At 70.8% G+C, this 55,559-nt stretch carries 55 protein-coding genes (1 of these 55 running past the window's edge); 24 read left to right on the forward strand and 31 right to left on the reverse strand.

Annotation, left to right across the window (positions count from 1 at the left end):
* The first annotated feature begins 295 nt into the window (after window positions 1-295).
* Window positions 296-844, forward strand: a complete 549-nt coding sequence (locus ACWIGU_RS21465) for a TetR/AcrR family transcriptional regulator (RefSeq protein WP_454403645.1) — start codon at window positions 296-298, stop codon at window positions 842-844.
* Window positions 845-902: 58 nt separating this feature from the next.
* Here the strand turns inward: ACWIGU_RS21465 and ACWIGU_RS21470 are convergent, their stop codons facing one another.
* Window positions 903-1,868, reverse strand: a complete 966-nt coding sequence (locus tag ACWIGU_RS21470; RefSeq protein WP_399971234.1) for a DeoR/GlpR family DNA-binding transcription regulator — start codon at window positions 1,866-1,868, stop codon at window positions 903-905.
* A gap of 182 nt (window positions 1,869-2,050) precedes the next feature.
* A complete protein-coding gene (locus ACWIGU_RS21475) occupies window positions 2,051-3,499 on the reverse strand; it encodes an NAD(P)H-quinone dehydrogenase (protein ID WP_356281812.1) in 1,449 nt (482 codons plus the stop codon).
* Between the two features lie 117 nt (window positions 3,500-3,616).
* Here ACWIGU_RS21475 and ACWIGU_RS21480 point away from each other — a divergent pair, with 117 nt between their 5' ends.
* The 3 genes from ACWIGU_RS21480 to ACWIGU_RS21490 all read left to right on the forward strand — a co-directional run bounded on the left by ACWIGU_RS21480 (window position 3,617) and on the right by ACWIGU_RS21490 (window position 6,666).
* Window positions 3,617-4,054 (forward strand): gamma-glutamylcyclotransferase, encoded by a 438-nt coding sequence (locus tag ACWIGU_RS21480; protein ID WP_100594702.1) that lies wholly within the window; start codon window positions 3,617-3,619, stop codon window positions 4,052-4,054.
* 92 nt (window positions 4,055-4,146) lie between these two features.
* Window positions 4,147-4,983, forward strand: coding sequence for a purine-nucleoside phosphorylase (locus ACWIGU_RS21485; protein ID WP_356281816.1), 837 nt, complete (start codon window positions 4,147-4,149; stop codon window positions 4,981-4,983).
* A 39-nt stretch (window positions 4,984-5,022) separates the two neighbouring features.
* Entirely contained in the window at window positions 5,023-6,666 is a 1,644-nt protein-coding gene (locus ACWIGU_RS21490; protein ID WP_454403646.1) for a phospho-sugar mutase, read from the forward strand.
* Window positions 6,667-6,732: 66 nt separating this feature from the next.
* On the opposite strand, the gene ACWIGU_RS21495 is transcribed toward ACWIGU_RS21490, so the two are convergent.
* Window positions 6,733-7,356 carry a PH domain-containing protein gene (locus ACWIGU_RS21495; protein ID WP_454403111.1) on the reverse strand — a complete coding sequence of 208 codons (624 nt, stop codon included), beginning with the start codon at window positions 7,354-7,356 and terminating at the stop codon, window positions 6,733-6,735.
* Between the two features lie 360 nt (window positions 7,357-7,716).
* On the opposite strand from ACWIGU_RS21495, the gene deoC reads away from it, so the two are divergent.
* The 4 genes from deoC to ACWIGU_RS21515 all read left to right on the forward strand — a co-directional run bounded on the left by deoC (window position 7,717) and on the right by ACWIGU_RS21515 (window position 12,478).
* Entirely contained in the window at window positions 7,717-8,667 is a 951-nt protein-coding gene (gene deoC, locus ACWIGU_RS21500) for a deoxyribose-phosphate aldolase (protein ID WP_356282091.1), read from the forward strand.
* Between the two features lie 3 nt (window positions 8,668-8,670).
* Complete coding sequence (locus ACWIGU_RS21505; RefSeq protein ID WP_454403113.1) at window positions 8,671-10,101, forward strand: aldehyde dehydrogenase family protein; 1,431 nt, start codon at window positions 8,671-8,673, stop codon at window positions 10,099-10,101.
* On the forward strand, window positions 10,094-11,017 hold the full coding sequence (locus ACWIGU_RS21510; RefSeq protein ID WP_454403115.1) for an aldehyde dehydrogenase family protein: 924 nt from the start codon (window positions 10,094-10,096) through the stop codon (window positions 11,015-11,017). The genes ACWIGU_RS21505 and ACWIGU_RS21510 overlap by 8 nt, the downstream gene beginning before the upstream one ends.
* Before the next feature lie 825 nt (window positions 11,018-11,842).
* A complete protein-coding gene (locus tag ACWIGU_RS21515; protein WP_454403647.1) occupies window positions 11,843-12,478 on the forward strand; it encodes a uridine kinase family protein in 636 nt (211 codons plus the stop codon).
* A gap of 160 nt (window positions 12,479-12,638) precedes the next feature.
* Here the strand turns inward: ACWIGU_RS21515 and ACWIGU_RS21520 are convergent, their stop codons facing one another.
* Complete coding sequence (locus ACWIGU_RS21520; protein WP_454403117.1) at window positions 12,639-13,412, reverse strand: SigE family RNA polymerase sigma factor; 774 nt, start codon at window positions 13,410-13,412, stop codon at window positions 12,639-12,641.
* A gap of 238 nt (window positions 13,413-13,650) precedes the next feature.
* Here ACWIGU_RS21520 and afsQ1 point away from each other — a divergent pair, with 238 nt between their 5' ends.
* The 5 genes from afsQ1 (at window position 13,651) to ACWIGU_RS21545 (ending at window position 17,469) form a co-directional block, all read left to right on the forward strand.
* Window positions 13,651-14,328, forward strand: coding sequence for a two-component system response regulator AfsQ1 (gene afsQ1 / locus ACWIGU_RS21525; protein ID WP_030682803.1), 678 nt, complete (start codon window positions 13,651-13,653; stop codon window positions 14,326-14,328).
* Window positions 14,325-15,932 (forward strand): ATP-binding protein, encoded by a 1,608-nt coding sequence (locus ACWIGU_RS21530; protein ID WP_454403120.1) that lies wholly within the window; start codon window positions 14,325-14,327, stop codon window positions 15,930-15,932. Before afsQ1 ends, ACWIGU_RS21530 begins: the two co-directional genes overlap by 4 nt.
* Window positions 15,929-16,540 (forward strand): hypothetical protein, encoded by a 612-nt coding sequence (locus ACWIGU_RS21535; protein WP_454403121.1) that lies wholly within the window; start codon window positions 15,929-15,931, stop codon window positions 16,538-16,540. Before ACWIGU_RS21530 ends, ACWIGU_RS21535 begins: the two co-directional genes overlap by 4 nt.
* A 77-nt stretch (window positions 16,541-16,617) precedes the next feature.
* Window positions 16,618-17,160 (forward strand): VanZ family protein, encoded by a 543-nt coding sequence (locus ACWIGU_RS21540; RefSeq protein WP_454403123.1) that lies wholly within the window; start codon window positions 16,618-16,620, stop codon window positions 17,158-17,160.
* A 108-nt stretch (window positions 17,161-17,268) separates the two neighbouring features.
* On the forward strand, window positions 17,269-17,469 hold the full coding sequence (locus ACWIGU_RS21545) for a PspC domain-containing protein (protein ID WP_454403125.1): 201 nt from the start codon (window positions 17,269-17,271) through the stop codon (window positions 17,467-17,469).
* Window positions 17,470-17,586: 117 nt separating this feature from the next.
* On the opposite strand, the gene ACWIGU_RS21550 is transcribed toward ACWIGU_RS21545, so the two are convergent.
* Together ACWIGU_RS21550 and ACWIGU_RS21555 are read right to left on the reverse strand one after the other, a co-directional pair.
* Complete coding sequence (locus tag ACWIGU_RS21550) at window positions 17,587-17,925, reverse strand: ATP-binding protein (RefSeq protein WP_454403127.1); 339 nt, start codon at window positions 17,923-17,925, stop codon at window positions 17,587-17,589.
* A gap of 142 nt (window positions 17,926-18,067) precedes the next feature.
* Window positions 18,068-19,234 (reverse strand): adenosine deaminase, encoded by a 1,167-nt coding sequence (locus ACWIGU_RS21555; RefSeq protein WP_454403129.1) that lies wholly within the window; start codon window positions 19,232-19,234, stop codon window positions 18,068-18,070.
* Between the two features lie 113 nt (window positions 19,235-19,347).
* Here ACWIGU_RS21555 and ACWIGU_RS21560 point away from each other — a divergent pair, with 113 nt between their 5' ends.
* Window positions 19,348-20,106: an alpha/beta hydrolase gene (locus ACWIGU_RS21560; RefSeq protein WP_454403131.1), complete on the forward strand. Its 759-nt coding sequence runs from the start codon at window positions 19,348-19,350 to the stop codon at window positions 20,104-20,106.
* Here the strand turns inward: ACWIGU_RS21560 and ACWIGU_RS21565 are convergent, their stop codons facing one another.
* On the reverse strand, window positions 20,107-21,078 hold the full coding sequence (locus ACWIGU_RS21565; protein ID WP_454403133.1) for a LysR family transcriptional regulator: 972 nt from the start codon (window positions 21,076-21,078) through the stop codon (window positions 20,107-20,109). It lies immediately after the preceding gene.
* Between the two features lie 62 nt (window positions 21,079-21,140).
* On the opposite strand from ACWIGU_RS21565, the gene ACWIGU_RS21570 reads away from it, so the two are divergent.
* On the forward strand, window positions 21,141-22,430 hold the full coding sequence (locus ACWIGU_RS21570) for an MFS transporter (RefSeq protein WP_454403135.1): 1,290 nt from the start codon (window positions 21,141-21,143) through the stop codon (window positions 22,428-22,430).
* A 149-nt stretch (window positions 22,431-22,579) separates the two neighbouring features.
* Window positions 22,580-23,572: a sigma-70 family RNA polymerase sigma factor gene (locus ACWIGU_RS21575; RefSeq protein WP_454403137.1), complete on the forward strand. Its 993-nt coding sequence runs from the start codon at window positions 22,580-22,582 to the stop codon at window positions 23,570-23,572.
* On the opposite strand, the gene ACWIGU_RS21580 is transcribed toward ACWIGU_RS21575, so the two are convergent.
* Window positions 23,474-23,845, reverse strand: coding sequence for an STAS domain-containing protein (locus ACWIGU_RS21580; protein WP_454403139.1), 372 nt, complete (start codon window positions 23,843-23,845; stop codon window positions 23,474-23,476). The genes ACWIGU_RS21575 and ACWIGU_RS21580 overlap by 99 nt on opposite strands.
* Window positions 23,846-24,032: 187 nt before the next feature.
* Between ACWIGU_RS21580 and ACWIGU_RS21585 the strand changes: the two genes are divergently transcribed.
* A complete protein-coding gene (locus ACWIGU_RS21585; RefSeq protein WP_454403141.1) occupies window positions 24,033-24,956 on the forward strand; it encodes an AEC family transporter in 924 nt (307 codons plus the stop codon).
* Window positions 24,957-25,015: 59 nt separating this feature from the next.
* On the opposite strand, the gene ACWIGU_RS21590 is transcribed toward ACWIGU_RS21585, so the two are convergent.
* From ACWIGU_RS21590 to ACWIGU_RS21640, 11 genes are all read right to left on the reverse strand, one after another.
* Window positions 25,016-26,293: a thymidine phosphorylase gene (locus ACWIGU_RS21590; RefSeq protein ID WP_454403143.1), complete on the reverse strand. Its 1,278-nt coding sequence runs from the start codon at window positions 26,291-26,293 to the stop codon at window positions 25,016-25,018.
* Window positions 26,294-26,386: 93 nt separating this feature from the next.
* Entirely contained in the window at window positions 26,387-26,776 is a 390-nt protein-coding gene (locus tag ACWIGU_RS21595) for a cytidine deaminase (RefSeq protein ID WP_100594725.1), read from the reverse strand.
* Window positions 26,773-28,062: an ABC transporter permease gene (locus ACWIGU_RS21600; protein WP_454403145.1), complete on the reverse strand. Its 1,290-nt coding sequence runs from the start codon at window positions 28,060-28,062 to the stop codon at window positions 26,773-26,775. Before ACWIGU_RS21600 ends, ACWIGU_RS21595 begins: the two co-directional genes overlap by 4 nt.
* Window positions 28,059-29,204: an ABC transporter permease gene (locus ACWIGU_RS21605; protein WP_454403147.1), complete on the reverse strand. Its 1,146-nt coding sequence runs from the start codon at window positions 29,202-29,204 to the stop codon at window positions 28,059-28,061. The genes ACWIGU_RS21600 and ACWIGU_RS21605 overlap by 4 nt, the downstream gene beginning before the upstream one ends.
* The gene (locus ACWIGU_RS21610) at window positions 29,201-30,769 is read right to left on the reverse strand and encodes an ABC transporter ATP-binding protein (RefSeq protein ID WP_356282094.1); all 1,569 of its coding nucleotides are present in this window, start codon (window positions 30,767-30,769) and stop codon (window positions 29,201-29,203) included. Before ACWIGU_RS21610 ends, ACWIGU_RS21605 begins: the two co-directional genes overlap by 4 nt.
* A gap of 192 nt (window positions 30,770-30,961) precedes the next feature.
* Window positions 30,962-32,023, reverse strand: a complete 1,062-nt coding sequence (locus ACWIGU_RS21615) for a BMP family lipoprotein (protein ID WP_454403149.1) — start codon at window positions 32,021-32,023, stop codon at window positions 30,962-30,964.
* A gap of 209 nt (window positions 32,024-32,232) precedes the next feature.
* Window positions 32,233-33,492, reverse strand: coding sequence for an amidohydrolase (locus ACWIGU_RS21620; protein ID WP_454403151.1), 1,260 nt, complete (start codon window positions 33,490-33,492; stop codon window positions 32,233-32,235).
* 149 nt (window positions 33,493-33,641) lie between these two features.
* The gene (locus tag ACWIGU_RS21625; protein ID WP_454403153.1) at window positions 33,642-34,730 is read right to left on the reverse strand and encodes a hypothetical protein; all 1,089 of its coding nucleotides are present in this window, start codon (window positions 34,728-34,730) and stop codon (window positions 33,642-33,644) included.
* Between the two features lie 85 nt (window positions 34,731-34,815).
* Window positions 34,816-35,754 carry an N-acetylneuraminate synthase family protein gene (locus ACWIGU_RS21630; protein ID WP_454403154.1) on the reverse strand — a complete coding sequence of 313 codons (939 nt, stop codon included), beginning with the start codon at window positions 35,752-35,754 and terminating at the stop codon, window positions 34,816-34,818.
* A gap of 14 nt (window positions 35,755-35,768) precedes the next feature.
* Entirely contained in the window at window positions 35,769-37,076 is a 1,308-nt protein-coding gene (locus ACWIGU_RS21635) for a cytidylyltransferase domain-containing protein (RefSeq protein WP_454403156.1), read from the reverse strand.
* Between the two features lie 26 nt (window positions 37,077-37,102).
* Window positions 37,103-38,419: a DUF6716 putative glycosyltransferase gene (locus ACWIGU_RS21640; RefSeq protein WP_454403158.1), complete on the reverse strand. Its 1,317-nt coding sequence runs from the start codon at window positions 38,417-38,419 to the stop codon at window positions 37,103-37,105.
* 198 nt (window positions 38,420-38,617) lie between these two features.
* On the opposite strand from ACWIGU_RS21640, the gene ACWIGU_RS21645 reads away from it, so the two are divergent.
* From ACWIGU_RS21645 to ACWIGU_RS21660, 4 genes are all read left to right on the forward strand, one after another.
* Window positions 38,618-39,607, forward strand: a complete 990-nt coding sequence (locus ACWIGU_RS21645) for a glycosyltransferase family 2 protein (protein WP_454403160.1) — start codon at window positions 38,618-38,620, stop codon at window positions 39,605-39,607.
* Window positions 39,604-40,941, forward strand: coding sequence for a polysialyltransferase family glycosyltransferase (locus ACWIGU_RS21650; RefSeq protein ID WP_454403162.1), 1,338 nt, complete (start codon window positions 39,604-39,606; stop codon window positions 40,939-40,941). Before ACWIGU_RS21645 ends, ACWIGU_RS21650 begins: the two co-directional genes overlap by 4 nt.
* Window positions 40,938-42,083 (forward strand): acyltransferase family protein, encoded by a 1,146-nt coding sequence (locus ACWIGU_RS21655; protein ID WP_454403164.1) that lies wholly within the window; start codon window positions 40,938-40,940, stop codon window positions 42,081-42,083. Before ACWIGU_RS21650 ends, ACWIGU_RS21655 begins: the two co-directional genes overlap by 4 nt.
* A 94-nt stretch (window positions 42,084-42,177) precedes the next feature.
* Window positions 42,178-43,077 (forward strand): class I SAM-dependent methyltransferase, encoded by a 900-nt coding sequence (locus tag ACWIGU_RS21660; protein ID WP_454403166.1) that lies wholly within the window; start codon window positions 42,178-42,180, stop codon window positions 43,075-43,077.
* 29 nt (window positions 43,078-43,106) lie between these two features.
* On the opposite strand, the gene leuE is transcribed toward ACWIGU_RS21660, so the two are convergent.
* Both leuE and ACWIGU_RS21670 read right to left on the reverse strand, forming a co-directional pair.
* Entirely contained in the window at window positions 43,107-43,763 is a 657-nt protein-coding gene (leuE, locus tag ACWIGU_RS21665; protein ID WP_454403168.1) for a leucine efflux protein LeuE, read from the reverse strand.
* 65 nt (window positions 43,764-43,828) lie between these two features.
* Window positions 43,829-45,418, reverse strand: coding sequence for an acyl-CoA mutase large subunit family protein (locus ACWIGU_RS21670; protein ID WP_454403170.1), 1,590 nt, complete (start codon window positions 45,416-45,418; stop codon window positions 43,829-43,831).
* Between the two features lie 233 nt (window positions 45,419-45,651).
* Between ACWIGU_RS21670 and ACWIGU_RS21675 the strand changes: the two genes are divergently transcribed.
* Complete coding sequence (locus tag ACWIGU_RS21675; RefSeq protein ID WP_454403172.1) at window positions 45,652-46,500, forward strand: L,D-transpeptidase family protein; 849 nt, start codon at window positions 45,652-45,654, stop codon at window positions 46,498-46,500.
* Window positions 46,501-46,755: 255 nt separating this feature from the next.
* On the opposite strand, the gene ACWIGU_RS21680 is transcribed toward ACWIGU_RS21675, so the two are convergent.
* From ACWIGU_RS21680 to ACWIGU_RS21720, 9 genes are all read right to left on the reverse strand, one after another.
* Window positions 46,756-47,925 carry a hypothetical protein gene (locus tag ACWIGU_RS21680; protein ID WP_454403174.1) on the reverse strand — a complete coding sequence of 390 codons (1,170 nt, stop codon included), beginning with the start codon at window positions 47,923-47,925 and terminating at the stop codon, window positions 46,756-46,758.
* A complete protein-coding gene (locus tag ACWIGU_RS21685; protein WP_454403175.1) occupies window positions 47,925-48,599 on the reverse strand; it encodes an RNA polymerase sigma factor in 675 nt (224 codons plus the stop codon). The genes ACWIGU_RS21680 and ACWIGU_RS21685 overlap by 1 nt, the downstream gene beginning before the upstream one ends.
* A gap of 297 nt (window positions 48,600-48,896) precedes the next feature.
* Complete coding sequence (locus ACWIGU_RS21690) at window positions 48,897-49,625, reverse strand: hypothetical protein (RefSeq protein ID WP_454403177.1); 729 nt, start codon at window positions 49,623-49,625, stop codon at window positions 48,897-48,899.
* The gene (locus tag ACWIGU_RS21695) at window positions 49,622-50,239 is read right to left on the reverse strand and encodes an RNA polymerase sigma factor (RefSeq protein WP_454403648.1); all 618 of its coding nucleotides are present in this window, start codon (window positions 50,237-50,239) and stop codon (window positions 49,622-49,624) included. Before ACWIGU_RS21695 ends, ACWIGU_RS21690 begins: the two co-directional genes overlap by 4 nt.
* Before the next feature lie 97 nt (window positions 50,240-50,336).
* Entirely contained in the window at window positions 50,337-50,786 is a 450-nt protein-coding gene (locus tag ACWIGU_RS21700) for a hypothetical protein (protein ID WP_454403179.1), read from the reverse strand.
* A 225-nt stretch (window positions 50,787-51,011) separates the two neighbouring features.
* Window positions 51,012-51,938, reverse strand: coding sequence for a L,D-transpeptidase family protein (locus ACWIGU_RS21705; protein ID WP_454403181.1), 927 nt, complete (start codon window positions 51,936-51,938; stop codon window positions 51,012-51,014).
* Window positions 51,939-52,066: 128 nt separating this feature from the next.
* Complete coding sequence (locus ACWIGU_RS21710) at window positions 52,067-52,531, reverse strand: hypothetical protein (RefSeq protein WP_454403183.1); 465 nt, start codon at window positions 52,529-52,531, stop codon at window positions 52,067-52,069.
* 42 nt (window positions 52,532-52,573) lie between these two features.
* Entirely contained in the window at window positions 52,574-53,362 is a 789-nt protein-coding gene (locus tag ACWIGU_RS21715) for a hypothetical protein (RefSeq protein ID WP_454403185.1), read from the reverse strand.
* A 244-nt stretch (window positions 53,363-53,606) separates the two neighbouring features.
* Window positions 53,607-53,825, reverse strand: a complete 219-nt coding sequence (locus tag ACWIGU_RS21720; RefSeq protein ID WP_454403186.1) for a hypothetical protein — start codon at window positions 53,823-53,825, stop codon at window positions 53,607-53,609.
* 118 nt (window positions 53,826-53,943) lie between these two features.
* On the opposite strand from ACWIGU_RS21720, the gene ACWIGU_RS21725 reads away from it, so the two are divergent.
* Both ACWIGU_RS21725 and ACWIGU_RS21730 read left to right on the forward strand, forming a co-directional pair.
* Window positions 53,944-54,771 (forward strand): helix-turn-helix domain-containing protein, encoded by an 828-nt coding sequence (locus ACWIGU_RS21725; protein ID WP_454403188.1) that lies wholly within the window; start codon window positions 53,944-53,946, stop codon window positions 54,769-54,771.
* Complete coding sequence (locus tag ACWIGU_RS21730) at window positions 54,755-55,057, forward strand: DUF397 domain-containing protein (protein WP_454403190.1); 303 nt, start codon at window positions 54,755-54,757, stop codon at window positions 55,055-55,057. Before ACWIGU_RS21725 ends, ACWIGU_RS21730 begins: the two co-directional genes overlap by 17 nt.
* A 9-nt stretch (window positions 55,058-55,066) precedes the next feature.
* Here the strand turns inward: ACWIGU_RS21730 and ACWIGU_RS21735 are convergent, their stop codons facing one another.
* Window positions 55,067-55,559, reverse strand: the 3' portion of a protein-coding gene (locus ACWIGU_RS21735) for a DinB family protein (protein ID WP_454403192.1). 77 nt of this gene lie beyond the right edge of the window; only the last 493 of its 570 coding nucleotides appear in the window; its start codon lies beyond the right edge, outside the window — the gene reads right to left on this strand; its stop codon occupies window positions 55,067-55,069.

Consider the following 55,559-nt stretch of genomic DNA (forward strand, 5'->3'; position numbering starts at 1 on the left):
TCAACGCCCACCGCACCGGCACCATCAAGGGCCTCACCGCCGAGATCGGCGCCTCCATCACCTCCGGCGCCACCATCTGCGAGATCAAGGACTGACCTGATCCGCGGTCGGAGCATCTGACGCGCACGCCCGGCGGACCGGAAGACGGTCCACCGGGCGTGCGCGTTGTTCCGGTCCGTGCTCCGGCCGTCGCGCGATCAGGCATCCTGGAGAGCGCGCGCACGACCAGGGAGGACCGATGACGACCGGCACGGACCAGACGGACCGGCCCCGCCCGGCCCCTTTCGTACGCCCCATGCGGGCCGACGCACGCCGGAACTACGAGCGACTGCTCGCACAGGCGCGTACGGCGTTCGCGGAGCACGGCACGGGCGCGTCCCTGGAGGACGTGGCGCGGCGCGCGGGCGTCGGCATCGGGACGCTCTACCGGCACTTCCCGAACCGGCACGCGCTGATGAGCGCGGTCTTCGAGGACGCGGTGAACGATCTGCTGGCGCGCTCGCGGGCGCTGCTGGCGGACCCGCAGCCATGCTCGGCGCTCGTGGCATGGCTGCGCGACATCATCACTCATGCGGGTGAGTACCGCGGGCTCTCACGTGCCCTCATGTCGGCGTCGCACGACGCCGGTTCGGCCCTGTCGCGGTGCAGTACGCCGATGCGCGAGGCGGGCCAGGCCCTGCTGTCCAGGGCGCAGCGGGCAGGTGCCGTACGCGCGGACGTGTCGATCGGCGATCTGCTGCAGCTGACCAACGCGATCGCGCTGGCGGCGGAGGAGACCCCGGACGACCCGGAGCTGGCGGACCGGCTGCTACGGCTGACGCTGCGAGGCATCACAGCGGGCTAGGACCGCGCCCCACGGCCGTCGGCCGGCCCCCGAAAACCGCAGCCGTTCCGAGAAGGGCTCAGCGCCGCCGGAGGTCGGCCACCCTTGCCGCGCGCTCAGGGGGTGCCTGGTCGAGGGCGGAAGCGCTGCGCAGCTGGGGGCCGCCCGGGAGCTGGGTGCGGCGCTGGCCCGGCAGAGGTACGTCCCGGCGCGCCTGCCGCGCCGGGACGGGATCTCCCCCCGCCGGCCCGGTTCCGGTCGCCGAGGCTCCGGCGATCGCGATCTGCACCCCCTGGTCGGCGAGTGCCTGGAGTTCGGTGACGGCGCGGTCGTCGTGGCCGGGCGGTTCGTCCGTCACGAGGCGCGTGATCACATCGGTCGGCACCGTCTGGAACATCGTGTCGGTGCCGAGCTTGGAGTGGTCGGCGAGGACGACGACCTCGGCCGCGGCCTGCACCAGCGCGCGGTCGACCGAGGCCGACAGCATGTTGGAGGTGGAGAGGCCGCGTTCGGCGGTCAGACCACTGCCGGAGAGGAAGGCGCGGGTGACTCTGAGTCCCTGGAGGGACTGCTCGGCCCCGCTGCCCACGAGTGCGTAGTTGGAACCGCGCAGAGTGCCGCCCGTCATGACGACCTCGACCCTGTTGGCATGGGCCAACGCCTGTGCCACCAGAAGGGAGTTGGTGACGACGGTCAGCCCGGGGACGCGCGCGAGCCGGCGAGCCAGCTCCTGCGTGGTCGTACCCGCTCCCACCACAATGGCTTCGCCTTCTTCGACGAGGCCCGCGGCGAGGTCGGCGATGGCCGTCTTCTCTGCGGTCGCGAGATGTGACTTCTGCGGAAAGCCGGACTCCCGCGTGAATCCGCCCGGCAATACCGCACCGCCATGCCGGCGGTCGAGGAGTCCTTCTGCCTCCAGTGCGCGCACGTCCCGCCGTACGGTCACTTCGGAGGTCTGGACGACGCGGGCGAGCTCCCGGAGCGATACCGCTCCATTGGCCCGCACCATTTCGAGGATCAATTGACGACGTTCTGCAGCGAACACGAAACTGACAGTAACCCCAACGACCGTCTGCTTTCAGCAGTATGCGCCGAATAACAGAAGTTGTTCGCACGGAACGGCAGGAAGTGGTATAGGCGCCTATCTCCCGCGCCTATGCCCGCCGCATGGGCGGCAACAGGCTGTGACCTGCGGGAAGTTGATCGTATCCGGTGAAAGCGCGGCCGTCAGGCTTCGTCGGCCGTCTTCCGCGTGTGCAGCTGACGCGCCACTTCGGCGATCGAGCCCGAAAGTGACGGGTACACGGTGAACGCCTTCGCGATCTGCTCGACCGTCAGGTTGTTGTCGACCGCGATCGAGATGGGATGGATCAGCTCGCTCGCCCGCGGGGCGACGACCACACCGCCCACCACGATGCCCGTGCCGGGCCGGCAGAAGATCTTGACGAAGCCGTCGCGGATGCCCTGCATCTTGGCGCGCGGGTTGCGCAGCAGCGGCAGCTTCACCCCGCGGGCTTCGATCTTCCCGGCGTCCACGTCGGCCTGCGTGTAGCCGACCGTGGCGATCTCGGGGTCGGTGAAGACGTTCGAGGAGACCGTCTTGAGGTTCAGCGGGGCCACCGCGTCGCCGAGGAAGTGGTAGACGGCGATGCGGCCCTGCATGGCGGCCACGGAGGCGAGCGCGAAGACGCCGGTCACGTCACCGGCGGCGTACACGCCGGGAGCGGTGGTCCTGGAGACCTTGTCGGTCCAGATGTGCCCGGAGTCCTTGAGCTTGACCCCGGCCTCCTCCAGGCCCATCCCGCTGCTGTTCGGGATGGCGCCGACGGCCATCAGGCAGTGGGTGCCGGAGATGACCCGGCCGTCGGAGAGGGTGACCTCGACGCGGTCGCCGACGCGCTTGGCGGACTGGGCGCGCGAGCGGGCCATGACGTTCATGCCGCGCCGGCGGAAGACGTCCTCGAGGACGGCGGCGGCGTCCGGGTCCTCGCCGGGCAGGACGCGGTCGCGGCTGGACACGAGGGTGACGCGCGAGCCGAGGGCCTGGTAGGCGCCGGCGAACTCGGCGCCGGTGACACCGGAACCGACCACGATGAGTTCCTCGGGGAGCTCGTCGAGGTCGTAGACCTGGGTCCAGTTGAGGATGCGCTCGCCGTCGGGCTGGGCGTCGGGCACCTCGCGCGGGTGGCCGCCGGTGGCGATCAGGACGGCGTCGGCGGTGAGGGTCTCCTCGCTGCCGTCGGCGGTGCGCACGACGACCTTGCGGGAGCCGTCGGCGGCCTGCTGGCCTTCCAGGCGGCCGCGGCCGCGCATCACGCGGGCGCCGGCCCGGGTGACGGACGCGGTGATGTCGTGGGACTGGGCGAGCGCGAGGCGCTTCACACGCCGGTTGACCTTGCCGAGGTCCACACCGACGACCCGCGCGGGGCTGTCGATGTGCGGGGTGTCGTCGGCGACGATGATCCCCAGCTCCTCGTACGACGAGTCGAAGGTGGTCATCACCTCGGCCGTCGCGATCAGGGTCTTGGACGGGACGCAGTCGGTGAGCACCGACGCCCCGCCCAGGCCGTCGCAGTCGACGACGGTCACCTCCGCGCCGAGCTGGGCAGCCACGAGGGCCGCCTCATATCCGCCAGGTCCGCCACCGATGATCACGATCCGAGTCACGTACTCCATTGTCCCGCACGCTTCAAGTGCTTTCGCCCCGGGGGCCTCCGTCCGTGCGCGTCCCACGTCGGAGGGGTCTTGTGTTACAGGAGAGACCCCGGCCGCACCTGCCGTACCCTCGACCACATGTCGCTCTACGCCGCATACGCAAGCAATCTCGACGCGCGGCTGATGACGCGCCGCGCACCGCACTCGCCGATGCGCGCGACGGGCTGGCTCAGCGGCTGGCGGCTGACGTTCGGGGGCGAGCACATGGGCTGGGAAGGCGCGCTCGCGACCCTCGTCGAGGCGCCCCGCTCCCAGGTCTTCGTCGCGCTGTACGACATCGCGCCGATGGACGAGGACTCCATGGACCGCTGGGAGGGCGTGGGGCTCGACATCTACCGGCGCATGCGCGTACGCGTGGACACGCTGGAGGGTGAGGAACCCGCCTGGGTGTACGTGCTCAACGGGTACGAGGGCGGCTTCCCCTCGGCCCGCTATCTCGGCGAGCTGGCGGACGCGGCGGAGTCGGCCGGAGCCCCGCACGACTACGTGATGGAACTGCGCAAGCACCCCTGCTGAGCGGGCTTCGTCGGAAACGACAAGACAACGATCGCATTCCCGTGAGGTCTGTCATCTACGCGCGTAGGACCGAACCGGCTACCCTCGATCGCGTGAACGCATCTGTTACTCCGGACAACATCCAGGGCGCTACCCGATTCGATCCCCGGGTCGCCGCCGACGCCGCCGCCTCGCGCCTGCGCGAGCTCACGGGCGCCGACACCCACGACGTCGCCCTCGTGATGGGCTCCGGCTGGGCACCGGCCGTGGACGCCCTCGGCACCCCCGAGGCCGAGTTCCCCGTCACCGAGCTGCCCGGCTTCCCGCCGCCGGCCGTGGAGGGCCACGGCGGAAAGATCCGCTCGTACAAGATCGGTGACAAGCGCGCCCTCGTCTTCCTCGGCCGCACGCACTACTACGAGGGCCGAGGCGTGGCCTCCGTCGCACACGGCGTCCGCACCGCCGTCGCCGCAGGCTGCAAGACGATCGTCCTGACCAACGGCTGCGGCGGCCTGCGCGAGGGCATGCGCCCCGGTCAGCCGGTCCTGATCAGCGACCACCTGAACCTCACGGCGACGTCGCCGATCGTCGGCGCGAACTTCGTCGACCTCACGGACCTGTACTCCCCGCGCCTGCGCGCCCTGTGCAAGGAGATCGACCCCTCTCTCGAAGAGGGCGTCTACGCGCAGTTCCCGGGCCCGCACTACGAGACGCCGGCCGAGATCCGCATGGCCCGCACGATCGGCGCGGACCTCGTCGGCATGTCGACGGTCCTCGAGGCCATCGCGGCCCGCGAGGCGGGCGCCGAGGTGCTCGGCATCTCCCTCGTCACGAACCTGGCGGCAGGCATGACGGGCGAGCCCCTCAACCACGAAGAGGTGCTCCAGGCCGGCCGCGACTCCGCCACCCGCATGGGCGAGCTCCTGGGCAAGGTCCTGGACCGCATCTGATCCCGTAGCGACACGCGAGAGGCTGGACGAACCGTGACCTTGCAGGACACCGAACTGCTCGCCAGGGCCGAGGCCTGGCTGGCCGAGGACCCCGACCCGGAGACCCGCGAGGAGCTGACGAAGCTCATCGGGAGCGCCGACACCGCGACGCTCGCCGAGCGCTTCGCCGGCACACTCCAGTTCGGCACCGCAGGCCTGCGCGGCGAGCTCGGCGCGGGCCCCATGCGGATGAACCGCTCCGTGGTCATCCGCGCGGCGGCGGGCCTCGCGGCGTACCTCAGGAGCAAGGGCGAGGCGGGCGGCCTGGTCGTCGTCGGGTACGACGCGCGCCACAAGTCGGCGGACTTCGCGCGGGACACGGCGGCCGTCATGACGGGCGCCGGCCTGCGCGCCGCGGTACTGCCGCGCCCGCTGCCCACCCCGGTCCTGGCCTTCGCCATACGGCACCTGGGCGCGGTCGCGGGCGTGGAGGTCACGGCCAGCCACAACCCGCCCCGCGACAACGGCTACAAGGTCTACCTGGGCGACGGCTCCCAGATCGTGCCGCCCGCGGACGCCGGGATCGCGTCCGAGATCGCGGCGATCCGCGCCCTCCACGACGTACCCCGCCCGGACTCCGGCTGGGAAACGCTCGGCGAGGACGTCCTGGAGGCCTACCTGGCCCGCACGGACGCGGTCCTGTCCCCGGACTCCCCGCGCACGGCGCGCACGGTCTACACGGCGATGCACGGCGTCGGCAAGGACACCCTGCTCGCCGCGTTCGCACGAGCGGGCTTCCCCGAGCCGGCCCTCGTGGCCGAGCAGGCGGACCCGGACCCGGACTTCCCGACGGTGGCGTTCCCGAACCCGGAAGAGCCGGGCGCGATGGACCTGGCTTTCGCGACAGCCGTGGAAGCCGCCCCCGACCTGATCATCGCGAACGACCCGGACGCGGACCGCTGCGCAGTAGCCGTGAAGGACAACGAAGACTGGCGGATGCTGCGAGGCGACGAGGTGGGCGCGCTGCTGGCGGCCCACCTGGTGGCACGCGGGGCAAGAGGCGTGTTCGCGGAGTCGATCGTCTCGTCCTCCCTGCTCGGCCGTATCGCCGAAGCAGCCGGCCTCCCTTACGAGGAGACCCTGACGGGCTTCAAGTGGATCGCCCGGGTGGACGGCCTGCGCTACGGCTACGAGGAGGCGCTCGGCTACTGCGTGGACCCCGAGGGCGTAAGGGACAAGGACGGCATCACGGCGGCGCTGCTGGTCACCGAACTGGCCTCGACGCTCAAGGAAGACGGCCGCACCCTCCTGGACGCACTCGACGACCTGGCGGTGGCCCACGGTCTGCACGCGACGGACCAGCTCTCGGTACGGGTCGAGGACCTCACGATCATCGCGAAGGCGATGACCGCGCTCCGCGAAACACCGCCGACGGAACTGGCGGGCCTCCCGGTGGTGAAGGCGGAGGACCTCACCCACGGCACGGCGACGCTCCCGCCCACGGACGGCCTCCGCTACACGCTGGACGGCGAGTACCGGGCCCGGGTCATCGTCCGCCCGAGCGGCACAGAGCCCAAGCTGAAGTGCTACTTGGAAGCGGTAATCCCCGTGGCGAACCGCTCGGACCTCCCCTCCGCCCGAGCGGAGGGCACGCGGGTGCTGAACGCAATCAAGCAAGACCTGTCGACAGCGGCGGGAATCTAGAAAAGGCAAGCGAAAGGCCGAGGTCGAAAACCGACCCCGGCCTTTCCCGATACCTACGCCCGAAGCTCAGCCGATAACGACCAGCACGGCCATCAGAACCGCACCCACGACCGCAGGCACAACAATCTCGTAGGCCCAGCGGATCGAGGGCTCGCCCTGGGCGGACGGACGGTCGGCGCGGTCCCGGGCCAGCTCGCGGATCTCGTCCAAGGACTGATCACCGGCGGCCTTACGAGGCAAGGAATCGGCGTCCCCCTTCGGGCCGCGGCCGTTACGCCCGCCCGCCGCCCGGTTGGCCTTCTTACGGGCGCGCATGGAGACCGGGATGGCCCAGAGCTGGTACTTGTCCCCGCCCTCGGTGAAGACCTCGCTGGAGTAGCCGGCCCGCACATCGGCGACGGACGCCCAGGGCAGGGTGATCACACGGAACGGATTACGAACGCGCAGCCGGTCCTCATTCGCGTACACCGCGGGCCGGACCGTGAACGCGACGACGAGCGGCACGACAAAAAGCAGCGCCGCGACGGCCAGCCAGGCGGTGCGTGCGTCGCCATTTACCAGGGCGTCGAAACCGAGCCAGGCCCCCATCACGAGCAGCAGGGCGCCACCTGCGATACCGGCGGGAGAACGGTAGGCCCGCTCCGCGGCCACGGGTCGCGTGACGGAGCGCTGGGATTCCGGGGTCTTCATACTCCGATGATGCCTGAAGCCGACAAGGACGTTCATCACAGCCTGAGAACAACCACCAGGCCCCGGCACACCCGTGACCCCCACCAGCGATCAGCCGACGAGACGGAGACCGGCACGGCGGCAGCGGAAGTCCCACCGGCGGTCAGCCGCGCACGAGACGGGAGGGGACGAGGGGGCATGTGCGCGCGGAGCCACCAGCACCACGTACAGGCAATCAGCTCGCCGACATGCCGCACCGAGCCCGCACCCGACAACGAAGCAGCCCGCACCCGAACCCGCACCGGAACCCACCACAGAGACCCGCCACTCCCCCTCCCCCTGTACAGCAGCTACGCGCGTAGATATGCTCCCCTCGTGACCATGCCCACTGCACCCGCACCCGCATTCGCCGACGCGGTCGCCTCGGACCGTTCGCTGCGTCGCTTCCTCCACGGGCTGCCCGGGGTCGACACGGTCGGCCTGGAGGCTCGCGCCGCGTCCCTAGGCACGCGGTCGATCAAGACCACGGCCAAGGCGTACGCCATCGACCTGGCGATCTCGATGATCGACCTGACGACCCTCGAAGGCGCCGACACAGCCGGCAAGGTCCGCGCGCTCGGCGCGAAGGCCGTGCACCCGGACCCCACCGACCGTACGACTCCCCGCACAGCCGCCGTCTGCGTCTATCCGGACATGGTGGCGACGGCCAAGGAGGCCGTGGCCGGGAGTGACGTGAAGGTCGCCTCCGTGGCCACCGCGTTCCCGGCGGGCCGCGCCGCCCTGGAGGTGAAGCTCGGGGACGTCCGCGAGGCGGTCGCCGCCGGCGCGGACGAGATCGACATGGTCATCGACCGCGGAGCGTTCCTCGCGGGCCACTACCTGAAGGTGTACGAGGAGATCGTCGCCGTGAAGGAGGCCTCGGGCGCCGCGCGCCTGAAGGTCATCTTCGAGACGGGCGAGCTGTCGACGTACGACAACATCCGGCGAGCGAGCTGGCTGGGCATGATGGCCGGGGCGGACTTCATCAAGACGTCCACCGGCAAGGTCGGGGTGAACGCCACCCCGGCCAACACACTGCTCATGCTGGAGGCGGTACGTGACTTCCGCGAGCAGACGGGCGTACAGGTAGGCGTGAAGCCCGCCGGAGGCATCCGCACGACCAAGGACGCGCTCAAGTTCCTCGTGCTGGTCAACGAGACCGCCGGAGGCGACTGGCTGGACAACCACTGGTTCCGCTTCGGCGCCTCGAGCCTGCTCAACGACCTGTTGATGCAGCGTCAGAAGCTGAGCACCGGCCGCTACTCCGGCCCCGACTACGTGACGGTGGACTGACCCATGACGTTCGAGTACGCACCCGCACCGGAGTCCCGCTCCGTCGTCGACATCGCCCCCAGCTACGGCCTGTTCATCGACGGCGAGTTCGCCGAGGCGGCCGACGGCAAGGTCTTCAAGACGGTGAGCCCGTCGACGGAGGAGGTCCTCTCCGAGATCGCCCAGGCGGGCGAGGCGGACGTGGACCGCGCGGTGAAGGCCGCCCGCAAGGCGTTCGAGAAGTGGTCGGCACTGCCGGGCGCGGAGCGCGCGAAGTACCTGTTCCGGATCGCGCGGATCATCCAGGAGCGCAGCCGCGAGCTCGCGGTCCTGGAGACGCTGGACAACGGCAAGCCGATCAAGGAGACCCGCGACGCGGACCTCCCCCTGGTGGCGGCGCACTTCTTCTACTACGCGGGCTGGGCGGACAAGCTCGGCCACGCCGGCTTCGGCCCGAACCCGGCGCCGCTGGGCGTCGCGGGCCAGGTCATCCCGTGGAACTTCCCGCTCCTGATGCTGGCCTGGAAGATCGCCCCGGCCCTCGCGACCGGCAACACGGTGGTCCTGAAGCCCGCCGAGACGACCCCTCTCTCGGCCCTGTTCTTCGCGGACATCTGCCGCCAGGCGGGCCTGCCCAAGGGCGTGGTGAACATCCTCCCGGGCTACGGGGACGCGGGCGCGGCCCTCACGGCACACCCCGACGTGAACAAGGTCGCCTTCACCGGCTCGACGGCAGTCGGCAAGGCGATCGCCCGCCAGGTGGCCGGCACGGACAAGAAGGTCACGCTCGAACTGGGCGGCAAGGGCGCGAACATCGTCTTCGACGACGCGCCCGTCGACCAGGCGGTCGAGGGCATCGTCACGGGCATCTTCTTCAACCAGGGCCAGGTCTGCTGCGCGGGCTCGCGCCTCCTGGTCCAGGAGTCGGTGGCGGACGAGGTGCTGGACGCGCTGAAGCGCCGCCTCACCACCCTCCGCCTGGGCGACCCCATGGACAAGAACACCGACATCGGCGCGATCAACTCCGCGGAGCAGCTCGCGAGGATCAAGGCACTGGCACAGACGGGCGAGGACGAGGGCGCTGAGCGCTGGTCGGCGCCGTGCGAACTTCCGGACAGCGGCTACTGGTTCGCCCCGACGCTCTTCACGAACGTCACCCAGGCGCACACCATCGCCCGCGACGAGATCTTCGGCCCGGTCCTTTCGGTCCTCACGTTCCGCACGCCGGAGGAGGCCGTCGCCAAGGCGAACAACACCCAGTACGGGCTCTCGGCCGGCATCTGGACGGAGAAGGGCTCGCGCATCCTCTCTGTCGCGAACAAGCTCCGGGCGGGCGTCGTCTGGGCCAACACGTTCAACAAGTTCGATCCGACCTCGCCGTTCGGCGGCTACAAGGAGTCGGGCTTCGGCCGCGAAGGCGGCCGCCACGGCCTGGAGGCGTACCTCGATGTCTGAGCGCAGTGCAGAAAAGGGCGGCTCCGCCGCCGGGCGGCTGAGTGTCTTCAAGACCTACAAGCTGTACGTCGGCGGGAAGTTCCCGCGTTCCGAGAGCGGCCGGGTGTACGAGGTGGCGGACTCCAAGGGCAAGTGGCTGGCCAACGCACCGCTGTCCTCCAGGAAGGACGCGCGCGACGCGGTCGTGGCGGCGCGCAAGGCGTTCGGCGGCTGGGCGGGCGCGACGGCGTACAACCGCGGGCAGGTGCTGTACCGCGTGGCCGAGATGCTGGAAGGCCGCCGGGACCAGTTCATCCACGAAGTGGCGGACGCCGAGGGCCTGTCGAAGTCCAAGGCGGCGGCGGTCGTGGACGCCGCGATCGACCGGTGGGTCTGGTACGCGGGCTGGACGGACAAGATCGGACAGGTCGTGGGCGGGGCCAACCCCGTCGCGGGCCCGTTCTTCAACCTGTCCACGCCCGAGCCGACCGGAGTGGTGGCCGTGCTGGCCCCGCAGAAGTCGTCGTTCCTGGGCCTGGTCTCGGTGATCGCCCCGGTGATCGCGACGGGCAACACGGCCGTCGTGATCGCGAGCGGGACGGCTCCGCTGCCCGCCCTGTCGCTCGGCGAGGTGCTCGCCACCTCCGACCTGCCGGGCGGCGTCGTGAACGTGCTGTCGGGAAGGGCGGCGGAGATCGCCCCTTCGCTGGCCGCGCACCAGGACGTCAACGCCATCGATCTGACCGGCGCGGACGCCGACCTGGCCCGTGACCTGGAGATCGCCGCGGCGGACAATCTCAAGCGCGTGCGCCGCCCCCAGGCCGTGGACAGCGACTGGTCGGCCGACCCCGGCACCGGCCGTCTGACCTCCTTCCTGGAGATCAAGACCGTCTGGCACCCGACCGGGTCGCTGGGCGCCTCCGGCTCCTCGTACTGAGCCGCACCGCGCCACCCCTACCGAAGGCCCCGTCCCTCCCCCGTCCGGGAGCGGGCGGGGTCTTCGCACAGCGTCCGCGCCCTGGCATTCTCAGGCCCGGCCCCGACGCCGCGGGCCCTCGTCCCCGTAGCGCCCGGAGCCTGCCCGCCCATGTCCGACATCCTGCGCGAGGTCCTTCTCATCGCGGCCGTGTTCGTCGCCGGCTTCGCCCTGAGCGTCCTTCGCCACGTGGCGGGCCGCCGCCTGACCCGCCGCATACGGGCGGGGCGGCCCGCCCGTATCCCCTGCGACTGGTACCCGGCCGAGGACGCGAAGCCCGTACGCGCCCACGCCGTGGTCCTGGCCGGAGCCCCGCTGTATCTGCTGCGCCGGGGCGGCCCCGCCCTGCGCGTCGAGCCGGGCGGCACCGTGCGGCGGCAGTTCGCCGCGAGGTCACCACGGAGCGGCCGGCAGGGCGAGTGGACCGGCCTCGCCTACCGGGCCCCGGATTCGCCGGAGCCCGGGGGCGGCGGGCTCCTCCGTCTCTCCGTGCCCGAGGAGCATGTCAAGGCCCTGAGCGCGGCCCTCGAAGCGCGCGACGGGCGCCCACGCCCCGCGCAGAATGCCCCTGCGTATCGCGCGCAGGAGCGCACGCTGGGCCGCCGAGGACTTCTTCGCTGTGTGTCGTGCCGTGAAGTGCCGCCCGTTTCCGGTACCGGCGCCGGTTGGCCCGCCGCCGCAGATCGAGTAATCGTACGCGTACGCAACGTAGTTGAGGCGCGGCCGTGCCACAAAGGCCGACCCGCGGGGTCCACCGGGGGCGGGGATGCCTCACACTGGTGTCTCGTGAGTTCCCATCCCCCGATACCGACCCGGGTCGTCCTGCTGGCAGGTCCTTCCGGCTCCGGCAAGTCGTCGTTCGCGTCCCGCTCCGGGCTTCCCGTGCTGTGCCTGGACGACTTCTACAAGGAGGCCGGCGACCCGACGCTGCCGCAGGTGCCGGGCAGCTCGGACATCGACTGGGACTCGCCCCGCTCCTGGGACACGGAGACGGCCGTCGCCGCGATCGCGGAGCTGTGCCGCACGGGCCGCACCCGCGTTCCCGTCTACGACATCGCGATCAGCGCGCGCGTGGGCGAGGAGACGCTCGACATCGAGCGCACGCCCCTGTTCATCGCGGAGGGCATTTTCGCCGCGGACATCGTGGAGCGCTGCCGGGACCTCGGGCTGCTGGCCGACGCGCTGTGCCTGCGCGGGCGTCCATCCACGACGTTCCGCCGCCGGCTGCTGCGGGACCTCAGGGAGGGCCGCAAGTCCGTGCCGTTCCTGCTGCGCCGCGGCTGGCGCCTGATGCGCGCGGAGCGCGGCATCGTGGCCCGCCAGACGGCGCTCGGCGCGCACGCGTGCGGCAAGGAAGAAGCCCTCGGCCGCCTGGCCGCGGCCGCCGCGGGCCGGTGCGTGAAGGCCCGCGCCCAGGCGTGAGCGCCCCGCACACCCCGTACACATGAAAGCGGGACCGGAGAGACCCCCCGGCCCTCCGGTCCCGCTTCGTTCCCCCGTGAAGATCCCCCGTGATCCCCTCGGTACCGCTCCCCCCGTACAACCGCCGCGTCCCCCCGGAGCGACGGCCCGCCCCCAGCCTTCAGGCCACCAGCTCGCCGAAGGACTCCTCCAGGTCACGGCCGAAGCTGAGGACCTCGTCCTCGCGCAGCCGGCGCAGGGAGCGCCAGATGCTCGACTTCACCGTGCCGACACTGATGTCGAGGATGTCCGCGATCTCGGGGTCCGTACGACCCTCGTAGTAGCGCAGGACGAGCATCGTGCGCTGCAGTTCGGGGAGGCGGGCCAGGGCCTGCCAGAGAACCGCGCGCAGCTCCGTGCCGCGCATCGCGTCCGTGTCGCCCGCCGTCTCCGGCAGTTCCTCGGTCGGGTACTCGTTCAGCTTGCGGCGGCGCCACGCGCTGATGTGCAGATTGGTCATGGTGCGGCGGAGGTAGCCCCCGACCGCCGCCTTGTCGCTGATCCTGTCCCAGGCGCGGTACGTCGAGAAGAGGGCGCTCTGGAGCAGGTCCTCGGCCTCGAACCGGTCACCGGTCAGGTGGTAGGCGGTTGCGTACAGGGAGGCGCGGCGTTCCTGGACGTAGGCCGTGAACGCCGCTTCGGCATCTGCAGCTTCCGACAGGGACTTCTTCCGCTCCCCCGGTTCCTCCCCGTACGCGGCTCCCCCGTCGGATACCGCCTGGTTCGCGTCAACCACCGTCATGTACGTGGTGTGCTGACGCCCGGTGCCGCGAGCGCACCCCCGCCCGCTCACGGCACCGGACAGCTCGTGCTTCCCGGAACCGGGACTCCGCACGAGAGCGTCATGAAGACGTGTGACAACTGCGCCAGTGGTGGTGCTGTGCAGCGTGTTCATCTCGCGCCCCCCGTCGTGGAGTCTCGGTTTCCCGTGGCCGCCGAGGACTTGCGTCCTTGCGATGTCCAAAAGCTTGCCCGGGCCACTTCATGACGGTGTCCGCCGACTGTCACAGACCTGTCACAGGGCCCGGGCGTGTGCGAGTCGTGTGTGGATGGGGCCCGAGGCCCCCTCATTACGAGCTTGGGAGCGCTCCAACGGTCGAACTTGAGCCGTGCCATGGGACAGAATGACGTCTGTGCCTTCCCTGTTGCTGATCGAGGACGACGACGCCATCCGAACGGCCCTGGAGCTGTCCCTTACGCGCCAGGGCCATCGGGTTGCCACCGCTGCCACCGGCGAGGACGGTCTGAAGCTGCTGCGCGAGCAGCGGCCTGACCTGATCGTGCTGGATGTGATGCTGCCCGGCATCGACGGGTTCGAGGTGTGCCGGCGCATCCGGCGCACGGACCAGCTGCCGATCATCCTGCTCACGGCGCGCAGTGACGACATCGACGTGGTGGTCGGGCTGGAGTCCGGCGCCGACGACTACGTCGTGAAACCGGTGCAGGGGCGGGTGCTCGACGCCCGGATCCGGGCGGTGCTCCGGCGGGGCGAGCGGGAGGCCAACGACGCCGCGTCGTTCGGCAGTCTCGTCATCGACCGGGCCGCGATGACGGTCACGAAGAACGGCGAGGACCTCCAACTGACGCCCACGGAGCTGCGGTTGCTCCTCGAGCTGAGCCGCAGGCCGGGACAGGCGCTGTCGCGGCAGCAGTTGCTGCGTCTGGTGTGGGAGCACGACTACCTCGGTGACTCGCGGCTCGTCGACGCGTGTGTGCAGCGGCTGCGCGCGAAGGTCGAGGACGTGCCGTCGTCGCCGACGCTGATCCGTACGGTGCGCGGGGTCGGCTACCGGCTGGACACGCCTCAGTGAGTGATGCGCACGACCGGCTGCGGGGGTGGGCCGCGGCGAAGAAGGCGATACTCGCGGGCCTGCGCTTCACGAGCCTGCGGCTGCGGCTCGTCCTCGTCTTCGCCCTGGTGGCGCTGACCGCGGCGGTGTCGGCGTCCGGGATCGCGTACTGGCTCAACCGCGAGGCGGTGCTGACGCGGGCGCAGGACGCGGCGCTCAGCGACTTCCAGCAGGAGATGCAGAACCGGGCCGCGGCACTGCCCGAGCATCCGACGCAGGGCGAGCTGCAGCATGCGGCGAACCTGATGGCGAGCAGCAGCCAGCACTTCAGTGTGCTGCTGATCAGTGACGACTCCGAGAACCCCGAGAACAGCGTCGGCCGGCGGATCGCCGGGAACTCCGATCTGGACGCGATCACGCTGGCCGAGGTGCCGCGTTCGCTGCGGGACGCGGTGAACAGGGAGCAGCCCCTCACGGACGGCAACAAGCACCCGTACCACCTGTACTGGCAGCGGATCGTCAGCAATGACACGCCGTATCTGGTCGGTGGGGCGCGGGTGATCGGCGGGGGGCCGACGGGCTACATGCTCAAGTCCCTGGAGCCGGAGGCGAAGGATCTCAACTCCCTCGCCTGGTCGCTCGGGATCGCGACGGCGCTCGCGCTGGTCGGTTCGGCGCTGCTCGCGCAGGCCGCGGCGACGACGGTGCTCAAGCCGGTGCACCGGCTCGGGAGGGCGGCGCGGCGGCTCGGCGAAGGAAAGCTGGACACGCGTCTGCGCGTGTCCGGTACGGATGAACTGGCCGACCTTTCCAGGACGTTCAACAGGACCGCGGAGAATCTGGAGAAGAAGGTCGCCGACATGAGTGCGCGCGAGGAGGCGTCGCGGCGCTTCGTCGCCGACATGTCGCACGAGCTGCGTACGCCGCTGACGGCGATCACCGCCGTGACGGAGGTGCTTGAGGAGGAGCTCGACGCGGAGACCGGTTCGGTCGACCCGATGATCGAGCCCGCCGTGCGCCTCGTGGTGAGCGAGACGCGCCGGCTGAACGACCTGGTGGAGAACCTCATGGAGGTGACCCGCTTCGACGCGGGCACCGCCCGGCTCGTCCTCGACCAGGTCGACATCGCCGACCAGATCACGGCCTGCATCGACGCCCGTGCCTGGCTCGACGCGGTGGACCTGGACGCGGAGCGCGGCATCATGGCCCGCATCGACCCGCGCCGCCTCGACGTCATCATGGCGAACCTGATCGGGAACGCGCTCAAGCACGGCGGCTCGCCGGTGCGGGTGTCCGTGCGGCTCGCGGACTCGGAGCTGGTGATCGAGGTCCGTGACCACGGGCCGGGTATCCCGCAGGACGTGCTCCCGCACGTCTTCGACCGGTTCTACAAGGCGAGCGCGTCGCGTCCGCGTTCGGAGGGCAGCGGGCTCGGTCTCTCGATCGCCCTGGAGAACGCGCACATCCACGGCGGCGAGATCACGGCCGCCAACTCCCCTGACGGCGGCGCCGTGTTCACGTTCCGGCTGCCGCTCGACGCGTCACCGCTGACGCTGCCACCCGATGAAGAAGGGGCCGAGGGCGCCGACGGTGGCGGTTCCGGTGAGGAGGGCGGCGCGCGATGACCGCACGCAGGACAGGACGGCGTGACGCGGTGCTGGGCGCGGCGGTGCTCGCCGCGCTGCTCGCCGGGTGCGGGATCAGGCCGACGGAGGTGCCGACGGACTTCGGGGCCGCGCCGTCGCGGGTGCCGTGCACGCTCTCGGAGCCGGATCTGGAGTCGCGCACGGGCGGCGAGTTCGCCGTGCAGGTGTATCTGGTCTGTACGTCGCAGCTGGTGAGCGTCGACCGGACGGTGACCCTGCCGAAGGGGCGGGGCACCTCGGACCGGGTGCGGCTCGCGCAGGCGCTGCTCGACGAGCTGGAGCAGTCTCCGGGCGGAGCCGAGCGGCAGGCGGGGTACACGACGGACGTCAGGCCCGGGATGACCGTCTCGGGGCCGGGCAAGGGTGACCCGGACAACGCGCTGCGGCTGAGCGTCCCGCCGGACGACCTCTCGCCGTACGCGCTGGCCCAGATCGTGTGTACGTATGCGAACGGCGGGGCCGCGGCAAAGGACGACAAGGTCGTGCTCGGCGGGCCGGGTGACGACGCTCTGCGCGCGTACGACTGCTCCCCGGAGATGCGGACGCGGCCGGGGCTCGCGCCGGCGCCCGCCGAGACGGTCGGCTGACGGGGGCGGGCGCGGTTGTCGCGGGCGGACGCCGGCGAGGCGGAACCGATCGTCCCGCCGTCCGCGTCTAGGGGGGCGTGCAGCGCCATCGCCCGGGCGGCTCCAAGGCCGCTATTCGCTTCCGTACGGCAGGGGTAGTCCTCCTTGCCGCGCATCTGCTTCTCGTCTGCTGGATCACGCTGCGACCACTGGACGTGCCGTGGGTCAGCGCCGCGAACCTGCACCCGTTCGCCGGGATCAGGGCGGATCTCGCGCTCGGTCCGGCCCAGGCGGTGCGGCGCATCGGCAAGGAGCTGGTGCTGCTCGCGCCTCTGGGGGTGCTGCTTCCGGTCGTCGGAGGGCGGCTCGTCGTCTCGCCGCTGGGTTCGCTGGTGCGTACGGTCGCCGCGGGAGCGCTGCTCTCGCTCGGCATCGAGCTGCTGCAGACCGGGGTGCCGGGGCAGGTCGTGGACATCGACTCGCTGTTCCTGAACACGCTGGGCGTGGCCCTCGCGCACGCGGCCGTGGTGCCGACTCTCAGGGGCAGGCTCCGCCGCAGGACCGAGGTCACCGCCCTCCCCCGGGAGGAGCCCTCTCAGGGGCGGACCCCGACGATTTCCAGGGTCGGCATCGCCCCGTGAGCTGACGCTTCGCCCGATTCGTCACCGTAGCTTTGAAGCCATCAGAGACGTCCCGGCCGTCCCGGCCAAGGGGGCGCCTCACCGCTACGGTTCGCGAAGGAGCCCACCATGACCGCCCTGGCCCGCCCCACGAACGGACGGATGATCGGCGGAGTGTGCGCAGCGCTGGCAAGGCGCTTCGGCACCTCCGCGACCACGATGCGCGTGATCTTCGTGCTCTCGTGTCTGCTTCCCGGTCCCCAGTTCCTGCTGTACATCGCGCTGTGGGTCCTGCTGCCGAGCGAGGGCAAGGTCCGCCAGGCGTGGTGACGACGGGATCCGCGGGCTGATGTACGACGAGGCAGGCTGACGTACGACGAGGAGGGGCGCACCCCGCGCGAGCGGGTGCGCCCCTCCAGTGTGTCCTGCGTGTGCCGGCCGGGTGGGTCAGCCGCCGATGGGCAGGGACTTGGCCACCGGCAGCTGGTGGACGGGCAGGCCGCCGATGAGGCCGCTGACCGGGCTGCTGCCGTCGGTCGGGAGGACCTTCTCGGCGGCGGTGTTCAGGCCACCGCCGATGGCCTTCTGGCCTTGCGCGAGGGACTCGGTGCTGCCTGCGGGCAGTACCTGCGCGACCTGCCCGGCGGGGAGCGTGCTGGTCACGGTGTCCAGGGCGGAGCCCGCGTCCGGGAGGGCGGGGGCGGCGGACGCGGCACCGGCGCCCGCGGCGGCGAAGGCGGCACCGAGGGCGGCGACACCGAGGGTCTTGACAGCAGACTGCTTCATTGTGAAATGAGTCCTCGTGAACGGGGGCTTGAGCGGTTCACGACCGTAAACATGTGTCAGGGCGTGTCGCAACCAGCGAAATGCACGCAGAAGCGGCCGGGAGTTAATACTCCCGGCCGCTTCGGATTCGCACAAAGATGCGCTACTGGGCGACAGAACCCCTGGTCGAGGCCGTCCGACGGAACAGCCATTCGGATTTCAACTCGGCATATCCCGGCTTGATGACGTCATTGATCATGGCCAGTCGTTCATCGAAAGGAATGAATGCTGATTTCATCGCATTGACAGTGAACCACTGCATGTCGTCGAGCGTGTAGCCGAATGCGTCGACCAGGTGCTCGAATTCGCGGCTCATGCTGGTGCCGGACATGAGGCGGTTGTCGGTGTTCACCGTGGTGCGGAAGTGCAGCTTGCGGAGCAGGCCGATGGGGTGGTCCGCGTAGGAGTCGGCGGCGCCCGTCTGGAGGTTGGAGCTCGGGCACATCTCCAGGGGGATGCGCTTGTCGCGTACGTAGGAGGCGAGACGGCCGAGCGTGACCGTGCCGTCGTCCTCGACCTTGATGTCGTCGATGATCCGCACGCCGTGGCCGAGGCGGTCGGCGCCGCACCACTGGAGGGCCTGCCAGATGGAGGGCAGGCCGAAGGCCTCGCCCGCGTGGATCGTGAAGTGGTTGTTCTCGCGCTTGAGGTACTCGAAGGCGTCGAGGTGGCGGGTGGGAGGGAAGCCGGCCTCCGCGCCCGCGATGTCGAATCCGACAACACCGCCGCCCTCGGAGTCGCGATAGCGGTTGGCGAGTTCGGCGATCTCCAGGGCCCGGGCCGCGTGCCGCATGGCGGTGAGCAGGGCGCCCACGCGGATGCGGTGGCCGTTGGCCCTGGCGCGGCGCTCGCCTTCCCGGAAGCCTTCGTTGACCGCCTCGACGACCTCTTCGAGGGTGAGGCCCTGTTCGAGGTGCTGCTCGGGGGCGTAGCGGATCTCGGCGTAGACGACGCCGTCCTCGGCGAGGTCCTCGGCGCACTCGGCGGCGACCCGGAACAGCGCCTCGCGGGTCTGCATGACGGCGCAGGTGTGGGCGAAGGTCTCCAGGTAGCGCTCGAGGGAGCCGGAGTCGGCGGCCTCGCGGAACCAGATGCCGAGCTTGTCGGGATCGGTCTCCGGGAGGTTCTCGTAGCCCTGGCCCAGGGCGAGTTCGACGATGGTGCCGGGGCGAAGGCCGCCGTCGAGGTGGTCGTGCAGCAGCACCTTGGGGGCGCGAACGATCTGCTCGGGGGTCGGAATCTGCGAGTTTCCGCTGGTCTGGCTCGTCATTTCCGCACTCTAACGCCTACGCGCGTAGATACTCGATGGCGTCCGCCTGTCGATACGTAACGGTGACCCTGCGGACGGGTGGCGTACACCGGGCCTTCTGACACTGTTCTGTCATGGGACAGCAAGCGACGACGGTCCGTGAGGCCCGGCTCGGGAAGGCGATGGGGCCGGTTCCCGCGACGGTGAGCGGTGTGGTTCTGCTGCTTCCCGCGGGTGAGGAGACCTCCGCGCGCAGGCCGTCACCCCTGGCCTCGGCGGCCGTACGGACCCTGGGGCGCGCCCTCGTGCGCGAGGGACGGCGGGAGGGCCTGGCGGCGCATGTCGTGCACTACCGCGGCCGTGGCTGGAACGGCGCGCAGGCACAGCTCGCGCGCGACGCCGACTGGGCCGCGGACGAAGCCGTACGGCGCTACGGCGACATCCCCGTCTGCCTCGTCGGGGTCGACATGGGTGCCCGCGCGGCGCTGCGCGCGGGCGGGCACAGCGCCGTCAACTCGGTGCTCGCGCTTGCCCCTTGGCTGCCCGAGGAGGACGTCGCCGCGCCACCCGAACCGGTGAAACAGCTCGCGGGCCGCCGCGTTCTGATCGTGCACGGCACGAACGACGAGCGCACGGATCCCGAGCTGTCGTTCCGCCTGGCCGCCCGCGCGAAGAAGTCCAACCGCGACATCTGCCGCTTCGAGGTCCACTCCGACGGCCACGCGCTCCACCAGCACCGCACCGAGGTCCACGCCCTGTCCCGCGACTTCGTGCTCGGCTCGCTCTTCGGCCGGGCGTTCTCGCGGCCGCTGCAGGACGCGCTGGCCGCGCCGCCGCCGCTGGGGCTGCGGATGCCGCTGGCCTCGGGCTTCGGCAGGTCGCCCGCGCGGTGACTACTCCTGCGCGCGCGTCCACTCGGAGAGCAGCTTGCCGCGCCGGGAGAGCAGGAACTTCTTGAACGCCGCGACGGGCGGGGTGTCCGGATGGCCGTCGAGCCAGGCCACGCCGATCTCGCGCACCGCCCGCTGCCCGGTCACGGTCAGCTCCACAACTCCCGGGCGCGGTACGGCCGGTGGCGGCAGGAGCGCCACACCGAGGCCCGCCGCGACGAGGCCGCGCAGGGTCTCCGTCTCCTCGCCCTCGAAGGCGATGCGCGGCTTGAACCCCGCCTCCGTGCACAGGCCGTCGGTGATGCGGCGCAGCCCGTAGCCGGGTTCGAGGGTCACGAACGTCTCGTCGGCCGCCTCCGCGAGGCGGACGCGCTTGCGGCCCGCGAGGCGGTGGTCGTCGGGGACGACCAGGCGCAGGCGCTGCTCGTCGAGGCGGCGCGCGACGAGGCCGGGCGCGTCGGGGACGGGCGAGGTGAGGCAGAGGTCGAGCTCGCCGGCGCGCAGGCGCTCCAGCATCGCCTCGCCGTAGTTCTGGACGAGGCTGAAGCGGATACGGGGGTGGTCGGCGCGGAAGGCGCGGATCAGGCCGGGGACGGTCTCGGAGCCCATGGTGTGCAGGAAGCCGAAGGCGACCTTGCCCGACGCGGGGTCGGCGTCGGCCCGTACGGACTCGGCGGCGCGGCCGACCTCGGCGAGCGCCCTGTCGACGGACATGAGGAAGGTACGGCCCGCCGGGGTGAGCGAGACGGTGCGGCCGTGGCGCGCGAACAGCTCCACGCCGAGGTCCTGTTCGAGGCGGACCAGGGCGCGCGACAGCGTCGACTGGGGGATCTCCAGCTCGTGCGCGGCCCGCGTGACGTGCTCGGTGCGGGCGACCGCGGCGAAGTACGACAGGCGGGGCGCGAGCGTCCTCACGATGTCTTCTGTGTCACTGGACGGTGACAGTCGAGTCTCTGGGCTCTGCTTATGCGCCATGGGATTGATTATGGCGTTTTCATGCATTGGACGCATGAAACACGGAGGCCTACCTTCGAGATATGCCTCCTGCCAGTAGCGGGGCGGCCGCCACCCAAGCGGTCGCCGCCCGTAAGCCGTCGTCCCCCGAAGCCCCCGACACCCGTCTGAACCCGGGCGGCCCCGGTTACCGCCGGATGAGCTTCGCCCTCTTCCTGGCCGGGGTCGCGACCTTCGCCCTCCTGTACTCCACGCAGGCCCTGCTCCCCCTCGTCTCCGCCGACTTCGGCGCCAGCGCGAGCGCCGCGAGCTGGACCGTCTCCGGCGCGACGGGCGCGCTCGCCCTGTGTGTACTGCCGCTGAGCGCCCTGTCGGAGCGGTTCGGACGGCGCACCGTGATGACGGCGTCCCTGACGGTGGCGGTCGCGGTCGGCCTGCTCGTGCCCTTCGCTCCCTCGCTCGGCGCGCTGATCGCGCTGCGGGCCCTCCAGGGCGCCGCGCTCGCCGGTCTGCCGGCCTCCGCGATGGCGTATCTCGCGGAGGAGGTGCGGCCCAAGGCACTGGTCGCCGCGATCGGCCTGTTCGTGGCGGGCAACTCCATCGGCGGGATGAGCGGCCGGGTCATCACCGGGTGGGTCGCGCAGGAGTGGGGCTGGCGCGCGGCGGTCGCCACGATCGGCGTGATCGCCGTGGGGTGCGCGGTCGCGTTCCGGCTGCTGCTGCCGCAGCCCCGGCACTTCACCCCGGGCTCGCTGCGGCCGCGGGTCCTGGCCCGCACGGTGCGCGGCCACCTCGCGAACCCGCTCCTGTGCCGTCTGTACGTGATCGGTGCCCTGTTCATGACGGTCTTCGGCGCCGTCTACACGGTGATCGGCTACCGGCTCACGGCCGCGCCGTTCTCGCTCCCGCAGGGCATCATCGGCTCGATCTTCCTGGTGTACCTGGTGGGTACGGTCTCCTCGGCCGCGGCCGGCAAGCTCGTCGCGCGGCTCGGGCGGCGCGGGGCGCTGTATCTGGCGGTGGGCACGACGGCGTCCGGGCTGCTGCTCTCGCTCGGCGACGCGCTCGTCATGGTGCTGCTCGGCCTCGTCCTGATCACGGCCGGCTTCTTCGCGGGCCACGCGGTGGCCTCGTCCTCGGTCAGCCACACGGCGACGCACGGGCGGGCGCAGGCGTCCGCGCTGTACCAGTCCGTGTACTACATCGGCTCCAGCGTGGGCGGCACGCTCGGCGCGGTGGCCTTCCACGCGGGTGGCTGGGCCGGGACCGTGGCCCTCGGCCTGGTGGCGGTGCTCGGCGTCGTGTCGGTGACCCTGTGGGGCTCGCACGCGGCGCGGGTGCAGCAGCGGCAGACGCTCGTGGCGGCGCACTGACCGCGCCCGGATCTTACTGACAACGGCCCCCGGACCGGCGCATTTCGCCGGTCCGGGGGCCGTTGTCAGTGCACTGCGGTAGCTTCCGAAGTGCTGGGACTTGCATGGACTTTCGGGACTTGTCAGAAGCCGCAGGGCGGGGTGTGGACATGAGTGACATCGCAGGGACGACCACTGAGCTGGACGTCCGTCTCGAGCAGTACCGGGTCGAGCTGACCGGGTACTGCTACCGGATGCTGGGCTCGGCCTTCGAGGCCGAGGACGCGGTGCAGGACACGATGGTCCGCGCCTGGCGCAGCTTCGACAAGTTCGAGGGCCGCTCCAGCCTGCGGTCCTGGCTGTACCGCATCGCGACGAACGTCTGCCTGGACATGCTGAACGCGGGCAACAAGCGGGCCCGGCCGATGGACCTGACGGCGGCGGCGCCGCTCGCCCAGGCGGCGCTCACACCCCGGCCGGACAACGTGTGGCTGGAGCCGATGCCGGACGCGCGCGTGCTGCCGACGGTGCACGACCCGGCGGAGGCGGCGGTGGCGCGGGAGTCGGTGCGGCTCGCGTTCGTGGCGGCGCTCCAGCAGCTCCCGGCCAAGCAGCGGGCCGTGCTCATCCTGCGCGAGGTCCTGGCCTGGAAGGCGCAGGAAGTCGCCGAGCTCCTCGACACCTCGGTGGCGTCGGTGAACAGCGCGCTCCAGCGGGCCCGCGCCACGCTCGCCGAGCCCCCGGTCGAGAAGAAGGGCTCCGACGGCGAGCTGGACGAGGAGCACCAGGCGCTCCTCGAGCGCTATGTCGCCGCGTTCGAGGGCTACGACATGAAGGCGCTCACGGCGCTGCTCGCCGAGGACGCCATCATGACGATGCCGCCGTTCGACCTGTGGCTGCGCGGCACGCCGGACATCACGGGCTTCATGACGACGATCGGCGCCTCATGTGCCGACAGCCGGCTGGTGCCCGTCGAGGCCAACGGCTCGCCCGCGTTCGCCCACTACAAGCCCGACCCGGACAAGGGCGGGTTCTCGCCGTGGGCCGTCCAGGTCCTCGAGGTCTCAGAGGGCCGGATCACCGGACTCCACTGCTTCCTGGACACAGCGCGCTATTTCCCGCTCTTCGGCCTGCCGCTCCATCTCGACGACCAGCCCGCCTAGGCCGGGCAGGCCGACCAACTGAAGCAGGGCCCACAGAGCCGGGGACGGATCGCGCAGCCGCAGTCCTGACCCGGCTCTGCGGGCGGCGAGCTGCATCCGGGCGAGCGCGTCCACGGTGGCGAGATCGGCCGTGGTGACGGCCGCGAGGTCGCAGACGATGTCGCGCGAGGGGGCGCGGGCGCACGCCGTGCGCACCTGGTCGCACAGGTGCGGCACATCGCCGCGGCGCAGAGGGCCGGCGGGAGCCAGGTCGGGAGGTCGGGAAGCAGCCACGCTAGGGAGACCGGCGCGGCGGCGGGAACTCATCGGCGGTCCGGCCGCGCGCCGGGTGCCGTGCATCACGCCGCCCTGGTGTCACGCGCATCACGTTGACCCTGTGTCGGGTGGCCTCCGAGGCTAGGGGGATGCCCCTTGATCGCGTACCTGCTCAGCCGTCCGCACGACGCCGGCAGGGGGCATCGTGGCAGGGGTGCTGAACGGGTTCGCCGTCATCGCGGTGGTCATCGCCGTCGGCTTCCTGATCGGCAAGCGCGGCTATCTCGGGGACAACGGCCGCGAGGTCCTCACCAAACTCGCCTTCCATGTCGCCACTCCCGCGCTGCTGTTCACCACGCTCGCGAAGGCCGATCTCTCGGTGATCCTGTCGCCGCGGCTGCTGGTGACGGCGCTGAGCACGGCGGCCGCCGCCGGGGTGTTCATCGCGGTGGGTGTCGCGCGCCGGTGGGGCGTGGGGCGGACGACGATCGGCGCCCTGTGCTCCAGCTACGTCAATTCGGGCAACCTCGGCATCCCCATCGCCGTGTACGTCCTCGGCGACGCCTCTCTGGTCGCGCCCGTGCTGCTTTTCCAGCAGATCGTGGTGACGCCGATAGCGATGACGGTCCTCGATCTCTCGGAGGCCGGTCGGACGCGGCCCCTGTGGCAGCGGATCGTCACGCCGCTGCGCAACCCGATCGCGGTCGGCGCGCTCGCGGGCGTGATCGTGGCGGCGACGGGGTGGACGGTGCCGGGTCCCGTCTTCAACCCCGTCGATCTGATCGGCAAGATGTCCGTGCCGGTGGTGCTGCTCGCGTACGGGATCTCGCTGTGCGGGAGTTCGCTGCCGGCCCGGCGCGGTTCCGACCGGGTGCCGGTGCTGCTGTCGGTGGCCCTGAAGTCGGTGGGGCAGCCCGCGGTGGCGTGGGTGCTCGCGGCGGGCGTCTTCGGCCTGCGGGGCGCGTCACTCCTGGACGTGGTGGTGACGTCGGCGCTCCCGGCCGCGCAGAACCTCTTCACGTACGCGTCGCGCTACAACGTCGCGGAGAAGCTGGCGAGGGAGTCGATCCTGCTGACGACGCTGGCGTCGGTGCCGGCGCTGGTGGTGATCGCGGCGTTGCTGGGGTGAGCCGGACGGGACCGGCAAGGGTCTGCCGATCCCGTTCACCCGTACGAGGAAACCCCAGGTCAGCCGATGCGTTCCCGCACGACCGGCATGGGCTCGAATGCCGTGCCCGGGGCCGAGATGTCGTAGGAACCCTCGACGGACTCAAGGGCGTACTCGAAGCGCTCCGGGGTGTCCGTGTGCAGGGTCAGGAGGGGCTGGCCCGCGGTGACGGGCTCGCCCGGCTTGGCGTGGAGTTCGATGCCGGCAGCGGCCTGGACCGGGTCCTCCTTGCGGGCGCGGCCCGCGCCGAGGCGCCAGGCGGCGACACCGATGCCGTACGCGTCGAGGCGGGTCAGGACACCGGAGGCGGGCGCCGTGACGACGTGCTGCTCACGGGACGTGGGCAGCGCCGCGTCCGGGTCGCCGCCCTGCGCGGCGATCATGCGGCGCCAGACGTCCATCGCGGAGCCGTCGGCGAGGGCCTTCGCCGGGTCGGCATCCTTGATGCCCGCCGCGTCGAGCATCTCGCGGGCCAGGGCGAGGGTGAGCTCGACGACGTCGGAGGGGCCGCCGCCCGCCAGTACCTCTACGGACTCCCGGACTTCGAGCGCGTTGCCGGCGGTGAGGCCGAGCGGCGTCGACATGTCGGTGAGCAGGGCGACCGTGTGAACGCCGCTGTCGGTGCCCAACTCGACCATGGTGGAGGCGAGTTCGCGGGCGTCCTCGATGGTCTTCATGAACGCGCCGGTGCCGACCTTGACGTCGAGGACGAGCGAGCCCGTGCCCTCGGCGATCTTCTTCGACATGATCGAGGAGGCGATGAGCGGGATCGCCTCGACGGTGCCGGTGACATCGCGCAGCGCGTAGAGCTTCTTGTCCGCGGGGGCGAGCCCGTCGCCGGCCGCGCAGATCACGGAGCCGACGGTGTCGAGGACGTTCAGCATCTCGTCGTTGGAGAGCAGGGCGCGCCAGCCGGGGATGGACTCCAGCTTGTCGAGGGTGCCGCCGGTGTGGCCGAGGCCGCGGCCGGAGAGCTGCGGGACGGCGGCGCCGCACGCGGCGACCAGCGGGGCGAGCGGCAGCGTGATCTTGTCGCCGACGCCGCCGGTGGAGTGCTTGTCGGCGGTCGGGCGGGACAGGGACGAGAAGTCCATGCGCTCGCCGGAGGCGATCATCGCGGCGGTCCAGCGGGCGATCTCCGTACGGTTCATGCCGTTGAGGAGGATCGCCATGGCGAGCGCCGACATCTGCTCGTCCGCGACGACGCCGCGTGTGTACGCGTCGATGACCCAGTCGATCTGCTCGTCGCTGAGTTCGCCCCGGTCCCGCTTGGTCCGGATGACGGAGATGACGTCCATGGCGTTGTCCTTCCGCAGGTGGCAGCAGGCCGACTCTACGCGCATAGAGCGACCCGTTGAAAGCGGCCCCGCCCAACAGGGCGGGGCCTTCGGTCAGTTGAGGTGCTGGGGTCCGAACGCGTCGGGGAGCATCTCGCCGAGCGGGCGGATCCCCGATGTCGTCTCCAGGAGCAGCTCGGTGCCCCCGAACTCGTAGAGGAGCTGGCGGCAGCGGCCGCACGGCATCAGGATCTCGCCCTTGCCGTCCACGCACGTGAAGTGCGTCAGGCGGCCGCCGCCGGTGAGCTGGAGCTGCGAGACGAGCCCGCACTCGGCGCACAGGCCGAGCCCGTACGACGCGTTCTCGACGTTGCAGCCCGACACGGTGCGGCCGTCGTCCACGCGGGCCGCGGCGCCGACCGGGAAGGCCGAGTACGGCACGTACGCGCGGGACATGGCCTCGCGGGCCGCCTCCCTGAGTGCTTCCCAGTCGGCTTCCGTCACTTGCCCTGACCCTTCCGGTAGCGCATGCCGTCGGCCTTGGGCATCCGCAGCCGCTGCGCGGACAGGGAGAGCACCAGGAGGGTGACGACATACGGGGTGGCGCCGACGAAGTCGCCGGGCACCTCATCCGTCAGGAGGTACCAGACCAGGACGACCGCGGCAATCACCGCGCTGATCGTGGCCTGGATCATGGCCTTGCGGTACGCCTTCCAGCCCGCGAGCAGAGCAAGGAGCACGACCAGCAGGAGCAGCAGCGCGTGGACGGTCTCGCCGCCGTTGCGCAGCTGGAGCGCGTCGGAGAAGCCGAACAGGCCCGCGCCCATGGCGAGTCCGCCCGGCCGCCAGTTGCCGAAGATCATGGCGGCGAGGCCGATGTAGCCGCGCCCGCCGGTCTGGCCCTCCAGGTAGCTGTGCGAGGTGACCAGCGCGAGGAACGCGCCGCCGAGACCCGCGAGTCCGCCGGAGATGGCGACGGCCGCGTACTTGTGCGCGTACACGTTGACGCCGAGGGACTCGGCCGCGACCGGGTTCTCGCCGCAGGAGCGCAGCCGCAGGCCGAACGAGGTGCGCCACAGCACCCACCAGCTGCCCACGAAGAGCAGCACGGCGAGGATCGTGATCACGGAGACGTTCGTGACCAGGCCGCCGAGGATGCCGGCCACGTCGGAGACGAAGAACCAGTGGTGCTGCTCGATGGAGTGCAGTCCGCTGGACAGGCCCGGGACGGTGAAGTCGCCGAGCGACTCGGCGGGCGGCGACTGCTTGGGGTTGCCGCCCTTGGTCGCGGGCTCGCCCTCGGCGAAGAACAGCTTGGCGAGGTACTGGGTGGCGCCGAGCGCGAGGAGGTTGACGGCGACACCGGAGACGATGTGGTCGACGCCGAACGTGATGGTGGCGACGGCGTGGATCAGACCGCCCAGCACACCGAAGCCGATGCCGCAGACGAGGCCGAGCCAGGGGCTGGCCTGCCAGCCGAGCCAGCCGGCGCCGAACGTGCCGAGGATCATCATGCCTTCGAGGCCGATGTTGACCACGCCGGCCCGCTCCGACCACAGGCCCGCGAGGGCCGCGAGGCCGATGGGCACGGCGAGTCCGAGCGCGGCGCCGATCTGGCCGCCGGAGGTGAGCTGGTCGGCGCCCGTGATGACGCGGACGGCGGAGACCAGGAACAGCGCGCCGACGACGATCATCAGGGTCTGGCCCGTGGAGAGCCGGCCGCGCGCCTTCTTGGCGCCGCTCACCGCGGGGGCCGCCGGCGGCGGGGTGTCGGTCGTCGTGGCGGTCATCCGGCCACCTCCTGCTTGTCGGTGCGGACGGCGGCGGCCTGCGCGGCGAGCTCGGCGCCGACCCGCTGCTGCTGGCGCTTGAGCCCGTAGCGGCGTACGACCTCGTAGGCGATGACGACGCACAGGACGATGACGCCCTGGATCACGCCGAGGATCTCCTTGTCGTAGCCCTGGAACTCCAGGTGGTTGGTGGTGCGCTCCAGGAAGCCCCACAGCAGGGCGCCGAGCGCGATGCCGACCGGGTGGTTGCGGCCGAGCAGCGCGATCGCGATGCCCGTGAAGCCGAGGCCGGCCGGGAAGCTGTTGTCGAACTGGTGGCTCTCGTTGAGCAGGGTCGGCATGCCGACGAGACCGGCCACCACACCCGAGATGATCATGCTGGTGGCGACCATCTTCTTGACGCTGACACCGCTCGCGGCTGCCGCGGACTCGGACTGGCCGACCGTGCGCAGGTCGAAGCCGAAGCGCGTACGCCCGAGGACGAACCAGTACGCGATGCCGACGAGCACGGCGATCACGATGAAGCCGTTCAGCTGGCCCGAGGCGCCGGTGTCGAAGTTGAAGAGGTACGAGGACGCGGGCAGCGGCTTGGTGGAGACCAGGGTGCCCGCCTCGTCGAGCTGGCCGAGCTTCCCGGGCTGCAGGAAGTAGGCGATGACCGCGGTGGCGATCGCGTTCAGCATGATCGTCGCGATGACCTCGCTGACGCCCCGCGTCACCTTGAGGATGCCCGCGATGCCGGCCCACAGGGCACCGGTTCCCATGGCCGCCAGCAGCATCAGCGGAATCGCGAGCCAGCCGGGCAGCGTGAGCGCCCCGCCGAGCACGGCCGCGACGAACGCGGCGAGCCGGTACTGGCCGTCGACACCGATGTTGAACAGGTTCATGCGGAAGCCGATGGCCACCGCGACACCCGCGAGGTAGTACGTCGTCGCCTTGTTGAGGATGTAGACCTGGCTGTCGCTCGCGGAGCCGTAGGTCACCATGTCGCTGAACGCGGCGAAGGGGTCCTTGCCGGTCGCCGCGATGATCACGGCGGTGACGACGAGCGCGGCGATGATCGCCAGGAGCGGGGCGGCGACCGCGAGGATCAGCCGCTCCTTGTCGATCCGGGACTTGCCCCGGGATATCAGTGTCTTCATCGGGCGTCCCCGCCTTCGGCGTCTTCCGTGTGCTCGAGGTGGCCGGAGGCCGCACCTGTCATGGCGGAGCCCAGCTCCTCCGGGGTGATGGTGGCGGGGTCGGCGTCGGCGACCAGGCGGCCGCGGTACATCACCCGCAGGGTGTCGGACAGGCCGATCAGCTCGTCCAGGTCGGCCGAGATGAGCAGCACGGCGAGGCCCTCGCGGCGGGCGCGGCGGATCTGGTCCCAGATCTGGGCCTGTGCGCCGACGTCCACACCGCGGGTGGGGTGGGCGGCGATCAGCAGCTTGGGCGCGTGGCTCATCTCGCGGCCGACGATCAGCTTCTGCTGGTTGCCGCCGGACAGGGAGGCCGCGGTGACCTCGATGCCGGGGGTGCGGACGTCGTAGTCGCGCACGATGCGCTCGGTGTCGGCGCGGGCGGCCTTGAGGTCGAGCAGCCCGCCCTTGGAGTTGGGCCGCTCGGTGACGTGGCCGAGGACCCGGTTCTCCCACAGCGGCGCTTCGAGGAGCAGCCCGTGACGGTGCCGGTCCTCGGGGATGTACCCGACACCGGCTTCGCGGCGCTTGCGGGTGGGGGTCCGGGTGACGTCGGCGCCGTTCAGGGCGACGGTGCCGCGGTCCGCGGTCCGCATGCCCATGATGGCCTCGACGAGTTCGGACTGGCCGTTGCCCTCCACGCCCGCGATGCCGAGGACTTCGCCGCGGCGGATGGTGAAGGTGATGTCGTCGAGGATGACGCGCTCGACGCCGTCCAGGTCGGTCTGCGTGAGGCGCACCCCGGCCAGGTGGAGCATCGGGGTGTCGGTGACCGTCGACTCCTCGGTCTCCGGCGACGGCAGCTCACTGCCCACCATGAGCTCGGCGAGCTGCTTGGTGCTGGTGTTCCTCGGGTCGGCCGTGCCGACCGTCGTCCCGCGCCGGATGACCGTGATCTCGTCCGCGACGGAGAGCACCTCACCCAGCTTGTGGGAGATGAAGATGACCGTGAGGCCCTCGGACTTGAGCTCGCGCAGGTTGTCGAAGAGCGCGTCGACCTCCTGCGGCACGAGGACCGCGGTGGGCTCGTCGAGGATCAGCGTCCGGGCGCCACGGTAGAGGACCTTGAGGATCTCGACGCGCTGGCGGTCGGCGACCCCGAGCTCCTCGACGAGGACGTCGGGGCGCACGCCGAGGCCGTACGCCTCCGATATCTCGCGGATCTTCGTACGTGCCTTGCCGCCGATGCCGTGCAGCTTCTCGGCGCCCAGGACGACGTTCTCCAGGACGGTGAGGTTGTCGGCCAGCATGAAGTGCTGGTGGACCATGCCGATGCCGCGAGCGATGGCGTCGGCGGGCGTGGCGAAGGTGACCTGGGTGCCGTCGACCGCGATGGTGCCCTCGTCCGGCTTCTGCATGCCGTAGAGGATCTTCATGAGGGTCGACTTGCCGGCGCCGTTCTCACCGCACAGGGCGTGGACGGTGCCCCGCCGTACGGTGATGTCGATGTCGCGGTTGGCGACGACGCCGGGAAAGCGCTTGGTGATGCCGCGCAGTTCGACGGCGGGAGGGCTGGACGCGTTGATGGCGCACTCTCCTCGGGGGACAGGACGTACGTACGGAAGGGGTGAACGGTCGCGCGGAGCCGCGCGGGGGCGCGTCGGCGACGGTAATACGCCAACTCTTAGCTACACGCGTAGAGTTGACACATTGTTATGGCTCGGCGAGGGGAAGCTTTCGCCATCCCCCCGCCGAGCCGGGCCCTTGGGGGCCTCAGGTCACGGGGTGGTCTTGACCTTGACCTTGCCGCTCGCGATCTGCTCCTTGGCGGCGTCCAGCTTGGCCTGGATGTCGTCGATGAAGCCGCCGGAGGTGGCGAGCGAGACGCCGCCGTCCTTCAGGGCGTAGGTGTTGGTGCCGGTCTTCGGCGAACCGTCCTTGACCGACTTGATCAGGTCGTAGACGCCGATGTCGACGTTCTTGACGACCGAAGTCAGGATCGAGGACTTGTACTTGGCCAGACCCGGGATGTTGTACTGGTCCGAGTCGACGCCGATCGCCCAGGCGCCCTTCGTGCCGGAGACGGCCTCGATGGCACCGTTGCCGGAGGAGCCGGCCGCCGAGTAGACGACGTCGGCGCCCTTGTCGAGCATGCCCTGGGCGGCTTCCTTGCCCTTGTCCGGGGAGGCGAAGCCGGAGGTGTCCGAACCGTGGCTCAGGTACTGGACGTCGACCTTGATCTTCGGGTTGGTGGCCTTGACGCCCTGGACGTAACCCGCCTCGAACTTCTTGATCAGCGGGACGTCGACACCGCCGATGAAGCCGACGTGGTCCTTCTTCGTCTTCAGCGCGGCGGCGACGCCGGCCAGGTAGGAGCCCTGCTCCTCGGTGAAGACGATGGAGTCGGTGTTCTTGGCGTTCACCACGGAGTCGACGATGCCGAAGGTGGTCTTCGGGTACTTCGCGGAGACCTTGGTCATCGAGGTGGCGTACGCGTAGCCGACCCCGATGATGGGGTTGTAGCCGGCGTCGGCCAGGTCGGACAGGCGCTGCTCGCGGTCGGCCTCGGTGTCGGAGGTCTTGGCGGTCAGCTCCTTGAGGTCACCGCCGAACTCCTTCTTGGCCTTGTCAGCACCGCGCGCGGCGGAGTCGTTGAAGGAGTGGTCACCACGGCCGCCGACGTCGAAGGCGAGGCCGATCTTGACGCCGCCCTTCTTGCCGGAGTCCGACGAGGAGCCCGAGGACTCGTTGTCCGAGGAAGTGCCGCCACATGCGGTGGCGGTGAGAGCGAGTGCCGCGGTGGCTATGCACGCAGCAGAGAGTTTGGCTACCCGGCGCAAGGGAGGCTCCTTCGACCTGACCTGAGCGCCGGGCTCCCGGCGCTGGTTTTCGGACGGATCGTAACGCGCGTAGATGTCAGATAAAGGGCCGTTCCGCAGCCGTTATCGGATTGACGCGAACGCCGCCCGGCCGTCCGGTCTACGGGGCGTTACGGGGGTGGGTCGGGTGGGTTACGTGCCGCCCACACCGACCCTTGCCCCGCACCGGTCTACGCCCCCTGCGTCCGTGCGGCCCCGTCCATGAGCGCCGCCGCGGTGAACAGCTCCACCCCTACGGTGATCGCCGACTCGTCGGCGTCGAAGTCGCCCTGGTGCAGGTCGCGTCCGCCGCGCTCGCCGGGGGTGCGCACCCCGAGGCGGGCCATGGCGCCGGGGACGTGCTCCAGATACCAGGAGAAGTCCTCGCCGCCCAGGCTCTGCTGGGTGTCCTCGACGGAGTGGGGGCCGCGGCGCAGGGTCATCGCCTCGGTCAGGAGATCGGTGACCTCCGGGTCGTTGACCACGGGCGGCACCCCGCGGATGTAGTTGATCTCCGACTTGGCCCGGTAGAGGTCGGCGATCTCCTGGATCGCGCCGTGCACCAGGTCCGGCGCCTGCCGCCACGCTTCGAGGTCGAGGCAGCGGACCGTGCCGGACAGCTCGGCGTGCTGCGGGACGACGTTGCACGCGTGGCCGGATTCGATGCGTCCCCAGGTCACGGCGAGGCCCGAACGGGCGTCGATGCGGCGGGCGACGAGCGCGGGGACCTCGGTGGCCACCTTCGCGGCGGCGGTCACGAGGTCGGTGGTGAGGTGGGGGCGCGCGGTGTGCCCGCCGGGCCCGTCGAGGGCGACCTCGAGCCGGTCGCAGGCCGAGGTGATCGCGCCGTGCCGCAGCCCGATCCGGCCCGCGTCGACCTTCGGGTCGCAGTGCACGCCGATGATCGACCCGACGCCTTCGAGCACGCCCGACTCGATGGCGTCGGGGGCGCCGCCGGGCAGCACCTCCTCGGCGGGCTGGAAGATCAGGCGTACGGGGTGCGGGAGCCGGCCCTGGCGGTGCAGCTCGGCGAGGACCAGGCCCGCGCCGAGCACGACCGTCGTGTGCACGTCGTGACCGCAGGCGTGGGCCCGGCCGGGCACGGTGGAGCGGTAGGTGCAGCTCGCCTTGGTGTCAGGGATGGGAAGCGCGTCGATGTCGGCGCGCAGGGCGAGCATGGGAGGCCCGCCGCGCCACTCCCCCTCCGCCGTGCCGATGTCGCAGACGAGTCCGGTGCCGATGTCCAGAATGCGGGGCGTGAGCCCGGCCTCCTCCAGGCGGGCCCTGATCGCCGCCGTGGTGCGGAACTCCTGGTTGCCGAGCTCGGGGTGCATGTGCAAGTCACGGCGGAAGGCGACCAGTTCGGCACGGAGCTCTTCGGACAGCGTGCCGGGCAGCGCTCCGGAGGTGACCGCTTCCCCGGGCTGACCGGCCTCGGACTCTCGGGACATCAATTGGTTCACCCTTTGAAGGGTAGGCCGGGGCAGGGGGCGGCCGCCCCACGATCAACAAAAGTTCAACCGAATTGGGGTAAGAAACCCGGCCCCGGTGCGCATGACCTACCCGTACGGGGGGTATGGGGTCTTTTTCGTCCCCCCGCTCACATCGCCGGGGCGACCGAGGCAAGGCGGTGTACGTCGCGTGCGGTGCCGGTGACGCCGGACAGGAAGCCCTGGGCGCGCGGTGAGGCGCTCTCCGTCAGCCAGGCGGGGTCGATGTCGCAGACGGCGACGCGGACCTCGGTGCCGACGAGGGCCAGGGGCAGGGTGTGGACGACCGTCGAGGGGAAGCTGAGGATCGTACGGCCGATGGGGCCGCGGCGGGCGATCAGTTCGAGCGGGAGGTCCGGGCGGACGATCTCCAGGCCGGTCTCGACCGCGAGGCGGTGCAGCTTGTCCGAGCTCTCGCGGCGGTGGGCGAAGTAGCGCGTCGCGCCGTGGGCGCGGGCGAGGGTGCGGACGGCCTCCAGGTAGCGGTCCGGGTCGACGACGCCGGTCTCGACGAGCGACGTGCCGACGAGGTCGGCGCCCTTCGTCATGCGGGGCGGGCCGAAGCGGGCGCGGGTCCAGGTGAAGTCGTTGCGGGTGACGCGGACACCGTCGGGGACGGAGTCGATCGGCATGGCCGAGAAGACCTCGACGGCGCGGCGGGCGCCGTCGGGGGTGAGGCGGCGGCGGGCGGCGGCGGACACGGGCGCGAAGACGACGTCGCGCGGTCCGGGGCGGCCGCCGCGACGGTGCCAGCGCACGAGGCGCTCACCGCGGGCGAGCTGGGAGACGAACTCCATGGTCGCGGTGCCGTCGTCGACGACGACGAGTTCGGGGGCCCGGGTGATCGTCAGCAGGAGCTGCACGTAGCGGGAGAACGGGTCGCCGATGACGATGCGGGCGGCCTTGCGCAGCGCGCCCGCGAGTCCGCCGATGGTGTGGAAGGGTGCGGTGGCGCCGCCGCGCGCCTCTTCCCAGCGGACAATGTGGCCCTCGTCGCGGGCGAGTTCGGCCATGCGGCGCAGCTGGCCGCGGGTCATGGGGTCCGTGGGCGACAGGACGACCAGGGTGATCCGGTCCGTCTTGTCGGTGCTCTCGGCGCGATGCGCCCATTCCAGGACGTTGAGGAGCTGGACGGGGCTCTCCACGAAACACAGGGTTCCGGAGCGGCGTCCGGAGCGTGCTGCTGACATGGGCGACATGGGCCCTCCGAGGGACCTGTGGGGGTTGGGGCCCGTGGGCCGGCGCCCGGCTGGGCGCCGGCCCACACGGGCGGACGTCGGACGGTCAGACGCCGACCGGCTCGCCCGCGGCGACGGCGATCTCCGACTCGGCGACGACGCCCGCGACGCGGCGGAGCTTCTTCATCGGGCCGAGCTCCGACTCGTAGACCTTCTTGACGCCGTCACCGAGGGACGCCTCGATGGTGCGGATGTCGCGCACGAGGCGGGTGAGGCCCTGCGGCTCGACGGAGGCGGCCTGGTCGGAGCCCCACATGGCGCGGTCGAGGGTGATGTGGCGCTCGACGAAGGCGGCGCCGAGGGCGACGGCGGCGAGCGTGGTCTGCAGGCCGGTCTCGTGGCCGGAGTACCCGATCGGGACGTTCGGGTACTCGGACTGGAGGGTGTTGATGACGCGGAGGTTGAGCTCCTCGGCCACCGACGGGTACGTCGACGTGGCGTGGCACATCAGGATGTTGTCCGAGCCGAGGACCTCGACCGCGTGGCGGATCTGCTTCGGCGTCGACATGCCGGTGGAGAGGATGACCGTGCGGCCGGTGGCGCGCAGGGCGCGGAGCAGCTCGTCGTCGGTGAGCGACGCGGAGGCGACCTTGTGGGCCGGGACGTCGAACTTCTCCAGGAAGGCGACGGCCTCGGTGTCCCACGGGGAGGCGAACCAGTCGATGCCGCGCTTCTTGCAGTGCTCGTCGATCTGGCGGTACTCGTCCTCGCCGAACTCGACGCGGTGGCGGTAGTCGATGTACGTCATGCGACCCCAGGGGGTGTCGCGCTCGATGTCCCACTGGTCACGCGGGGTGCAGATCTCGGGGGTGCGCTTCTGGAACTTGACGGCGTCACAGCCGGCCTCGGCGGCCACGTCGATCAGCTTGAAGGCGTTGTCGAGGTCGCCGTTGTGGTTGATGCCGATCTCACCCGTGATGTAGACGGGGTTACCGGGGCCGGCGGTCTTCGAACCGAACGTGCGCAGGCGGGAGTTGGTGCTCATGACTGGGGAGTTCCTTACTTGTTGAGGGAGTCGAGAGAAGGGCCGAGGATCCAGGTGGCGATCTCTCGGATCGCGCCGTCACCACCGGGGAGAGTGGTGACCGCGCGCGCGGCGCCTCGTACGACGTCGTGGGCGCTCGCGACCGCCACGGGCCAGCCGACAAGGCCGAAGCACGGGAGGTCGTTGACGTCGTTGCCGACGTAGAGCACGCGCTCGGGCGCGATGCCCTGTTCCTCGCACCACTGCTTCAGTGCGAGGTCCTTGCGGTCGATGCCGTGCAGGACCGGGATCTGGAGCTTCCTGGCCCGGGCGGCGACGACCGGGTTCTGTTCCGTGGACAGGATCAGCAGCGGCAGGCCCGACTTGCGCAGGGCCGCGATGCCGAGGCCGTCACCGCGGTGCACGGTGACGAACTCCCGTCCGTCGGAGTCGATCAGCACCTTGTCATCGGTCTGGGTGCCGTCGAAGTCGATGACGACCGCGTCGATGTCCTCGGCGGTCGGGAGGGAGCCGGGCCTGTTCGCGTCGAAGAGGGGCGCGAGGGCACGGGCTCGGGAGAGGTCGTGCGGGTCGTCGATCTCCAGGACCCGCGCGGGGTCGGTGCGCACGAGTTCCGTGCGGCCGAAGAAGCGGTGCTTGGCCACGCGGAAGCCGCTCGCGTCCATGGCGTAGACCGCGCCGGTCTCCAGGAGGTCCTGGGGGCGGTCCTGACGCATCTGGCGGAAGGACTTGTCGTGGTTGACGCCGTAGCCGCCGCTGGTGGCGGCGGGGGCGACCAGCGTGTCGGTGCCGCCCTCGACGGCGGCGCGCTCGACCGCGGGCGCGGCCGGCACACCGGGTTCATCGGAGTCGTCGCGCCACACGAACCCGTGGAAGGGGGCGACGGTCAGGGCCGTGTCGGCGCCCTTCGCGACGATCGCGTTGACGACGGCGTCGATGTCCTCTCGGACGATGAAGGGGCTGGTGCACTGGACGAGGAGCACGACGTCGACCGCTGCGCCCTGGAGGGCCTCGTGGGCGTCGAGGGCGTGCAGCACGGCCGCCTCGGAGCTCGACTTGTCGCCGGCGATGGCGGCGGGCCGCAGGACGACCTCGGCGCCCGCCTCACGGGCGGCGGCGGCGATCGCGGCGTCGTCGGTGGAGACCACGACGTCCGTGACGAGCCGGGTGGCGCGGCACTCGCGGACGGTGCGGGCCACGAGGGGCACGCCGCCGACCGGGGCGAGGTTCTTGGCGGGCACTCCCTTGGAGCCGCCACGGGCGGGGATCACGGCGAGGACGCGGCGGACCGGTGCCGCTGTGCCCGCTTCCGGGTTGGTCATCAGGTCTCCTTGAGGGGTACGGGCGTTCACAGCTCGCCCATCCGCCGGATGACGGGCGCCACGCGCTGCACTCCGTGCCGGTAGGCGCCACGGGCGGCGCGGCGCACGATCTGCCGGACGGGGCCGGGCTCCTTGCCGGCGGCGGGTGCGCCGGGCAGCGGCGTCCCGTCGGGGGCGAGGTGGTGGCGGGCGAGGATGCGCGGCAGGTAGCCGGGGGCGGTGGTGAGGCTGTAGTAGGGGGCCAGGGGCGGGAGCCGGTCGGCTCCGGTCAGGCCGGTGACCCGGGCGCGGGCCGTGTCGAAGGCGGTGTCGTACGTGCCGTCGGCCGCGACGCCCTGGCGTGCCACCCACTCCTCGTCGGCCTTCGGCAGGTGGCCCGCGTCGAGCTGGTCCCAGGAGGCGAGGCACCCGGAGCCGGTGAAGTGGTGGTTGCCGAGCGCCTCGCGCACCCCGAGGTCCGTGAGCAGCGCGGTGGGGATGCGCCGGTGCAGGGCTTCGAGCGCGGCCGTCGAGCTGACGGTGACCAGGAGGTCGGTGCGGTCGAGCACCTCGCCCATGTGCCCGTAGACGAGGCGGCAGTTGGCGGGCAGTCCGCCGTCGATCCGCTGGGCGAGCTTCTGGTAGGGCGCCTCTTCGATGTGCGTGGTGTGCTCGCCCGGCTTGCTGCGCAGCTTGAGCAGTACCTCGCGCTCGGGGTGCAGCCGGGCGTGCTGGACGAGCCGCTTGAGCAGGTAGGCGCGGTCGGCGGGGGTGTCCGGTACGGAGGGCTGCGCCGCGAAGACGACCGTGTACGGGTCGTGCTTCTCCTCGTAGGGCGTGCCGCCGAGGAACGGCAGCGCGCACTCGGTCACCGAGGAGGCATCGGCGTCCACACCCTCGTACACGGCGCGGAAACGGTCCGCGTCGTGGCGGGAGTTGGCGAGGACGAGGTCGGCGCCGTGCCGCAGGAGCAGCCCGTCGGCGAGCTTCTCGTAGACGACTCCCACGTAGCCGGTGACGACGACCGGCCGCTCGGCCCTGCCCTGCCAGGCCCGCGCAAGGCCGTGGAGCATGGCCTGGACGGCGCCGCCGACGAGGGCGAGGACGACGACGTCGTAGCGGTCGGCGTCCTGCTCCATGCGGCGCAGGAATTCGACGGCGGTGACTTCGTCGAGGCTGTCGGCGCGGACGCCGACCTCGTCGAGCTGGCGGGGTGTCGGGGTGGCCCGGCCGCGCAGGAGGAATCCGTTGAGCGGGCTCTCGTCGGTGGTGAGGCGGCGCGCGGTGAGCGCGCCCCACTTCCACCGGGTGTCGGAGTCCGCGAGCACGGCGACCCGTCGGGTCTCAGGGGTACTTGCTGGCACACCGAAGAAGCTAGGAAGCGATTCCGATCGACGGCCCAACCGGAGCGCAACAAACGGTTAACAGCGCACCGACGAATGGCGAATCCGGCCGGGAAGTGCCCGGGAAGCAGGCGGGTTCACTATTCCGCCACGCGTCGTTCACCTGACATCTCACCATCGGTCAAGACGAATGCCGGGCCGCCGCCTAGCGTCCTTCACGTGGTCAAGCTCTCCGTCATCGTGCCGTTCTACAACGTGCAGCAATACGCGCCCGACACCCTCAGAAGTCTTCGTGCCAACGCGCGCGACGACTTCGAATTCATTCTCGTCGACGACTGTTCGAAGGACGAGACCCCGGACATCCTCGCGCGCGCCGAGCGCGAACTGACCGGCGCCGGCAGTGTCAGATACGTCCGACACGAAAAGAACGGAGGCCTGGCCACCGCGCGCAACACCGGACTCGACGCGTCGCGCGGTGAGTACCTGACATTCCTGGACGGGGACGACTGGCTCGCCCCTGGATACTACGAGCAGCTGCTCGCCTCCATCGAAGGCCTGGGCTGCGATTTCGTCCGTACGGACCACGTCCAGTGCACCGCGCGGGCCCGCACCGTCCACCGCGTGCCGACCGGCAGGCGCGGTGTCGTCATGGATCCGCGCGAGGCGATCCTGCCCGCCGACCGTTCGACGTCCGTCGACTACGCGTACGCGTGGGCCGGCATGTACCACCGGCGGCTCGCCGACGCCGGCCTCCTCCACTTCACCGACGGCCTGCGCACGGCCGAGGACAGGCCGTGGATCTGGCGGCTGCACCGCGAGGCGAAATCCTTTGCCGCGGTGGGACTTCTCGGCGTTTTCTACCGGCGCGGTGTCGCCTCGTCGCTGACGCAGATCGGCGATGTGCGGCAGCTCGATTTCATCAAGGCGTTCGACCAGGTGGTGGCCGAAACGGCACAGGACCAGGACGCGGAAAAACTTCTGCCGAAGGCCGTCCGTACGTACTGCGCGATTATTTCCCACCACTTGGGATCCATCGAAAGGTTCGAACCGGCAGTGGCGCGCAAATTGAAGACACTGAGTTCCGCGGCGCTGAAGCGCATGCCGCAGGACGTACTCGACGACGCGCTCGACTCGATGGACGCGCAGCGGGCGACGCGCCTGCGCCGGCTGCGGCGCCGCCCCGCCTCGGCGGGGGTGGCTGCCGCGTGACCACGCAGATCTTCCTCGCCTCCACGCTGTACGGGACCGCGACGCTCGCCGCGGCCCTCGACGCGGACTGTTACGCGCCCGCGGACCGGCGCATCCTGCTCGTCGCCAACAATGCGGCGACCCCGGAGACGACGCCCGCCGTCGACGAGATGCCGGGCTTCGAGCGGCTGCGCGGCCGCTTCGACGACGTCGTGTCGTGGAACGAGACCATCGCGCCGTTCCACCCCGGCGGCTGGGCCCCGCGCCCCGACGACGTACCGCTGTGGGAGCGCCATCTGCGTCTCGCCTGGGACCTGGGCGACGACGACGTCGAGCTGGCCGTGGAGTCGATCCAGGTCAACCCGGCGATGGCCGTGGCGCAGATCTTCACCGGCGTCCCCGTCGACGTGTACGCGGACGGCCTGATGAGCTACGGCCCGACCCGCAACAAGATCGACCCGCTGGTCGGCACCCGCGTGCGGCGGCTGCTGCACCTGGACCTCGTACCGGGCCTGAAGCCGCTGCTCCTCACGGAGTTCGGCGTGGAGCCCGAGGTCGTGCCGACGGACGTCTTCGTGAAGGTGCTGGCCGAACTGGGCGATGTGAGCGGTGAGTTGCCGCCCGTCGGGCCCGAACCGGCCGTGCTGCTCGGGCAGTACCTGTCCGCGCTCGACATCCTCACCGCGCAGGAGGAGGAGGACCTGCATGTGCGGATGATGCGCGGCGCGGTCGCCCTCGGCCACACGCGGATCGTCTTCAAGCCCCACCCGACGGCGCCGGCCACCTGGTCGCGCACGCTGGAGGCGGAGGCGGAGAAGCTCGGCGCCGAGCTCACCGTCCTCGACACGCCCGTGCTCGCCGAGGTCCTGTACCAGCGGATGCGCCCGGCCCTGGTGGTCGGCTGCTTCTCGACGGCACTCTTCACCGCGTCCGCGCTCTACGGCATCCCGGTCGCCCGCATCGGCACCGGCACCCTCCTCGACCGGCTCGCGCCCTACCAGAACAGCAACCGCGTCCCGGTCACGATCGTGGACGCGCTGCTGCCGGAGCTGTCGGAGCAGGCGGCCGTGACCGCGCAGGAGTCCGGCACGGCGAACGCCGAGCTGAACCAGCTGGTGCGCGCGGTCGGCTTCGCGATGCAGCCGAAGATCTACCCGGACCTGCGGGCGGCGGCCGAGCGCTATCTCTCGACGCACTTGAACGACCGCACGTGGCGTTATTTCAAGCGCCGCCGGCTCACGTCCCTCGCGCTGCCTGGCGCCGTCCCGGCCCAGCTCGCGTTCATTCCGCGCAACGCGACGGTGCGCCGGGTCGCCCGCCGCGCGCGCTCGTTCAAGCGGGCTGCCCTCGGATGAGTACTTCAGAGACGACGCTCCCGAGGCTTTCCCCGGGAGCGGACGCCACGGTGCGGACCGCGCGCCCCCGCGCGCACGCACCGCGGCTGAGAGCCCTGGACGGCCTGCGGCTCATAGCCGCCCTGATGGTCGCCGCGTACCACTACGGCGGCCGTGACGGTGAGGTGTCCCAGGCCTGGGGCACCTCTCCGAAGGTCCAGTTCCCGTCACTGCACCAGTGGTTCGCCTACGGCTGCCTCGGGGTGCAGATCTTCTTCGTCATCAGCGGCTTCGTGATCTGCATGAGCGGCTGGGGCAAGCCCCTGCGCTCGTTCTTCGCCTCCCGCGCGTCCCGGCTGCTGCCCTCCTACTGGGCGGCCGTGATCCTGGTGACGGCGGTCTTCGCGCTGCCCGTGGTCGCGTACAAGGCGGTCTCGCCCAGTGACGCGCTCCTCAATCTGACGATGCTCCAGCAGCCGCTCGGCGTGGACCGGGTCCTCGGCGTCTGCTGGACCCTGTGGGCCGAGGTCCGCTTCTACGCGCTGTTCGCCCTGTTCATCGTCCTGCCGGGCGCGAACCGGCGCCGCGTCGTGCTGTTCTGCGCCGTGTGGACGCTCGCCGCCGCGATCACCCAGGCGTCCGGCGAACCGGCCCTCAAGGTCATCCTCATGCCGGAGTACGCGCCGTACTTCATCGGCGGCGTCGGCCTGTACCTGCTCCACCTCAACCGCCGCGACATGACCGCGTGGGGCATCGTCCTCGTGAGCTGGCTGATCGGTCAGCACTACGCGGTGGCCGCACTGTGGCATGCACCGAACCCTCACTTCTTCTCGTACCGGGGGTCGGGCTCGATCATCCTGATAGTGACCCTCGGCTTCGTGGCGGTGGGCGCGATCGCGCTCGGGCTGCTGAACCGGATCAACTGGGGATGGCTGACGGTCGCCGGTGCGCTGACGTACCCGTTCTACCTGGTCCACGAGCATCTGGGCTGGGTGGTGATAGAGGTGCTGCACCGGCGTATCGGGCTGCCGTCCGCCGTGACGTTCACCCTCACGGTGGCCGCGATGCTCATCCTCGCCTGGCTCCTGAACCGCTTCGTGGAGAAGCCGCTTGCACCTTTCCTGCGCAAACAGCTGAACCCCACGCCCGCCAGGATTCACTGAGGGTTCATGCCCGGCGGAGTTTGCTTGCCGATTGGCTTATGCGATCTCCGGGCGCCTTGACCCTGTCGATCAGAAGCTCATAGGTTCGCGTCCCATGACTGCTGTGCACACCACCGCCCGGCGCCCGATCGACCTCGACGACGTCCCCGGCTGGTTCCCCCCGCTCGACCAACTCCTGTTCACCTGGCTCCTCGAACGGCAGGCGCGGCGGGAGGTCCACGGGGATCTGCTGGAACTCGGCGTCTACATGGGCAAGAGCGCGGTCCTCCTCGGACAGCATCTGCACGGCACCGAGAAGTTCACCGTGTGCGACCTGTTCGAGGGCGACGCCCCCGACGAGGCGAACCAGGCCGAATCCACCAAGTCGTACGCCTCACTGACCCGGCAGGCCTTCGAGGAGAACTACCTCTCGTTCCACGACGAACTGCCGAAGGTCGTCCAGGGGCCCAGCTCCGTGATCTCCACCGAGGTCGCCCCGGGCACCTGCCGCTTTGTCCACATCGACGCCTCACACCTCTACGAGCATGTGTACGGCGACATCGGCGCCGCCCGCGAACTGCTCGGCGCCGACGGCATCGTCGTCCTGGACGACTTCCGCTCCGAGCACACGCCGGGCGTCTCCGTCGCCGCGTGGGAGGCCGTGCTCAACCGCGGCCTGCGCCCGATCTGCCTGAGCACCCAGAAGATGTACGCCACATGGGAGGACCCCGAGCCCCTCCAGGAGGAGCTCCTCGGCATGCTCAGGGAGCGCGACGACATCGCCCTCAGCGTGCAGCAGGCGGCCGGTCACCGCCTGGTCCGCACGAAGTCGAAGGCGGTCAAGGCGCCCGCGTTCCCGCGCTCCCGCCACCATGTGGAGCACCGGGAGGAACCGAAGGCGGCCGCCGCCCCGGTCCCGGCTCCCGTACGCAAGCGCAGCCGCGCACGCCGGATCGCCGTGGATCTGACGCCGCCGGTCATCACCCGGGCCGTGCGCCGCGCCCGCAGGGGCTAGCGCCTCTCGTCCGGGCAGGGCCGGGGGCCTCAGGCTCCCGCGAGGGACAGCTTGACCGCGAAGCCCAGGAACAGCATGCCCGCCGCCGTGGTCGCGCCCGCCGAGAGCCGCTTGCGGCGCCGGAAGGCGCCGGCCAGGCGGGTACCGCCGAAGATCAGGGTGGAGAGGTAGAGGAAGCTCAGGATCTGGAGCAGCCCGCCGAGGACCACGAAGGACAGCGCCGGGTAGGCGTAGCCGGGATCCACGAACTGGACGAAGAAGGAGATCAGGAACAGGATCGCCTTCGGGTTGAAGAGGCTGACGATCAGGGCGCGGCGGTACGGGTGCTCGTCACCGCTCCCGGTCACCGGCTCGGTTCCGGTCTCCACGGCGGGCTCACCGCGCTGCTTCCACAGCGCCCGCGCCGACCGGATCATGCCGATCGCCATCCATGTCAGGTAGCCCGCTCCCGCGTACTTCACGACGAGGAAGAGCAGGGGCGTCGTCTGCAGCACGGAGGCCGCGCCGAGCGCGGCCAGGGTCATCAGGACCGTGTCCCCGGTGAAGACACCTGCGGCGGCCGCGTATCCGGTGCGTATGCCCTTGCGGGCGGCCACGGAGAGCACGTAGAGGGAGTTCGGTCCTGGCAGCAGGACGATGAGGACGAGACCGGCCAGATAGGTCGGGAGATTGATGACACCGAGCATGAAAGGGAGTGTCGCACGCCTATATGGCCATACGACACTCCCTGCTCAGAGGGTGAAACGCGGCCTCAGAACGCGTCGGTCGGGATGTACGTGCCCCACACGTCGCGCAGCGCGTTGCAGACCTCGCCGACGGTGGCGCGGGCGCGCAGGGCGTCCTTCATCGGGTACAGGACGTTGGCTGAGTCCGCGTCGCTCTCTGCCGCCTTCCTGAGCGCCGCGAGCGCCGCGTCCACGGCCGCCTGGTCGCGCTCGGCGCGCAGCTTCGTGAGGCGCTCGGCCTGCTGGGCCTCGATCGCCGGGTCGACGCGCAGCGGCTCGTAGGGCTCCTCGGCGTCGAGCTGGTAGCGGTTGACGCCGACCACGACGCGCTCGCCGGAGTCGGTCTCCTGCGCGATGCGGTAGGCGGAGCGCTCGATCTCGTTCTTCTGGAAGCCGTGCTCGATGGCGTTGACCGCGCCGCCGAGGTCCTCGACCTTCGTCATGAGTTCGAGCGCGGCGGCCTCCACGTCGTCCGTCATCTTCTCGACGACGTAACTGCCGGCGAACGGGTCGACGGTGGCGGTCACGTCGGTCTCGTAGGCGAGGACCTGCTGGGTGCGCAGGGCGAGGCGCGCGGACTTGTCGGTCGGCAGCGCGATGGCCTCGTCGAAGGAGTTCGTGTGCAGGGACTGCGTGCCGCCGAGCACGGCGCCGAGGCCCTGGACGGCGACGCGGACGAGGTTGACCTCCGGCTGCTGGGCGGTGAGCTGCACGCCCGCGGTCTGCGTGTGGAAGCGGAGCATCAGCGACTTGGGGTTCTTCGCGCCGAACTCCTCCTTCATGACCTTGGCCCAGATCCGGCGGGCCGCGCGGAACTTGGCGACCTCCTCCAGGATCGTCGTACGCGCCACGAAGAAGAAGGACAGGCGCGGCGCGAAGTCGTCGACGTCCATGCCGGCCGCGACGGCCGTGCGCACGTACTCGATGCCGTCCGCGAGCGTGAACGCGATCTCCTGCGCGGGCGAGGCACCGGCCTCGGCCATGTGGTAGCCGGAGATCGAGATGGTGTTCCACTTCGGGATCTCGGCCCTGCAGTATTTGAAGATGTCGGCGATCAGCCGCAGGGAGGGCTTCGGCGGGAAGATGTACGTGCCCCGCGCGATGTACTCCTTCAGCACGTCGTTCTGGATCGTGCCGGTCAGCTGGTCCGCGGGGACGCCCTGCTCCTCGCCGACGAGCTGGTACATGAGCAGGAGCAGCGCCGCCGGGGCGTTGATCGTCATCGACGTGGACACCTTGTCCAGCGGGATGCCGCCGAACAGGACCCGCATGTCGTCGATCGAGTCGATGGCCACGCCGACCTTGCCGACCTCGCCGGACGCGATCGGGGCGTCCGAGTCGTGGCCCATCTGGGTGGGCAGGTCGAAGGCGACGGACAGGCCCATCGTGCCGTTGGCGATGAGCTGCTTGTAGCGGGCGTTGGACTCGACGGCGGTGCCGAAGCCGGCGTACTGGCGCATCGTCCAGGGCCGGCCGGTGTACATCGACGGGTAGACGCCCCGGGTGAAGGGGTACTTGCCGGGCTCGCCGAGCTTCTCGGCCGCGTTCCAGTCGGCCAGCGAATCAGGGCCGTAGACCGGCTCGATGGGCAGTCCTGACTCAGACTCGCGCGCCATGATTGTGCCTCCAGCTCGGGTGTTACTTGCCAGTTGGGTCGACCCTCGCGACGGACTGTAGCGGCGCGCCTGCTCGCGATGGAGAGCCGCAGGCTGGGACCTTGCTCACAGCCCGTCCTTCACCTTTACTCCCTCCCACAATGCGCGGCATTTACGCCGAGTTCGCAACCGGACGCGCGCGGGAAACATCTCTGTTGGCACATCGGACGAGTGACGAGACTGCGGGGGCCCGGATGCGTGCGACCTTCATGCGTGGATCACTCGCCGTCGCCGGGGTCATCGCCCTGGCCGGCGGCTGCAGGACACAGGCCGTCGACACGGGGGGCAAGCAGCCGCCGAGGGCGGACGGCTCGGCGTCGCCGGCCCCCTCCGACGACGCGAAGGACGGGGGCGCGAACAAGCCGGGTGCCGCCCCCTCCCGCACCCCGTCGGTGAGACCGACGCCGCCGCCGAAGGTCCTCATGGCGCGCGGCGCCAGCGGCGGCAAGGTGCGCGAACTCCAGGCCCGGCTGCGGCAGATCGCATGGCTCTTCGAAGGTCCGAACGGAAAGTACGGCCCCGCGACGACCAAGGCGGTCGAGGGTTTCCAGGGCAAGCGGGGCCTGCCGCGCACGGGGAACACGGACACGGTGACGTGGGCGCGGCTGGTGAAGATGACGCACACCCCGACGCGCGACGAGCTGTACGCGGCCGGCGGGCAGCCCGCGGCGAAGCCGGACCTGCGCTGCATGACCGGCCGCGTCGTCTGCATCAGCAAGACCAGCCGCACGCTGACGTGGATGATCGACGGCAAGGCCCTGATGACGACGGACGTGCGGTTCGGCTCGCAGTTCACGCCCACCCGCGAGGGCGTCTTCAGCGTGTACTGGAAGTCCCGCCACCACGTCTCGACGATCTACCACACGCCCATGCCGTACGCGATGTTCTTCAGCGGCGGCCAAGCGGTGCACTACTCCGCGGACTTCGCGGCCCGCGGCTACAACGGGGCGTCGCACGGGTGCGTGAACGTACGGGACGAGGGGAAGATCGCGTCTCTGTTCGCGCAGGTCCGCACCGGCGACAAGGTCGTCGTCTACTGGTGACCTGCCGAGAAGTGGAGTGGGGCGCGGGCGGGACCGGGGGAACGTGTCCCGCCCGCGCCAGTGGCACAGAGCCGAAGGTACGGGGGGAACCCGCGGCTCGTGCACGGCCGATGACCAGTCGGCTCACTTGTTACTGCGCCCCGCCGTCCAAAAACGTCACACCCGCCTCGGAATTTCTTTGTCTCCGCAGGTCAGGGGCGGTTCAGAGCAGGTCTGATCAGATCTGAGCGAGCTCAGGAACGGCTGAGAACCGACTCAGGGCTGTGCGGGCTCGGCGCTGTACGAGGCCGAGGCCGAGGCCGTCGTGGACGGCGTCGTCGGCGCGTTGTCCGAGGCGTCGCCGCCGGGCTCGGACGGGACCCACGAGGAGGTCGGCACGGCGCCGTTGACGCCGCCGGAGTCCTCGCCGTTCTGGCTGTCCTCGTCGCCGTCCTTGCCGCTGTTCTTGTCGTCGCCCTTGGTGCCGTTGCCGTCGTCGCCGCTGAGGGTGTCGTCGGCCTCGCCGAGGACACGGGCACAGAACCGGTCGGGGTCACGGTCCCGCCTGTTCGTGGCACTGCGCTTCGCGGCGTCCTTGAGGCGCTCCGTCTGAGAGTCGTTCAGGCCGCCGTCGCGGTACTTGCGGCAGGTGTCGACCAGGCGCTGCCGCCAGGCCTCCTGGTCCGCGGCGTCCGATGCGCGCGGGCCGGTGCCGGGCCGCGTCGTCGTCGGGCCGGGCCGGTCCGCCGTGCCGTCCTGGGACGGGGCGTCCGAGCCGGGCCCGGGCGAGCCGTCGGGCACGGCGCTGCCCGAGCGTCCGCCGTCGGTGTCCGAGATGTCGGGCGACGGGGAGGCGAGGGGCTGTTCGGGAGACGCGGCGGCGGAGACGCTGGCGGCGGGGCCCGGTTCAACGCCGCCGAACGGCGACGGGATCACTCCGGTTCCGGCCGCGACGGCGACGCCGCCGATCATGCATCCGGCGAGCGCGGCGGCCATCCCGAACCGCACCGGGCGGCCCCAGCGGACAGGCCGCGCGCCGGGTCTTGCGAGGCGGACACTGCCGACGTCGGGACCGGCGGGCCCGCCGGTCCCGGCGTTCGCGTTCGCGTCGTTCGTGTTCGCGTTCGCATCGTTCTCCCGGCCCACGGGTACGCGGAGCGAGGAGACTGGGGCGAGAGCCCCCCGGGGCCGGGCATGGCGTGCCTTCAGGGGCACGGCGCCCGGCTCCTGCGCGCCGGATTCGCGCGCCTTGCGGAACGCGGCCAACGCGGCCGCCTCGCCCGGCAGTTCGCCTCCGTCTACGCGTGTCACGGCAAGTGCGTCGAGTGTCCCGGCCAGACGGGCGGCCCGGGCGCGCGTGACTGCGTCGACGGCTTCCAGGGGCTCACCGCGCAGCAGACGCTCGGCCGCGTCCCGGTCCAGCCACTTGTTGTGCTCGTCGGCCATCACATGTCCTTCTGCGTCCGCGTCCGCGAATGCGTCACACCGGCGGACGTCACCGCGTGCCCGCGCGGTTCTCTCGGGGGCGGTACGGCGTCGAGACCCGCGTGCGCCGTCTGCGCATGCGAACCCTCCGCGCCGAGCAGCTCGGCAAGGCGCTTGAGGCCGCGGTGCGCGGCTGTCCTGACGGCGCCCGGACGCTTGCCGAGCGTCTGGGCGGCGCTCTTCGCGTCGAGCCCGACGACGACGCGCAGGACGACGGCCTCGGCCTGGTCCTGCGGGAGCTGGGCGATGAGCGCGAGCGTGTCACCGGTGGCGAGGAGTTCCATCGCCTCGTCGGCGGTGTCGGATACCGCGGGCCGGCCGGTGAGCTCGGTCTCGTCCCCGCCGATTGCGGGCCGGCGTCCCCGCATGCGTATGTGGTCGAGGGCGCGGTTACGGGCTATGCGTGCGGCCCAGCCGCGGAAGCGGTCGGCGTCCCCGCTGAACCGGTCGAGGTCCCGGGCGATCTGCAGCCAGGCCTCGGACGCGACGTCCTCCGCGTCCGGTTCACCGACGAGTGTCCGTACGTACCCGAGCAGCCGTGGATGCACCGCGCGGTACACAGTCCGGAACGCGGTCTCGTCCCCGTCCTGCGCCGCATGCACCGCGGCCGTCAGCTCCGCGTCGTCCCCCAGCACTGCGCCACCCTTGCGCTTACGTAAACCCTGCGCCGCTCACCGACGCGAACCAGCACGCTACGGGCTGATACGGCTCCCGTCCATGTTTGGTACAACCCGCAACTAGCACGTGACACAACGCGGTGTGACACAAAGCGCACGCGCGGCGCTGAAGGTAGTACGGGCCGCCGCGCGGCCCGTACCGCGCGACGGCCGGGGCCTCTCCTGTGGGGGGTGGCGGCCTCGGCCGTCCCGGCGGTGCTCTTCGGGGCGGGCGCGCCGTCGCTCGCCCGCGCACCCTTGCTTGCCGGGATTCGGCTAGTTCCTGGAATGCTTCGACCGGCTCGGCTTCGGGCTCGGGCGCCCGTTTTGCTGACCGTCGGCTTTCCCGTCGGCCGCATTGTCGCTGCCCTTGATGCCGCTGCCGGTCTCCTGACGGGCCCGCTCCGCCTCGCAGTACGCGTCCACAGAGGCCTCACCGCCCGCGTCCGCGAGGAAACGCTGCCAGGCAGGCGAGTCGAGCGCACCGCCCCGGTTCCGTACGGATGCGTAGGCATGGCACTTGGCGAGGGTGTCCCCGGCCTGGTCCGGGTGGCCGTCGGACCGGCCTGGCGCGTGACGCCCTGACCCGGCGGGCGCCGTGGCGGATGGCCGGACCTGGTCGGGCGTGGACCGCCCGGGGGTGCCGGAGGCGCTCCGCCCGGGCGTCGGCCGCTGTTCGGCGTCATCACCCGGGGCGTCCCCGCCCGCGCCGATCCCGGCCATCGCGACGCCGCCCAGCGTGACACCCGCGACCAGTGTGCCCACGGTGGTGCGCAGTGACCAGCGAGCGAGACCGCGCCGGCGCGGACGCCAGTCGTCGCGGCGCCGCGGCCTGGCCGAATGGGCTCCCCGGTCGCGGGCCTCGCGGAATGCGGCGACGGCCTGCTCCTCGGCGCCGTCCCGAGGCCTCGCGGAACGCACCGCGGCCCCGAGCAGGGCTTCGAAGCCCTCGGCAGTGGCCGGGCCGGCCGGCTCGCTCTCGGGCACAAGTGGGTTTTCAGTCATCTCGACTCCCCCAGCGTTGTGGGGCCGTCATCCGTCACACCTCGCGCGCCGAGCCGGTCCGCGAGCTTCTTGAGGCCCCGGTACGCGGCGGTCCGCACGGCGCCCGGGCGCTTGCCGAGGACGCGCGCGGCGGACGGCCCGTCGAGCCCGACGACGACGCGCAGCAGCACCGCCTCGGCCTGGTCGCGCGGGAGGTCGTTGATCAGCGTGAGCGCCTCTGCGGTGGAGATCGTCTCGAGGGCCTGGTCGGACGTGCTGTGGGTGCCGGGGAGTTCGAGCATGTCCTGTTCGAGGCCGGAGGGGCGCGGGCGCACCTTCTGGCGGCGCAGCAGGTCGAGGGCGCGGTGGCGGGCGATGGTGGCGGTCCAGCCGCGGAACCCGGCACCGTCCCCGCGAAAGCGCCCGAGGTCGCGGGCTATCTCCAGCCAGGCGTCGGAGGCCACGTCCTCGGCCTCGTCGCCGACGAGGCCGCGCAGATAGCCGACCAGCCCCGGCTGCACGAGCCGGTACGCGACCGCGAACGCGGCCTCGTCCCCGTCCTGTGCCCGCGCCACGGCCGTGCCCAGCTCCTCGTCACGCGCGTGCGCGCGACGGGGCTCCCCCACCTGGCCCAACCGTTGTCCTCTTCGTACGTCCGCGTACCGGCCCGACGCGACACAGGTCATCGTGTCCATGCCCCCATGGTCATCAGCGTCCCGGCCCACAGAAATGTCACAGGGCGGCGCAAGTCCTTCCCTTGCCGCGGTCGCCGCCGCGCCCGTGGAGCGTCAGATAGAAGGTCAGGAGGGATTCCTCGCGGCCGAGTTCGAAGCGGTTGACGACTTTGCCCAGAGGGTTCCACACGCGCCCGTCGGGCATGCGGACGCCGGCGGGCTGGCCGAAGTAGAGGCGCTGGGCGGCGTCGAAGTCGACCCAGACGGCGCCGGCCCGCCGCACGAGCACCTCCCCCACGTACGCGCCGATGCCGAACAGGGCCCCCGTAACGGACGCCCGGTCCGAAGTGCCTTTACGCAGGCCGTCGATGAGGAAGTCCGCGACGCGGAGGCTGGCGACGGTGTAGTCGAGCGGGAGCCGGTTGCGCGCGGTGGCGTGCGCGACGAATCCCGCGGCGTGCCGCCGCATGTCCGTCGCTCTCGGCTCGGGTTTGTGGCCCACTCCCATGATGTCCGCCCCTCGTTCCGGTACCGGGGAGCCGCCTTCGCGACTCCCCGCATGGCCCAGCGGATGACGTCACCGAAGCATCACGCGTCACACACATGTCGCTTCTCACATGACCAATTCGCAAAGGCAGTACAACCTTTGAGGCGGCTGTGCGTCATGCGTGTGACCAGAATGCGGAGGGACCCGGGGGCTGGGCCATGAGCGGGGGCTTCGGGGCCCTGGGTGTCAGCCGATCGCGATGCGCGGATGCGCGCCCGGCTGGACCCAGCTCATGATGCGGTCCATCGTGGCGCGCGGGACGGAGACGCAGCCGGCGGTCGCGCCCGAGCCGTTGACGTGGAGGAAGATGCCCGCGCCGCGCCCCGGCACGGCGGGCCAGCGGTTGAAGTTGATGACGAGCGCCTTGGCGTACTGCGTCGGGTAGTTGATCAGGTGCTCGCTGCCTCGGTCACCGCTCTCGGCGAGCGGGAAGTCCGCGCCGGCCGCGGTGTGCATCGAGTTGTAGAACTTCGACTCCGGGTCCTCGACCCACCATTGCGTGGAGTCGACGCGCGTGTAAGGCATGTTCGTACCGCCCGCCTCGACGCCGAACCCCTCGGTGAGGGTGTACGTGCCCGAGGGCGTCGTGTACGTGCTCTGGCGCCGCGTGGCACCAGGGACCACACCGTTGGATCCGACGCGTCCCGCACTGGTGGAGACGACCGACTTCCAGCCGGCGGATCCCTTGGCCCAGGCGGTGACGGTCGCGTACGAGCCGCTGGACTTCACGGTGATGACCTGGGTGGCATTGCCCACCTCGACAGGGACGGGGAAGTCGGGCGCGGAGCCCGGGGCGGGGGCCTTGGACTGGGTGGCGGCGGACTTGGCCGGGGAACCGGCGGAGGACGTGGCTGAGGCGGACGCGGAGGGGGAGCCGCTCGGGCTCGCCTTCTCCGACTTCTCCGGCTTCTTCGACTTCTTCGACTTCTTCGATGCGGAAGGCGAGGCGGACGTGGATGCCGGGGCGGACGCGGCGCCGGCGTCCTCGGCCCGCACCTGGTGTGCGCCGGACGGCCCCGGCTTGTCCTGGTGCCCGCACGCGGCGGTGGCGGCCAGCAGAACCACGGTCCCTGCGGCGGTGAGTCCGGTACGAAAGCGGGAAACGGGCAGCACGAAGAGACCCTTCGAGTGGGCTGGTGTGGGGAGGCGGCCCGTTTATATAGGAGCCCCTCACCCGCCCGCGACCCGGAAGACATTCCGGGCGCACCCTTCAGAATCCGCCCGACTCCTCCAGCCGGCGATCAGTGGAGGTAATCCGCCAGCGCGGCGCGCGCCGGCGCCGAAAGCCGGTCCACCGCCATGTCCTCGAGCGTGACGCGCAGCGTCTCCGGCTGCATGAGGGGGATGGCCGCGACGAGGAGTTCCTCACTCGCGTACAGCGGCTCCACCAGCTGGTAGAACGCGGCGGACGCCACGGACTGGGTCGAGTTCATGAGCAGGTTCTCGGTGAACTCGGCGCACCGGCCGAGCAGTTCGGTGTCACGCTCCGCCTCGGGCGTGAGCAGCTCGGGCCGGACCAGGTCGCGGAAGACCACGTCGCGCAGGAAGTCGTAGAGATCGAACCAGCCGAGATCCCCGGAGACGGCCTGTTCCGCGGACATCCCCGCCACGGCCTCGATCCCGTCCCGGGACTCCGGGACCATGATCAGGAGGAGGCCGGGGATCTGGTGTCTGCCGATGCGTGGCCCGGTCCCTGTCGAAGTCATTTCTCGGACCTTACGCGCTCCCCTGTCCTGGACCCGACCTGGTCACCTGCCCCCGATGGCCGTCCCGCGGTGCGGGCGCGGGTACATCAGCACCGCCGCGCACGCCATGGCCGGGAGTCCGACGGCAGGCACCGTCCACCACGGGATGCCGGTCCACACCGCCGGGAGCCCCACCCCGAAGCAGACAGCGATGCCGGTGAAGAGCAGCCGCCTGCCGTAAGGGTCCCAGGTGAAGGGCGCGTGGGCGCGAGGCATGACAAGGCGCACCGCACCGAACGAGAACGCCTGAGCCGCGAAGAACGCGGCGAGCATGCCCATGGCGGCGTTCATCTGGAGCTCGTCGCGGGGTGCCTGGGAGCTGTTCTGCCGGACGCCGTCCTTGCTGAGTACGACGATGTCGCGGCGCCAGACGGTGGCCGTGACCCGGTCGCCGGTCTCCAGCCGCTCCAGGAGCGGCCCCGGGTCACCGAAGTCCACGACTCCCTGCCAGGAGTGCCCGTCCTTCAGCGTCGCCGTATAGGTGGAACTCTTCCCGCCGTTCTTGATCACCGTCTTCACGACGGTGAAGTGCCAGGTGCTCAGGCAGTCCTTCCGCACCTGCGCCGTCGCACGGGCGGGGCACGGCTCGGCTGCCGCGTAGTCCCGGTAGCGGTCCCTGTCGGAGGGCAGCCACCAAGCGAACGCGATGTAGCAGAGCACCGCCGACACCAGAGCCGGCAGGATCAGCAGCCCGCCCACGAACCGGGTCCAGCCCGCCGACCGCCGACGGGCACCGCCCTTGTCCAGCCGCCCGCCCGTGCCCTGAGCCGTAGCCCTCGCCCGTACCGTCATGGCCCACCCCCTCCGCCCTATCCTCCGTGAGCCGGAAACGGGGACACAACGAGGTCGGACGGCAGTCCACAGCAGGTACCGGTTTCCGCATCCCGGCAAACCGCCCACCCGGAGCGGCTCTACGGCCGGGCCGCGCCGTCAGCCACTCGCCCCCGCAGGCACTCGCCGGTGTCGCCAGCTCCGGAGGCGTGTTGTCGCGCCTACGGCACCGCAACTTGCGCATGCGAACCATCACTTGACGTCATCACCACTGCCCGCCGTATCTCTGCGCACGCTCCCGCAGCCACGCCCGCACCCAGACCTCTTCACTTTCCGAGGCCGGCCGCAGGTCTCGCGCCGCGATCGTCGCCACGAAGTACACGAAGCGCACGCGCCGCGACTCCCCGTCGACGCCGAGCACTTTGCCGGGCCCGTAGACGTCCGTACCGGTGTGGGCGACGAACGCGCCTTTCCCGTGCTGCATCTGCACCGCCTCTCGATATCGCTCTGTGTATGAAACCGATCACAGAGTGAGGTCGTCGCAGCTAGGCTCGCCAGTGGGCCGAGCGTGACAACGCAAGTCGCACATACGGGAGTTGCGGATGGCGATCGAGGACAATCCCGGTTCCCGGACGAGTTACGGGGAGTACCTAAAGGCGCTCCGTGATGCCGCAGGCCTCACCCAGGAGCAGCTGAGCGAGCAGGCGATCATGTCTCGCTCCCACATCGCCCACATTGAGGCGGGGCGTCGCAAACCCTCCCTCGATGACGCACGACGCCTGGACAAGGTTCTGAAGACGGGCGGCATCTTCGAGAAGTTTCTGCCCAGCCAGGGCGAGGGAAGCGTCGCTGAACACTTCGCTGAGGCACTGGAGTTGGAGTGGCAGGCGACGACGATTCGGGTGTACGGCCCCAAGCTGGTCCCCGGAATCCTTCAGACCAGGGATTACGCACGTACTGTCCTCGACTCCGGGTATCCGCCGAAGACGGTCGAGGAACGTGACAAGCTCCTCGTCACACGTCTCCAACGCGCTCAACTTTTAGACCAGTTCAAGTCGCCAGTGGTCTGGACACTGCTCGACGAGGCCGTGTTACGTCGTCCGGTAGGTGGCCCGAGCACGATGTGTCAACAGCTCCGTCACATTGCCGACTTGAGCGACAGTCACCGGATCAGGCTGCACGTGTTGCCGTTCTCGGTAGGCCTGCACGCGCTTCTTGAGGGCTTCGTCTCGTTGATGTGGTTCGAGGACCAGCCGCCCGTTGCCTATGTGGAAGGTCTGTCGACCGGTCGGGTACTCGAATTCCCGTCCACCGTACGGGCCTGCCAGGTGGCCTACGATCACGCCATGGGCGATGCCCTGTCACACCGCAAATCTCTGGCGTTGATCAGGTCCATCGCAGAGGATTACGAGCATGATGCACAGCAATGAGCCCCTCCCCCGAATCCCCGACGCTTCAGTACTGACGATGTGGCGCAAGTCCACATACAGCGGCGGCGACAGTGGCCAGTGCCTCGAAGTCAGCGACGCCTGGCGCAAGTCCAGCTACAGCGGAGGCAGCAGCGGCGACTGCCTCGAAGTCAACGACACCCCCTGCGCCGCCCACATCCCCGTACGTGACAGCAAGAACCCTCACGGCCCTGCAGTCGTGTTCACGAGCGGAGCGTGGACGGCGTTCCTCGGGGCGGTGAAGGCCGACGCCCGCCCGCGCCACTGAGCGACGGGCCTACTGGCCCACCCTTCCGTCGACGCACTCGCGCAGCAGGTCGGCGTGGCCGCAGTGGCGGGCGTACTCCTCGACCCGGTGCACCAGCAGCTCCCGTACCGGGATCTCGACCTTCCCGAGACGCTCGCCCAGATCCGCGTGCCCGGCCAGCGCGGCGTCGGTCGCGGCCTGCTCGCGTTCGAGATCGGCGTACGCGGCGTCGATCACGGCCTGCTCGGCGACGGCGCCGTTGAAGTCCCCGTCAGGCTCGCCGTACAGCTTCGGCAGCGGCTCACTGTCAGTGATCCAGTTGAGCCAGTCCCGCTCCGCCTCGGCGAGATGCCGGAGCAGGCCGAGCAGTGACATCGTCGACGGCGGAACCGACCGCCGGGCCAGCTGCTCCGGGTCCAGGCCCTCGCACTTCATCCGCAAGGTCAGGCGGTAGTCCGACAGGAAAGTCTGGAGCGTCGCCAGTTCGCCTTCGGCACTGACTCCCTCGCTGCTGCGGGGGTCG

It is taken from the genome of Streptomyces sp. NPDC055400 (assembly GCF_053644375.1).

What these genes read in the sequence shown, in the direction of transcription:
- ACWIGU_RS21465 (WP_454403645.1), top strand. Translation starts at nt 296, where the DNA reads ATGCGGGCCGACGCACGCCGGAACTACGAGCGACTGCTCGCACAGGCG.
- ACWIGU_RS21475 (WP_356281812.1), bottom strand. Translation starts at nt 3,499, where the DNA reads ATGGAGTACGTGACTCGGATCGTGATCATCGGTGGCGGACCTGGCGGA.
- ACWIGU_RS21480 (WP_100594702.1), top strand. Translation starts at nt 3,617, where the DNA reads ATGTCGCTCTACGCCGCATACGCAAGCAATCTCGACGCGCGGCTGATG.
- ACWIGU_RS21495 (WP_454403111.1), bottom strand. Translation starts at nt 7,356, where the DNA reads ATGAAGACCCCGGAATCCCAGCGCTCCGTCACGCGACCCGTGGCCGCG.
- deoC (WP_356282091.1), top strand. Translation starts at nt 7,717, where the DNA reads ATGCCCACTGCACCCGCACCCGCATTCGCCGACGCGGTCGCCTCGGAC.
- ACWIGU_RS21505 (WP_454403113.1), top strand. Translation starts at nt 8,671, where the DNA reads ATGACGTTCGAGTACGCACCCGCACCGGAGTCCCGCTCCGTCGTCGAC.
- ACWIGU_RS21510 (WP_454403115.1), top strand. Translation starts at nt 10,094, where the DNA reads ATGTCTGAGCGCAGTGCAGAAAAGGGCGGCTCCGCCGCCGGGCGGCTG.
- ACWIGU_RS21520 (WP_454403117.1), bottom strand. Translation starts at nt 13,412, where the DNA reads ATGAACACGCTGCACAGCACCACCACTGGCGCAGTTGTCACACGTCTT.
- ACWIGU_RS21535 (WP_454403121.1), top strand. Translation starts at nt 15,929, where the DNA reads ATGACCGCACGCAGGACAGGACGGCGTGACGCGGTGCTGGGCGCGGCG.
- ACWIGU_RS21545 (WP_454403125.1), top strand. Translation starts at nt 17,269, where the DNA reads ATGACCGCCCTGGCCCGCCCCACGAACGGACGGATGATCGGCGGAGTG.
- ACWIGU_RS21550 (WP_454403127.1), bottom strand. Translation starts at nt 17,925, where the DNA reads ATGAAGCAGTCTGCTGTCAAGACCCTCGGTGTCGCCGCCCTCGGTGCC.
- ACWIGU_RS21555 (WP_454403129.1), bottom strand. Translation starts at nt 19,234, where the DNA reads ATGACGAGCCAGACCAGCGGAAACTCGCAGATTCCGACCCCCGAGCAG.
- ACWIGU_RS21560 (WP_454403131.1), top strand. Translation starts at nt 19,348, where the DNA reads ATGGGACAGCAAGCGACGACGGTCCGTGAGGCCCGGCTCGGGAAGGCG.
- ACWIGU_RS21565 (WP_454403133.1), bottom strand. Translation starts at nt 21,078, where the DNA reads ATGGCGCATAAGCAGAGCCCAGAGACTCGACTGTCACCGTCCAGTGAC.
- ACWIGU_RS21570 (WP_454403135.1), top strand. Translation starts at nt 21,141, where the DNA reads ATGCCTCCTGCCAGTAGCGGGGCGGCCGCCACCCAAGCGGTCGCCGCC.
- ACWIGU_RS21575 (WP_454403137.1), top strand. Translation starts at nt 22,580, where the DNA reads ATGAGTGACATCGCAGGGACGACCACTGAGCTGGACGTCCGTCTCGAG.
- ACWIGU_RS21590 (WP_454403143.1), bottom strand. Translation starts at nt 26,293, where the DNA reads ATGGACGTCATCTCCGTCATCCGGACCAAGCGGGACCGGGGCGAACTC.
- ACWIGU_RS21600 (WP_454403145.1), bottom strand. Translation starts at nt 28,062, where the DNA reads ATGACCGCCACGACGACCGACACCCCGCCGCCGGCGGCCCCCGCGGTG.
- ACWIGU_RS21605 (WP_454403147.1), bottom strand. Translation starts at nt 29,204, where the DNA reads ATGAAGACACTGATATCCCGGGGCAAGTCCCGGATCGACAAGGAGCGG.
- ACWIGU_RS21620 (WP_454403151.1), bottom strand. Translation starts at nt 33,492, where the DNA reads ATGTCCCGAGAGTCCGAGGCCGGTCAGCCCGGGGAAGCGGTCACCTCC.
- ACWIGU_RS21625 (WP_454403153.1), bottom strand. Translation starts at nt 34,730, where the DNA reads ATGTCGCCCATGTCAGCAGCACGCTCCGGACGCCGCTCCGGAACCCTG.
- ACWIGU_RS21630 (WP_454403154.1), bottom strand. Translation starts at nt 35,754, where the DNA reads ATGAGCACCAACTCCCGCCTGCGCACGTTCGGTTCGAAGACCGCCGGC.
- ACWIGU_RS21635 (WP_454403156.1), bottom strand. Translation starts at nt 37,076, where the DNA reads ATGACCAACCCGGAAGCGGGCACAGCGGCACCGGTCCGCCGCGTCCTC.
- ACWIGU_RS21655 (WP_454403164.1), top strand. Translation starts at nt 40,938, where the DNA reads ATGAGTACTTCAGAGACGACGCTCCCGAGGCTTTCCCCGGGAGCGGAC.
- ACWIGU_RS21660 (WP_454403166.1), top strand. Translation starts at nt 42,178, where the DNA reads ATGACTGCTGTGCACACCACCGCCCGGCGCCCGATCGACCTCGACGAC.
- leuE (WP_454403168.1), bottom strand. Translation starts at nt 43,763, where the DNA reads ATGCTCGGTGTCATCAATCTCCCGACCTATCTGGCCGGTCTCGTCCTC.
- ACWIGU_RS21670 (WP_454403170.1), bottom strand. Translation starts at nt 45,418, where the DNA reads ATGGCGCGCGAGTCTGAGTCAGGACTGCCCATCGAGCCGGTCTACGGC.
- ACWIGU_RS21675 (WP_454403172.1), top strand. Translation starts at nt 45,652, where the DNA reads ATGCGTGCGACCTTCATGCGTGGATCACTCGCCGTCGCCGGGGTCATC.
- ACWIGU_RS21680 (WP_454403174.1), bottom strand. Translation starts at nt 47,925, where the DNA reads ATGGCCGACGAGCACAACAAGTGGCTGGACCGGGACGCGGCCGAGCGT.
- ACWIGU_RS21690 (WP_454403177.1), bottom strand. Translation starts at nt 49,625, where the DNA reads ATGACTGAAAACCCACTTGTGCCCGAGAGCGAGCCGGCCGGCCCGGCC.
- ACWIGU_RS21700 (WP_454403179.1), bottom strand. Translation starts at nt 50,786, where the DNA reads ATGGGAGTGGGCCACAAACCCGAGCCGAGAGCGACGGACATGCGGCGG.
- ACWIGU_RS21710 (WP_454403183.1), bottom strand. Translation starts at nt 52,531, where the DNA reads ATGACTTCGACAGGGACCGGGCCACGCATCGGCAGACACCAGATCCCC.
- ACWIGU_RS21715 (WP_454403185.1), bottom strand. Translation starts at nt 53,362, where the DNA reads ATGACGGTACGGGCGAGGGCTACGGCTCAGGGCACGGGCGGGCGGCTG.
- ACWIGU_RS21720 (WP_454403186.1), bottom strand. Translation starts at nt 53,825, where the DNA reads ATGCAGCACGGGAAAGGCGCGTTCGTCGCCCACACCGGTACGGACGTC.
- ACWIGU_RS21725 (WP_454403188.1), top strand. Translation starts at nt 53,944, where the DNA reads ATGGCGATCGAGGACAATCCCGGTTCCCGGACGAGTTACGGGGAGTAC.
- ACWIGU_RS21730 (WP_454403190.1), top strand. Translation starts at nt 54,755, where the DNA reads ATGATGCACAGCAATGAGCCCCTCCCCCGAATCCCCGACGCTTCAGTA.